The organism is Fictibacillus enclensis, from assembly GCF_030123385.1.
Classification (GTDB): domain Bacteria; phylum Bacillota; class Bacilli; order Bacillales; family Fictibacillaceae; genus Fictibacillus_C; species Fictibacillus_C enclensis.
Genome location: NZ_CP126109.1, coordinates 632,151 through 688,858, shown reverse-complemented (window position 1 = coordinate 688,858; position 56,708 = coordinate 632,151). Strand labels below are relative to the sequence as shown.

General features: G+C 46.4%; 61 protein-coding genes and 1 riboswitch (2 of these 62 cut by a window edge). Of the genes, 14 read left to right on the top strand and 47 right to left on the bottom strand.

All coding sequences use genetic code 11. The features are described 5' to 3' along the window. Together QNH15_RS03685 and QNH15_RS03680 are read right to left on the bottom strand one after the other, a co-directional pair. Window positions 1-479: the 5' portion of an alpha/beta hydrolase gene (locus QNH15_RS03685; RefSeq protein ID WP_283892680.1), read on the bottom strand. The gene continues 277 nt to the left of window position 1, outside the view; the window shows 479 of its 756 coding nt (coding positions 1-479); the start codon lies at window positions 477-479; the stop codon falls past the left edge of the window. A 72-nt stretch (window positions 480-551) separates the two neighbouring features. Next, window positions 552-1,499 (bottom strand): dipeptidase, encoded by a 948-nt coding sequence (locus tag QNH15_RS03680; RefSeq protein WP_283892678.1) that lies wholly within the window; start codon window positions 1,497-1,499, stop codon window positions 552-554. Window positions 1,500-1,697: 198 nt separating this feature from the next. On the opposite strand from QNH15_RS03680, the gene QNH15_RS03675 reads away from it, so the two are divergent. After that, window positions 1,698-2,135, top strand: coding sequence for a hypothetical protein (locus QNH15_RS03675; RefSeq protein ID WP_283892676.1), 438 nt, complete (start codon window positions 1,698-1,700; stop codon window positions 2,133-2,135). Here the strand turns inward: QNH15_RS03675 and QNH15_RS03670 are convergent. The 6 genes from QNH15_RS03670 to QNH15_RS03645 all read right to left on the bottom strand — a co-directional run bounded on the left by QNH15_RS03670 (window position 2,096) and on the right by QNH15_RS03645 (window position 9,296). Then, window positions 2,096-4,294, bottom strand: coding sequence for an FUSC family protein (locus QNH15_RS03670; RefSeq protein ID WP_283892674.1), 2,199 nt, complete (start codon window positions 4,292-4,294; stop codon window positions 2,096-2,098). The two genes, QNH15_RS03675 and QNH15_RS03670, sit on opposite strands and share 40 nt — an antisense overlap. 389 nt (window positions 4,295-4,683) lie before the next feature. Continuing rightward, window positions 4,684-5,391, bottom strand: a complete 708-nt coding sequence (locus QNH15_RS03665; protein WP_283892672.1) for an ABC transporter ATP-binding protein — start codon at window positions 5,389-5,391, stop codon at window positions 4,684-4,686. Beyond that, window positions 5,391-6,170, bottom strand: coding sequence for an ABC transporter ATP-binding protein (locus tag QNH15_RS03660; protein WP_283892670.1), 780 nt, complete (start codon window positions 6,168-6,170; stop codon window positions 5,391-5,393). The genes QNH15_RS03665 and QNH15_RS03660 overlap by 1 nt, the downstream gene beginning before the upstream one ends. After that, on the bottom strand, window positions 6,145-7,119 hold the full coding sequence (locus tag QNH15_RS03655; protein WP_283892668.1) for a branched-chain amino acid ABC transporter permease: 975 nt from the start codon (window positions 7,117-7,119) through the stop codon (window positions 6,145-6,147). Before QNH15_RS03655 ends, QNH15_RS03660 begins: the two co-directional genes overlap by 26 nt. A gap of 12 nt (window positions 7,120-7,131) precedes the next feature. Further along, the gene (locus QNH15_RS03650) at window positions 7,132-8,010 is read right to left on the bottom strand and encodes a branched-chain amino acid ABC transporter permease (protein WP_283892666.1); all 879 of its coding nucleotides are present in this window, start codon (window positions 8,008-8,010) and stop codon (window positions 7,132-7,134) included. A gap of 113 nt (window positions 8,011-8,123) precedes the next feature. Continuing rightward, the gene (locus tag QNH15_RS03645) at window positions 8,124-9,296 is read right to left on the bottom strand and encodes an ABC transporter substrate-binding protein (protein WP_061974498.1); all 1,173 of its coding nucleotides are present in this window, start codon (window positions 9,294-9,296) and stop codon (window positions 8,124-8,126) included. A gap of 301 nt (window positions 9,297-9,597) precedes the next feature. On the opposite strand from QNH15_RS03645, the gene QNH15_RS03640 reads away from it, so the two are divergent. The 4 genes from QNH15_RS03640 (at window position 9,598) to QNH15_RS03625 (ending at window position 15,257) form a co-directional block, all read left to right on the top strand. Further along, complete coding sequence (locus QNH15_RS03640; protein WP_283892663.1) at window positions 9,598-11,256, top strand: glutamine--tRNA ligase/YqeY domain fusion protein; 1,659 nt, start codon at window positions 9,598-9,600, stop codon at window positions 11,254-11,256. 333 nt (window positions 11,257-11,589) lie between these two features. Further along, a complete protein-coding gene (locus QNH15_RS03635) occupies window positions 11,590-13,119 on the top strand; it encodes an ATP-binding protein (protein ID WP_430667122.1) in 1,530 nt (509 codons plus the stop codon). Beyond that, window positions 13,119-13,802 (top strand): response regulator, encoded by a 684-nt coding sequence (locus QNH15_RS03630; protein WP_283892661.1) that lies wholly within the window; start codon window positions 13,119-13,121, stop codon window positions 13,800-13,802. The genes QNH15_RS03635 and QNH15_RS03630 overlap by 1 nt, the downstream gene beginning before the upstream one ends. A 156-nt stretch (window positions 13,803-13,958) precedes the next feature. Beyond that, window positions 13,959-15,257, top strand: a complete 1,299-nt coding sequence (locus QNH15_RS03625; RefSeq protein ID WP_283892659.1) for a CitMHS family transporter — start codon at window positions 13,959-13,961, stop codon at window positions 15,255-15,257. 258 nt (window positions 15,258-15,515) lie between these two features. Here QNH15_RS03625 and QNH15_RS03620 read toward each other — a convergent pair whose 3' ends face one another. The 4 genes from QNH15_RS03620 to QNH15_RS03605 all read right to left on the bottom strand — a co-directional run bounded on the left by QNH15_RS03620 (window position 15,516) and on the right by QNH15_RS03605 (window position 18,725). Then, window positions 15,516-15,950: a DUF6526 family protein gene (locus tag QNH15_RS03620; RefSeq protein WP_061974508.1), complete on the bottom strand. Its 435-nt coding sequence runs from the start codon at window positions 15,948-15,950 to the stop codon at window positions 15,516-15,518. An 18-nt stretch (window positions 15,951-15,968) separates the two neighbouring features. Further along, window positions 15,969-17,069: an ABC transporter permease gene (locus QNH15_RS03615; RefSeq protein ID WP_283892656.1), complete on the bottom strand. Its 1,101-nt coding sequence runs from the start codon at window positions 17,067-17,069 to the stop codon at window positions 15,969-15,971. Further along, window positions 17,066-17,998, bottom strand: coding sequence for an ABC transporter ATP-binding protein (locus tag QNH15_RS03610; RefSeq protein WP_129477849.1), 933 nt, complete (start codon window positions 17,996-17,998; stop codon window positions 17,066-17,068). The genes QNH15_RS03615 and QNH15_RS03610 overlap by 4 nt, the downstream gene beginning before the upstream one ends. A gap of 73 nt (window positions 17,999-18,071) precedes the next feature. Further along, a complete protein-coding gene (locus tag QNH15_RS03605; RefSeq protein WP_283892652.1) occupies window positions 18,072-18,725 on the bottom strand; it encodes an SIMPL domain-containing protein in 654 nt (217 codons plus the stop codon). A 94-nt stretch (window positions 18,726-18,819) separates the two neighbouring features. On the opposite strand from QNH15_RS03605, the gene QNH15_RS03600 reads away from it, so the two are divergent. Beyond that, window positions 18,820-19,419 carry a cysteine hydrolase family protein gene (locus QNH15_RS03600; protein WP_283892650.1) on the top strand — a complete coding sequence of 200 codons (600 nt, stop codon included), beginning with the start codon at window positions 18,820-18,822 and terminating at the stop codon, window positions 19,417-19,419. Window positions 19,420-19,489: 70 nt separating this feature from the next. Then, window positions 19,490-20,134 carry an SDR family oxidoreductase gene (locus tag QNH15_RS03595; protein WP_283892648.1) on the top strand — a complete coding sequence of 215 codons (645 nt, stop codon included), beginning with the start codon at window positions 19,490-19,492 and terminating at the stop codon, window positions 20,132-20,134. Between the two features lie 54 nt (window positions 20,135-20,188). Here QNH15_RS03595 and QNH15_RS03590 read toward each other — a convergent pair whose 3' ends face one another. The 3 genes from QNH15_RS03590 to QNH15_RS03580 form a co-directional block, all read right to left on the bottom strand. After that, window positions 20,189-20,623: an SRPBCC domain-containing protein gene (locus tag QNH15_RS03590; RefSeq protein ID WP_283892646.1), complete on the bottom strand. Its 435-nt coding sequence runs from the start codon at window positions 20,621-20,623 to the stop codon at window positions 20,189-20,191. Window positions 20,624-20,638: 15 nt separating this feature from the next. Beyond that, window positions 20,639-21,193: a M15 family metallopeptidase gene (locus tag QNH15_RS03585; protein ID WP_283892645.1), complete on the bottom strand. Its 555-nt coding sequence runs from the start codon at window positions 21,191-21,193 to the stop codon at window positions 20,639-20,641. Window positions 21,194-21,328: 135 nt separating this feature from the next. After that, a complete protein-coding gene (locus QNH15_RS03580) occupies window positions 21,329-21,739 on the bottom strand; it encodes a hypothetical protein (RefSeq protein ID WP_129477855.1) in 411 nt (136 codons plus the stop codon). Window positions 21,740-21,929: 190 nt separating this feature from the next. Between QNH15_RS03580 and QNH15_RS03575 the strand changes: the two genes are divergently transcribed. Beyond that, window positions 21,930-22,955 carry an NAD-dependent epimerase/dehydratase family protein gene (locus tag QNH15_RS03575; protein ID WP_283892643.1) on the top strand — a complete coding sequence of 342 codons (1,026 nt, stop codon included), beginning with the start codon at window positions 21,930-21,932 and terminating at the stop codon, window positions 22,953-22,955. Between the two features lie 225 nt (window positions 22,956-23,180). On the opposite strand, the gene QNH15_RS03570 is transcribed toward QNH15_RS03575, so the two are convergent. From QNH15_RS03570 to QNH15_RS03530, 9 genes are all read right to left on the bottom strand, one after another. After that, window positions 23,181-23,555: an SCP2 sterol-binding domain-containing protein gene (locus QNH15_RS03570; RefSeq protein WP_283892642.1), complete on the bottom strand. Its 375-nt coding sequence runs from the start codon at window positions 23,553-23,555 to the stop codon at window positions 23,181-23,183. 9 nt (window positions 23,556-23,564) lie between these two features. Then, a complete protein-coding gene (locus QNH15_RS03565; RefSeq protein WP_129477862.1) occupies window positions 23,565-24,059 on the bottom strand; it encodes a DUF4442 domain-containing protein in 495 nt (164 codons plus the stop codon). Between the two features lie 9 nt (window positions 24,060-24,068). Beyond that, window positions 24,069-25,130, bottom strand: a complete 1,062-nt coding sequence (locus tag QNH15_RS03560; protein WP_283892640.1) for an SDR family oxidoreductase — start codon at window positions 25,128-25,130, stop codon at window positions 24,069-24,071. A 16-nt stretch (window positions 25,131-25,146) separates the two neighbouring features. Further along, window positions 25,147-25,623, bottom strand: coding sequence for a DinB family protein (locus tag QNH15_RS03555; protein WP_283892639.1), 477 nt, complete (start codon window positions 25,621-25,623; stop codon window positions 25,147-25,149). A 101-nt stretch (window positions 25,624-25,724) separates the two neighbouring features. Beyond that, entirely contained in the window at window positions 25,725-27,080 is a 1,356-nt protein-coding gene (locus QNH15_RS03550) for an FAD-binding oxidoreductase (RefSeq protein WP_283892637.1), read from the bottom strand. A 147-nt stretch (window positions 27,081-27,227) separates the two neighbouring features. Beyond that, a complete protein-coding gene (locus tag QNH15_RS03545; protein ID WP_283892635.1) occupies window positions 27,228-28,232 on the bottom strand; it encodes an ABC transporter permease in 1,005 nt (334 codons plus the stop codon). Further along, window positions 28,233-29,732 (bottom strand): sugar ABC transporter ATP-binding protein, encoded by a 1,500-nt coding sequence (locus tag QNH15_RS03540; protein ID WP_283892633.1) that lies wholly within the window; start codon window positions 29,730-29,732, stop codon window positions 28,233-28,235. Between the two features lie 64 nt (window positions 29,733-29,796). Further along, window positions 29,797-30,912, bottom strand: a complete 1,116-nt coding sequence (locus QNH15_RS03535; RefSeq protein ID WP_283892631.1) for a sugar ABC transporter substrate-binding protein — start codon at window positions 30,910-30,912, stop codon at window positions 29,797-29,799. A gap of 125 nt (window positions 30,913-31,037) precedes the next feature. Then, window positions 31,038-31,148: riboswitch (SAM riboswitch) on the bottom strand. Between the two features lie 212 nt (window positions 31,149-31,360). Continuing rightward, entirely contained in the window at window positions 31,361-32,065 is a 705-nt protein-coding gene (locus QNH15_RS03530; RefSeq protein WP_283892629.1) for a hypothetical protein, read from the bottom strand. A gap of 112 nt (window positions 32,066-32,177) precedes the next feature. Here QNH15_RS03530 and cidR point away from each other — a divergent pair, with 112 nt between their 5' ends. From cidR to QNH15_RS03515, 3 genes are all read left to right on the top strand, one after another. Next, on the top strand, window positions 32,178-33,065 hold the full coding sequence (cidR, locus tag QNH15_RS03525) for a cidABC operon transcriptional activator CidR (RefSeq protein WP_283892627.1): 888 nt from the start codon (window positions 32,178-32,180) through the stop codon (window positions 33,063-33,065). A gap of 235 nt (window positions 33,066-33,300) precedes the next feature. Further along, entirely contained in the window at window positions 33,301-33,834 is a 534-nt protein-coding gene (locus QNH15_RS03520) for an acyl-CoA thioesterase (protein WP_164988916.1), read from the top strand. After that, a complete protein-coding gene (locus tag QNH15_RS03515; protein ID WP_283892625.1) occupies window positions 33,831-34,205 on the top strand; it encodes a hypothetical protein in 375 nt (124 codons plus the stop codon). Before QNH15_RS03520 ends, QNH15_RS03515 begins: the two co-directional genes overlap by 4 nt. A 51-nt stretch (window positions 34,206-34,256) precedes the next feature. On the opposite strand, the gene QNH15_RS03510 is transcribed toward QNH15_RS03515, so the two are convergent. Beyond that, entirely contained in the window at window positions 34,257-34,487 is a 231-nt protein-coding gene (locus tag QNH15_RS03510) for an excisionase family DNA-binding protein (protein ID WP_061974550.1), read from the bottom strand. A gap of 93 nt (window positions 34,488-34,580) precedes the next feature. After that, window positions 34,581-35,513 carry an aldo/keto reductase gene (locus tag QNH15_RS03505; RefSeq protein ID WP_283892622.1) on the bottom strand — a complete coding sequence of 311 codons (933 nt, stop codon included), beginning with the start codon at window positions 35,511-35,513 and terminating at the stop codon, window positions 34,581-34,583. 276 nt (window positions 35,514-35,789) lie between these two features. Here QNH15_RS03505 and QNH15_RS03500 point away from each other — a divergent pair, with 276 nt between their 5' ends. Beyond that, the gene (locus QNH15_RS03500) at window positions 35,790-36,206 is read left to right on the top strand and encodes a ferritin-like domain-containing protein (RefSeq protein ID WP_061974554.1); all 417 of its coding nucleotides are present in this window, start codon (window positions 35,790-35,792) and stop codon (window positions 36,204-36,206) included. 48 nt (window positions 36,207-36,254) lie between these two features. Next, the gene (locus QNH15_RS03495; protein ID WP_283892620.1) at window positions 36,255-36,452 is read left to right on the top strand and encodes a hypothetical protein; all 198 of its coding nucleotides are present in this window, start codon (window positions 36,255-36,257) and stop codon (window positions 36,450-36,452) included. A 34-nt stretch (window positions 36,453-36,486) separates the two neighbouring features. Here the strand turns inward: QNH15_RS03495 and fdhD are convergent, their stop codons facing one another. The 5 genes from fdhD to QNH15_RS03470 all read right to left on the bottom strand — a co-directional run bounded on the left by fdhD (window position 36,487) and on the right by QNH15_RS03470 (window position 43,052). Continuing rightward, a complete protein-coding gene (gene fdhD, locus QNH15_RS03490; protein WP_283892619.1) occupies window positions 36,487-37,272 on the bottom strand; it encodes a formate dehydrogenase accessory sulfurtransferase FdhD in 786 nt (261 codons plus the stop codon). Between the two features lie 13 nt (window positions 37,273-37,285). After that, window positions 37,286-39,643 carry an FdhF/YdeP family oxidoreductase gene (locus QNH15_RS03485; RefSeq protein WP_283892617.1) on the bottom strand — a complete coding sequence of 786 codons (2,358 nt, stop codon included), beginning with the start codon at window positions 39,641-39,643 and terminating at the stop codon, window positions 37,286-37,288. Between the two features lie 200 nt (window positions 39,644-39,843). After that, on the bottom strand, window positions 39,844-40,206 hold the full coding sequence (locus QNH15_RS03480) for a Na-translocating system protein MpsC family protein (RefSeq protein WP_061974564.1): 363 nt from the start codon (window positions 40,204-40,206) through the stop codon (window positions 39,844-39,846). A 44-nt stretch (window positions 40,207-40,250) separates the two neighbouring features. Beyond that, on the bottom strand, window positions 40,251-41,522 hold the full coding sequence (locus QNH15_RS03475; protein ID WP_061974566.1) for an L-lactate MFS transporter: 1,272 nt from the start codon (window positions 41,520-41,522) through the stop codon (window positions 40,251-40,253). Window positions 41,523-41,858: 336 nt separating this feature from the next. Continuing rightward, a complete protein-coding gene (locus QNH15_RS03470) occupies window positions 41,859-43,052 on the bottom strand; it encodes a class I SAM-dependent rRNA methyltransferase (RefSeq protein ID WP_430667121.1) in 1,194 nt (397 codons plus the stop codon). Between the two features lie 120 nt (window positions 43,053-43,172). Here QNH15_RS03470 and QNH15_RS03465 point away from each other — a divergent pair, with 120 nt between their 5' ends. Next, window positions 43,173-43,472 carry a nucleotide pyrophosphohydrolase gene (locus tag QNH15_RS03465; protein ID WP_283892616.1) on the top strand — a complete coding sequence of 100 codons (300 nt, stop codon included), beginning with the start codon at window positions 43,173-43,175 and terminating at the stop codon, window positions 43,470-43,472. A gap of 316 nt (window positions 43,473-43,788) precedes the next feature. On the opposite strand, the gene QNH15_RS03460 is transcribed toward QNH15_RS03465, so the two are convergent. The 16 genes from QNH15_RS03460 to QNH15_RS03385 all read right to left on the bottom strand — a co-directional run. Continuing rightward, window positions 43,789-45,246, bottom strand: coding sequence for a glycoside hydrolase family 32 protein (locus tag QNH15_RS03460; protein WP_283892615.1), 1,458 nt, complete (start codon window positions 45,244-45,246; stop codon window positions 43,789-43,791). A 114-nt stretch (window positions 45,247-45,360) separates the two neighbouring features. Continuing rightward, entirely contained in the window at window positions 45,361-46,671 is a 1,311-nt protein-coding gene (locus QNH15_RS03455; protein ID WP_283892614.1) for a GntP family permease, read from the bottom strand. Window positions 46,672-46,699: 28 nt separating this feature from the next. Continuing rightward, on the bottom strand, window positions 46,700-47,701 hold the full coding sequence (locus QNH15_RS03450; protein WP_283892612.1) for a LacI family DNA-binding transcriptional regulator: 1,002 nt from the start codon (window positions 47,699-47,701) through the stop codon (window positions 46,700-46,702). Window positions 47,702-47,741: 40 nt separating this feature from the next. After that, the gene (gene hisD, locus QNH15_RS03445) at window positions 47,742-49,031 is read right to left on the bottom strand and encodes a histidinol dehydrogenase (protein WP_283892610.1); all 1,290 of its coding nucleotides are present in this window, start codon (window positions 49,029-49,031) and stop codon (window positions 47,742-47,744) included. Window positions 49,032-49,076: 45 nt separating this feature from the next. Continuing rightward, a complete protein-coding gene (locus tag QNH15_RS03440) occupies window positions 49,077-49,838 on the bottom strand; it encodes an SDR family NAD(P)-dependent oxidoreductase (RefSeq protein ID WP_283892608.1) in 762 nt (253 codons plus the stop codon). Beyond that, window positions 49,835-50,845, bottom strand: a complete 1,011-nt coding sequence (locus QNH15_RS03435; RefSeq protein ID WP_283892606.1) for a 3-hydroxyacyl-CoA dehydrogenase family protein — start codon at window positions 50,843-50,845, stop codon at window positions 49,835-49,837. Before QNH15_RS03435 ends, QNH15_RS03440 begins: the two co-directional genes overlap by 4 nt. A 71-nt stretch (window positions 50,846-50,916) precedes the next feature. Then, a complete protein-coding gene (locus QNH15_RS03430; protein ID WP_283892604.1) occupies window positions 50,917-51,264 on the bottom strand; it encodes a gas vesicle protein in 348 nt (115 codons plus the stop codon). 23 nt (window positions 51,265-51,287) lie between these two features. After that, the gene (locus tag QNH15_RS03425; RefSeq protein WP_240482413.1) at window positions 51,288-51,551 is read right to left on the bottom strand and encodes a gas vesicle protein K; all 264 of its coding nucleotides are present in this window, start codon (window positions 51,549-51,551) and stop codon (window positions 51,288-51,290) included. Further along, window positions 51,529-51,762 carry a gas vesicle protein gene (locus QNH15_RS03420; protein ID WP_129477902.1) on the bottom strand — a complete coding sequence of 78 codons (234 nt, stop codon included), beginning with the start codon at window positions 51,760-51,762 and terminating at the stop codon, window positions 51,529-51,531. The genes QNH15_RS03425 and QNH15_RS03420 overlap by 23 nt, the downstream gene beginning before the upstream one ends. Further along, window positions 51,759-52,586, bottom strand: coding sequence for a GvpL/GvpF family gas vesicle protein (locus QNH15_RS03415; RefSeq protein WP_283892602.1), 828 nt, complete (start codon window positions 52,584-52,586; stop codon window positions 51,759-51,761). Before QNH15_RS03415 ends, QNH15_RS03420 begins: the two co-directional genes overlap by 4 nt. A gap of 28 nt (window positions 52,587-52,614) precedes the next feature. Then, window positions 52,615-52,845 carry a gas vesicle protein GvpG gene (locus tag QNH15_RS03410; RefSeq protein ID WP_061974588.1) on the bottom strand — a complete coding sequence of 77 codons (231 nt, stop codon included), beginning with the start codon at window positions 52,843-52,845 and terminating at the stop codon, window positions 52,615-52,617. Then, window positions 52,842-53,600: a GvpL/GvpF family gas vesicle protein gene (locus QNH15_RS03405; RefSeq protein WP_283892600.1), complete on the bottom strand. Its 759-nt coding sequence runs from the start codon at window positions 53,598-53,600 to the stop codon at window positions 52,842-52,844. The genes QNH15_RS03410 and QNH15_RS03405 overlap by 4 nt, the downstream gene beginning before the upstream one ends. Next, entirely contained in the window at window positions 53,597-54,484 is an 888-nt protein-coding gene (gvpN, locus tag QNH15_RS03400; RefSeq protein WP_283892598.1) for a gas vesicle protein GvpN, read from the bottom strand. Before gvpN ends, QNH15_RS03405 begins: the two co-directional genes overlap by 4 nt. Before the next feature lie 74 nt (window positions 54,485-54,558). Beyond that, the gene (gvpJ, locus tag QNH15_RS03395; protein ID WP_061974594.1) at window positions 54,559-54,792 is read right to left on the bottom strand and encodes a gas vesicle protein GvpJ; all 234 of its coding nucleotides are present in this window, start codon (window positions 54,790-54,792) and stop codon (window positions 54,559-54,561) included. A gap of 412 nt (window positions 54,793-55,204) precedes the next feature. After that, a complete protein-coding gene (locus QNH15_RS03390) occupies window positions 55,205-55,999 on the bottom strand; it encodes a DUF2705 family protein (protein ID WP_283892597.1) in 795 nt (264 codons plus the stop codon). Window positions 56,000-56,023: 24 nt separating this feature from the next. After that, a protein-coding gene (locus QNH15_RS03385; protein WP_283895417.1) for an ABC transporter permease subunit crosses the window boundary here: on the bottom strand, window positions 56,024-56,708 show its 3' portion. It continues 107 nt past the right edge of the window; the window shows 685 of its 792 coding nt (coding positions 108-792); the start codon falls outside the window, past its right edge; its stop codon occupies window positions 56,024-56,026.

The following is a 56,708-nucleotide window of genomic DNA, read 5'->3' as shown; positions in this document are numbered from 1 at the left end:
TATGAAAGTTCTTTTACATCCGGTTTTTTAATATCCGAGCCGATGGCATCGAGAAACCGTGGTTCCTGTGCGGTATTCATCTCTTCCATACTGGGGATATCCACTGCCGCATTGATGGGAATAATTCCTTTTATGTCGGGATATCTTTCAGCAAGATAAAGGGTCAGCGTTCCTCCCATCGAAAGGCCGGTCACAAAAATGGTGTCACAGCGTTCCTTTAACCAGGCATAGCCTTCCTCAACTGAAGCAATCCAGTCCTGGTATGTCGTCTGCTCCATGTCCTCGTAGTGGGTCCCATGCCCCTTCAGTCTTGGACCGCATACCGTATACCCTTTTTCTGCGTATGCCTCGCCCAATGGACGCATGCTCTGAGTGGACCCGGTGAACCCATGAATCACCAGGATTCCCACCTTGCTCCCCTCAAAATAAAATGGCTCCCCTTCTTTCAGCACTGGATACTGCACTGCACGTTCTTCCATAGAATCACCTTCCATTTAAAGGATTCGTTCTCCTACCATTTCGTTTATTCTGCACCTGTTTCCTGCCTAAACCTATTTTCGCGCTTCTCTTAAAGGCGGACGGTGATTCATAAAGTTGTCAAAGGCAAACCCTCGCACCTGCTCCTCACTGTAATGCTTCAACAGTTCGTTAATCAGATTTTGACTTTTAGCAGCGTTCTCCAAATCGGTAATAAACGTGGATATTCCGTCAAAGTCCGAACCAAGCCCAATTTGTTTAACGCCGCCGAGTGAACAGAAACGGTCAATATGCCTGATCAAATCCGGTATAGTGGCTGTATACTGATCTGTGTTAATGAACGGCGGATTATACACCATGTGGATCGTACCGCCCCTTTCAAACATCGATGTTGCCTGATCATCCGTCAAATTACGGGGATGATTACAAAGCTCTTTGGAATTGGAATGGCTCGCAAAAGGATAGTCTGCGGTCTCCATAACATCCCAAAAAGCCATCTCACTTAAGTGGGAAACATCGGTTAACATTTGATGCTGATTGAGGAACCGGACGACCTCCTTCCCAAACAGTGTTAAGCCGCCTCCTCGCGGCTCACCAGCCCCGTCAGCCGCCAGGTTCGCTGTATTCCAGGTTAATCCCACAGACATTACGCCCAACTGATGGAGAATATGCAGTTTGGACAGGTCATTACCAATGGCATCCACTCCTTCAAGCGTAAGCATTGCCCCGATTTCCCCATCCTTGAGAAGATCAAAGTCTTCCCAGCTGCGAATATGTTTCATCTCCGGATTTTTCCTTAATACCTCACTGTAAAACAAATCGACCTGCCCCAGTGCCGCCTGATATTTTTGATCAGAAGGAATTTCGGGCTCAATAAAAATGGCAAAGCATTGGATTTTCACCTTTCCCTGCTTCAGCCTCTCCTTGTTTGTTTCCAGTTGAGGTGCTGAGGCGAAGCTTAACGTGCCTTTTGATTCGTATAACTTTAACAATGCGTCACAATGAAAATCGATAATATTCATAACCAGACTCCTTTTACTATGTATTAATGTATCTTTCTTTAAAATCTCTTTACTCCCTTCCTTCAGTATTAAAAGACCTTAAAAATAAAATAAGGACAACTTTTCAAAACAAAGGAAATTTGATACAATATGTCGAAATTGTTTGATAACTATCTAGTTCTTTCGTTCTATTAAACTATAATTGAGAGGATCGTGCGTATGAAATCTTCCAAGGCGCAGGCTGTCCGCTGGCTGTCCCGCCTCATGCAGCGGGAGCAAATAGACACGTTGGAGAAGCCGGCGGAAGGGAATGTTTTTTTGTTTACTATTGAAGGTTTTTGTGAACAGAACCCGACCTTTTTTATTTGCCGCAAAGAGGAAGGCCTTAGAATCGGTTATCATTCCGTGTCTGAAAACCCCGCCGGTTCACTACCGGTTCCTGTTGAACGCCACCTGATTGAGTGGCATGTCCTGGAGTCGTCAACTGCAAAAGAACGCCAGGAAAGAATTTTAAACACACTGGTGGCAACCATCCGTGCGCGAAAAAAGCAGTATCGGACATGCCAATACTGCAACTTTAAGTATCCCCCTGAACAGGGTTCCGGCCAGAAGACCTGTTACAATTGTGCAGCCCCGCGCTCTCCTGCTGCGTTCTGATCACTTTTTTCAGATTCGGCCCCAAGCTGTTTGGCCAAATAAACGATCGACTCATTAATTCTCCAAACATAGTGGATGTTATGAAGCAGACGAAGATGATTGATCATATCCTGTTCGCTGGATTTGGACTCTTCGGGAATTCGTTCGAGCTGCTCACGCTCTTTTTCCAAATCGACAATACGGACCTGGCTTTCCCCTTTGACAGCTGAGCTGAGCGCTTCGATATTGCCAGACAGCGAGCGTTGAACATGATCCAGCAGCTCTTCAAACTGGCTGTTCGTATTCAGCAGGCTCTTTCTTGTTGAAGAAGCCACAAGCTGCTTGGCATAGAAGTTTGCTGCAGTTAATACAGTTAACTGCTGTTGAAGACCGGTACGTCCGAACCATCCCCTGTACAACGGACTTGCATCTGTAATCAGAGTTTGAAGCTTCTGATCAAGCTCCAGGGCGTGATCTGCCAGGTTATAGTCAGTTTGCTCTTTGTTAAAACGATCGATATAGCGGTTCACGTACTCTTTTAAGGCATCCAGGTAATCAGTGGTTGAGGTAGTAACTTTATCTCTCGTTTTCTGTGGAAAAATAAGAGCTGATACAATAAAACCCAGTCCCACTCCTGCAATGGTATCGATCACACGTGCAGCCATCACCTGTTCGGTAATGCCTCCAAGTAGGATATCGTACATCAAAGCCAAAAGCATTGTAATCCAGAACATCATCAATGTGTACGAAATCGGAAGCAAATAAAAGGCCATGAAAACACAAAAGAAAAGTACGATAACATCTTGTATGCCTGTTAAGAAAAGGGCAATCAGAAAGCCTGCAATCGCCCCCAAAAAGGTACCCACACTCCGCTGCAGGGCCTTAACAAGCGTACCTCCCACGGTTTCAGTCCCAAGAAGGACAACAAAGCACGAAAGCAATATCCAATATTGATGTGCAGGTGAGTAAAGGTGCCCTGCCAAAATAGCTAACCCTCCAGCGATGACGGCCTGGATTGCTTTTTTTGTTGTGGGCCGGAGTCCTGCCTCCTCTTCATCCTTCTTTTCCTCTTCATTATCATTCTCTTTGCCCGTATCCGGATTGTTTTGTTTATTCTCCTGCTGCAGGGACTGCTGAAGCTCGAATGCACCATCAATGATATGGTTGGCAATCGACTCCAGCCTCCGGATCAGATAAAGCCATTCCCGGTTCGTTTCATCCGGCTTCAGTGTTCTGAGCAGACTGCGCAATGACTGCACACTCGCCGCTGCATTTTCCAGGTGGTGCATCTGATTGGTGTTGAGAACTTCTGCCTCACGGATGGATTGAATGACCTGCAAGAGCGCGGCACGAATAGCTGTGTTTTGCAGGGCATGGTGTTCTTTTAACCGGCGGATGGTCGGAGACAGAGTTTCCATCAGCATGGCGGTATCAAAGATATACAAACGCATTTGAGTTGTACTCAGTCCCGGCCAGATGCATCCAGGATCGGTAGAACCCAGCTCATTCGACACCACCCGTGCGTAATCTCCAAGCTTTTGTACATTACGGTCCAAATTGGCGAGCCTCTTCTTTTCAAGATTGATATCCCTGACAATATCACTGACAAGATACAGTGTTAAATTGGCCTGAATATGAAAAGAGTCCATCGACCGTTTCAGCACTTCATCCGGATTGTCCTTAATCAGGATGAAATTATATAAATAGGCAAAGGTGATTCCAGTCAGGATCGATAGCAGAAGCCATGGAACCTGGGGAAAGCCGACCTTTAACAGGGCAACAAAGTAAAAGGACATGAAAGCGATCATGCAAATGGAAAAGTACCGGCTGCCAAACCGCTGCAGATACAGTGCAAGGAAGACAACTAGCAGAAGAAAAAAGTCAGCTGCAAAGCCCCATTTTGCCAGTAAGGAGCCAAAACCTACAGAGAACGCACTGGAAATTCCAATGAGCAGTGTCGTTGCCTTCTTCTCTTTTTCGGTATCATCATTCACCACCAGAATCCCCATCATTCCGATTACTCCCGCAAAAATCGCAGCGGTAACCTGGCCGCCAGCGTTTAAAACGATCAACAGCATAACCCCTACTGAGCTGATTACACTCAGTGTTACTTTACTCGCTGTACGGAGCCGTTTTCTGCCCGGGTCCGATGCCGCCAGCCGGTATAACCAATATTTCATTTCGTCCTCCTCTCTGCCAAAAGAGCTTTTTTGTGAATTATAACGTTACAACTGCGTGCCGCACAAGAAAAGGGGGTAATGTTTGCCCGCTCCTGTTCTGGAAAGCATGATAAAGGGGGTTGTCCAAGAAGTCTGAAAACCGTTGATTTTCGTTCCAGGTCGCTCGCTTTTACCGGCGTAAACGCCTACTTTCGCAGGGCGTCCGGTGATCCTTACCGGCGTGAACGCCTACCTTTTGGCGCTAGCGTCTGCGGGAGTCTCACCTGTCACGCTAGTCCCGCAGGAGTCTCGCACCTTCCACTACAATCAACTTTTCATGGAAGCTCAAAAACGGGCTGCCTGAAGGTCGATTTTTGACTTTCAGAACAGCCCCTTGTTCAATAAGCGGCCTAATGTCCGCCCAGATATGCCATTTTTACTTGCTCACTTGAGGTCAGTTCTGCCGCATCACCAGAAAGGACAATCCTTCCTGTTTCCACGACGTATGCCCGGTTGGCGATGGAAAGCGCCAAATTCGCATTTTGCTCCACTAAGAGAATTGTGGTTCCCGCTTTGTTGATTTCTTCAATGATGCGGAAGATGGTTTTGACCAGGAGCGGTGCAAGCCCCATCGATGGCTCATCCAGCAGCAGCAATCGCGGCTTCGCCATTAAGGCACGGCCCATGGCGAGCATTTGCTGTTCTCCCCCTGACAACGTTCCTGCCTGTTGTTTCAGCCGCTCGAGAAGACGCGGAAACAGCTCGTATACCCGTTCAAGATCCTGCTTGATTCCTTCTTTATCCTTGCGAAGGAAAGCTCCGAGCTGCAGGTTCTCTTCCACTGTCATGTTGGCAAATACTCTTCTTCCCTCGGGTACGTGGGAAATCCCCTGCTTTACGATGGTTTGTGCGGCCTTTCCGTTGATGGTTTTGCCTTCGTATATGACCTTGCCCTGCTTGGGCTTTAACAGGCCGGAAACGGTTTTTAGCAACGTGCTCTTTCCCGCTCCGTTTGCCCCGATCAAGGTCACGATCTCCCCCTCTAGAATTTCGAGGGAAATCCCGTCGAGCGCCTGAATGTTACCGTAGTATACATTAATGTTTTCCACTTTCAGCATTACGAAACCTCCTCGCCCAAATACGCCTCGATGACTTTCGGATTGTTCTTGATTTCAGCCGGCGTGCCTTCTGCAATCAGCTGTCCGTGATCAAGAACGAAGATGCGTTCACACACCCCCATGACAAGCGGCATGTCATGTTCAATCAAAAGAACGGTAAGATCAAACCGCTCCCGGATAAAGGCAATCAGGTTCATGAGCTCTCTGGTTTCATGCGGATTCATTCCGGCGGCAGGTTCATCAAGCAGCAGGAGCTTTGGATTCGCGGCTAGCGCCCGCGCGATTTCAAGCCGCCTTTGCTGTCCATACGGCAGGTTTTTGGCTTTCTCGTTCTTGAACCGGTCGAGGCTGAAAATCTTTAAAAACTCCGTTGCCCTCTCTTCCATTTCATGCTCACCCGCAAAATGGGTCGGCAGACGAAGGATGGAACTGAACAGTGTATGCTTTGCCTGAGAATGATAAGCCACTTTAACATTATCGATCACGGAAAGCTCACCGAATAAACGGATGTTTTGAAACGTACGGCTGATGCCGTTTCTCGTAATCTTATACGGAGGCAGGTTATTCAGCTTTTTACCGTTCAGAACAATCTGTCCTTCCGTCGGCACATATACCCCTGTCAGCATGTTAAAGAAGGTGGTTTTCCCCGCACCGTTCGGCCCGATTAAGCCCGCCATCTCGCCGGGATACAGTTCGATGTTCACATCGGAGACTGCCCGGAGGCCCCCGAAGCGGATTCCGACGTTCTCCACTTTAAGCAACGGTTTGTCCTTTTCCATCCTTCTTCCCTCCTTTTAATTTCTGGCCTCTGCTGAAAACAGAGGTGATCTCTTTCGTTCCCATCAAGCCTTGAGGACGGTACAGCATGACAACAATAAGAACAAGGCTGTAGATGATCATCCTCGTTTCAGGATAATCCTGAAGGAATGTGGAGATGACAGTTAACAGAATGGCGGATATGACCGATCCTGACAGAGAGCCCAGCCCGCCAAGCACAACAAATATCAAAATATCAAATGACTTCAAGAAGCCGAAGTTGGACGGCTGAATAATATAGAAATTGTGCGCATACAATCCTCCGGCCACACCGGCGAAAAAAGCACCAATCACAAAAGCAGTTACTTTATAGTAGGTGGTGTTGATCCCCATCGCGTCCGCTGCGGTTTCATCCTCCCTGATGGAGATGCACGCCCTCCCATGAGTGGAGTTGGTGAAATTGACGATGACCAGGATGGCAACTAGCATGCAGCCGAACACCCACGGCCATGTGGTCAAATGATTAACCTGCATCCCGCTTGCGCCGCCGACATAATCCAAGTTTAAAAACAAGATACGAACGATTTCCCCAAATCCAAGGGTCGCAATGGCCAGGTAATCTCCTTTCAGCCTCAAGGACGGAAACCCGATAATAAAACCTGCGAGTGCAGCCACAAGGCCGCCAATGATCAGTGCTGTAACGAAGGGCAGCTCCAGCTTCATCGTAATGATTCCGGAGGCATACGCCCCTACGGCAAGGAAGCCGGCATGCCCGATCGAAAACTGCCCGGTAATGCCAATAATCAAATGCAGTGAAACAGCAAGAATGATATTAATCGCAATAAAGACCAGTGTATTCACATAAAAGAGGTTCAACATTCCCCCGGTTATCAAAAGCTGTACAACCGCAAAGAGTACGAGGGAGACAACAATCGATGCCCAAAAGAATTTCGCCTGTTTAAAAATCGCCATTCCTGTTCCCTCCTATACCTTTTCTCTTTTGTACTTTCCAAACAGTCCTGAAGGAAGAAAGATAAGAATTAAAATAAGAACAATAAAGGCTGCACCGTCGCGCCATAAGGAATACCCAAAAGCACTGACCAGTGACTCAATAACACCGAGCAGCAATCCCCCTACCATCGCCCCAGGAATGATTCCAATGCCGCCAAGCACCGCCGCAACGAAGGCTTTAAGACCAGGAATAACACCCATTAGAGGTTCAATCTTAATATAGTAAACTCCGAAAACAACGCCTGCAGCACCGGCAAGCGCCGATCCGATAGCAAAGGTAGCGGAAATGGTGCGGTCCACGTTGATGCCCATCAGCCGTGCAGCCTCTGCATCAAAAGATACCGCACGCATCGCTTTCCCGATTTTTGTTTTATGTACGATAAATTGAAGAATAATCATCAGGGCAACGGATACACCAAGAATTAAAAGCGACTGGCTGTTAATCTTAGCTCCAAAAATATGAATCGCATGCTCTGGCAGCACATCTCCCGGATACGCTTCCGGCTGCGCACCGCGCACATAGATAAATCCGTATTCAATCAAGAGCGAAACCCCGATGGCTGTGATCAGCGCTGCAATCCTTGTCGCATTTCGCAGCGGCTTATAGGCGATGCGCTCGATCAGCACGCCAAATACGGCGCATACGGCCATGGAAAGAATCAATGAAACTATGAATGGCAGATGAAGCACTGTAATCGAATAAAAGCCAACAAATGAACCAACCATAAACACATCGCCATGCGCAAAATTGATAAGCTTGACGATTCCATAAACCATTGTATAACCCAAGGCAATCAGGGCGTAAATACTGCCAAGTGAGATTCCGTTCACCAGCTGTTGAATCAATTCCATCTCAGTCTCTCCTTGAGAAATCATATTTTTCACACTGCACACTTGCAGCACTTTATTGTATAAAAGCTTAAAACGGAGAATAGGGGGACGGAGCCCCCTATTCCAACTTGCTCTTATGGATTAATCTTTGTATTAAACTCCTGCTTGCCGTCTTTGTATTCAAGAATGGATGCCGATTTGATCGGATCGTGGTTTTTATCCAGCGTCAGTTTTCCGGAAACAAGAGACAGATCTTTTGTTTTTGCCAGTGCTTTTGCGATTTTTTCAGGGCTTGCATCGCCGGAACGCTTAATGGCGTCCGCAAGGTAGTATGCCGTATCATAGCCCAGCGCACTAAAGGCATCCGGTGATTTTCCTTTGTATTTTTTCTTAAATGCGCTGACGAAATCCTGGATCTTCTTATCCGGATCTCCTGAAGAATAGTGGTTGGTAATGTACGTATTGTTCAGCGCTTTTGGACCGGCAATTTCTACAAGTTTCGGAGAATCCCAGCCATCTCCGCCCATGAACGGCGCCTCAATGCCGATTTCACGCGCTTGCTTGATGATCAAGCCTACTTCTTCATAATAGCCAGGCAGGAAGATGAAATCTGGCTTGGCTGCTTTCAGACGGGTAAGCGTCGCACGGAAATCAGTATCTTTTGCCACATAGGCTTCCTCGGCCACAATGGATCCGCCATTTTTCTTATAGGCAGATTTGAACGCGGACGCAAGCCCCTTGGAATAGTCGCTCGCACTGTCGATAAAGACAGCCGCTTTTTTCGTTTTCAGCTTGTCTGTCGCAAAGTTTGCGGCCACTGTTCCCTGGAACGGATCAATAAAGCATGTCCGGAAGACATAATCATTAACCTTGCCGCCTTTATTTGTAATTTCCGGGTTCGTTCCTGTTGGTGTGATTAAAGGTACTTTGTTGCTCTGGGCAATTTGCACCTGTGCAAGTGTATTGGTGCTCGTCGCAGCCCCGATCACAGCCGCCACCTTATCCTGGCTGACGAGTTTAAGCGATCCGCTTGTCGCTTCTGCCGCCTCTGATTTATTATCTACTTTGACCAGTTTAATTTTCTTTCCGTCAATTCCCTTTTTGTTCAGCTCGTCCAATCCAAGCTGAAGCCCTTCGGCAATCGACTGTCCATAGGACGCTACGCCACCTGATAGTTCAAGGTTGGCTCCTACTTTGATGGTCTCCTTGCCCCCAGAACCTCCTGTCGATGCCGCACCGCAGCCCGCCATCACTCCTGCGGATAATGATAGAGAAAGTAAGATCCCTGCCAATTTCCTCTTCTTCATGTTTCCATCCCCCTCTTTTTTATAAAGAACATCCCTACAATATTTAAACATTGTAAATAAAATCAATATTCTGAAAATATTTTACATCATTCTATATGTACCGTCTAGCGTATTTCTTCCACTTCATTTTTCCTGCCTTCACTTAAAATTTTTTATAAAAAATATAAAAAAACATAGAATGGATGAGGAGTTAAGCTGTTTTTTTGTTTATAATAGCTAAGGTAACCAACGGGAATTTTGTTTCCTTGCTGTGAGTGATATAATGTACGGATAGAAATGTTAATAGAAAGGCTGATACGGGATGGAAGAAAACTCTAATTTTATAAGAAGCATCATTAAAGAGGATCTGGAGTCCGGAAAACGCGATACCGTTGTCACCCGATTCCCTCCGGAACCGAACGGCTACCTGCATATCGGGCATGCCAAATCCATTGTGATCAATTTTGGAATCGCAGATGAGTTCAACGGACAAACCAATCTTCGTTTTGACGATACAAACCCTTTAAAGGAAGATCAGGAGTATGTGGACTCCATTAAAAATGACGTCGCATGGCTTGGCTACGAATGGGAGAACCTCCGCTATGCTTCCGATTATTTCGAGGAAATGTACAAACGCGCCGTCCTATTGATCAAAAAAGGAAAAGCGTATGTGGATGACCTTTCCATTGAGGAGATCCGTGAGTACCGCGGGACATTGACTGAACCTGGAAAAGACAGCCCGTACCGCAGCCGTGCAGTCGAAGAAAATCTTGACCTGTTCGATCGCATGCGCAAGGGCGAATTCCAAAACGGTGAAAAGGTGCTCCGCGCTAAGATCGATATGTCTTCTGGCAACATCAACATGAGGGACCCTGTCATCTACCGTGTATCCCATGCCACTCATCATAATACAGGGGACACGTGGTGCATCTACCCGATGTATGCATTCGCACATCCGATTGAAGATGCGATTGAAGGGGTGACGCATTCTCTTTGTACGACCGAGTTTGAAGAACAGCGCCCGCTGTACAACTGGGTTGTTGAAGAGTGCGAAATGCCAAGCAAGCCGCAGCAAATCGAGTTCGGCCGCCTGAACATCGAAAACACGGTGATGAGCAAACGAAAGCTGAAACAACTGGTTGAGGAAGGCTATGTGGACGGCTGGGACGACCCCCGCATGCCGACCATTTCCGGACTGCGCCGCAAAGGCTATACTCCTGAAGCGATTCGTGAGTTCGTACAGGCAACCGGTGTTTCGAAAGGCTCCGGTGCAGTAGATGAGGCCATGCTCGAACATTTTGTACGTGAAGATTTAAAGTTGAAGGCACCGCGTACGATGGGCGTGCTGGATCCGCTTAAAGTTGTCATCACCAACTATCCGGAAGGACAGGTTGAAATGCTTGATGCGGAGATCAATCCGGAAAACCCTGAGATGGGAACTCGCCAAATTCCGTTCTCCCGTGAGATTTACGTGGAACGCGAGGACTTTATGGAGAACCCGCCTAAGAAATATTTCCGCCTTTTCCCAGGCAATGAAGTGCGTTTGAAGCATGCTTACTTCATTAAATGCGAAGAAGTGATCAAGGACGAAAACGGTGAAGTCGTGGAGCTGCGCTGCACGTACGATCCGGAAACAAAAAGCGGCACTGGATTTACCGGCCGTAAAGTTAAAGGAACGCTGCACTGGGTGGAAGCCACACAAGCTCTTCCTGCCGAGTTTCGTCTGTATGAGCCATTGATTCGTGATGAGGACCTTAAGGCCGCTGACGAAAGTGAAGACAAAACGTTCATCGATTTTGTCAACGAAAATTCGTTAACCATCCAACAAGGCTTTATCGAACCAAACATGAAAGATGCCAAACCGCAGGACAAATTCCAGTTCTTCCGCCACGGCTATTTCAATGTGGATCCGAAGCACACGACCCATGCTAAGCTTGTGTTCAACCGTATCGTTTCCCTGAAAAGTTCATTTAAGCTGTAAACTTGAAAACCGGCTCTTCCACGAGAGCCGGTTTTTTTGATATGTTCTGTTGCCCGGCTCAGTTTACATAATCTGGTTCCAGCGTGTATTTTGTCTGAAATGGTGGCGCGTATTTCTCAAAAAATGACGGGTAAATCCACCATTTCCGCGGGTATTGCAGTACCTGTGCACCCTCCATGCAGTCTGCCTTCCCTCCGACACTCCATTTGATGACAGCAAGACTGTTGGCGTATAGTAATAGTAGAAGATACAGAGGAGGGATGCCGCCTGAAAGCCGTAAAAGTATCGCTGCAGATCAAAATCCTCGGGCTGGTGCTCTTATTTGGATTCTTTTTGATCGTCCTGCTGACCGGCTATTTTAGTTATAAAGAAAGCAACCAGATTGAAGAGAATAGAGGAAGGCTGGCCCTTGAACTGGCAAAATCCCTTTCCTTCATGCCCTCGGTAATCGAGGCGTTCGATACAGATGATCCCGCTAAAACGATACAGCCCCTTGCGGAAAAAATCCGCAAGTCGACCGGCGCTGAATTTATTGTTGTAGGAAACCGGCAAGGCATCCGGTATTCCCATCCCGTGCCGTCCGAAATCGGCAAGAAAATGAAGGGCGGCGACAATAAAAGAGCTCTACAGGGAAAGTATTATGTTTCAAGAGCAAAAGGGTCACTTGGACCTTCATTAAGAGGAAAAGCTCCGATATATAACAAACAGGGCGAGATTATCGGCCTTGTATCGGTAGGTTTTTTATTGGAGGATATCAACGAACAGATTACGAACAATTTGCAAAAGGTACTAGTCGTGTCCTTTCTTGCACTTATCGTTTCGATTCTCGGAAGCTTCATGTTATCCCGGAACATCCGAAAAGACACAATGGGGCTGGAGCCTTATGAGATTGCAGCTCTCTATAAGGAAAAAAATGCGGTCTACCATTCGGTAAAAGAAGGGATTCTCGCTATTAAAAAGGATGGGCGAATCACCAACATGAACCAGCCGGCAAAAAGGCTTCTCAACATTGAAGGTTCTGTCCGGAATATGAAAGTGGACGGGCTTTTTCCGTCGGATTATCTTTATGAAGTCATGCAGCACGGCAGCCCGGAGCCCGACAAGGAAATGTACTGGAAAGGCCAAACAGTGATCGTGAACTGTACGCCGCTCCAGAATAAAAGCGGTGAAATTACCGGGGTTGTAGCTTCTTTCCGTGACAAAACCGAGATCGAACAGATGGTCAATACACTTTCTGAAGTGAAACAGTATTCTGATGATCTGCGTTCACAAACCCATGAATATACAAATAAGCTTTATGTTCTGTATGGTCTTCTTCAGCTTGGAGAATATGAAGAGGCGATTGATATGATCAAAAATGAAACCACATTACTTCAGCTGCAGCATTCCGTCGTTTTCAGGCAAATACAAGATACAAAAGTACAAGCCATTCTTTTGGGCAAACTCGGAAAAGCATCCGAAAAGAAAATCCAGTTCGAAATCGCGCCAGACAGTACGCTGGAAGTGCTGCCGCAGCATATCAAACTGTCCAATTTGATTGTTATCCTCGGAAATATTATCGATAATGCCTTTGACGCTGTGTCGGGTATGGAATCTCCAGCTGTAAAGCTGTTTGTCACCGATATTGGCAGCGATATCATTTTTGAAGTCGAGGATAATGGAACAGGCATCGAAGAAAAGGAAATCCCTCAGCTTTTTAACCGGGGCTATACCTCGAAAACGGGAAGCAAGCCGCGGGGATATGGACTGGCTAATGCTGATGAAGCAGTAAAAGAATTGAATGGGATTATCGAGGTACACAGCCAGCCGGAAAACGGCACGGTATTTACAGTGTACCTTCCAAAGAACAACCAGGGGAGCTGATGAAATTGATCAAGGCAGCCATCGCAGAAGATGATTTTCGGATTGCCGGTATTCATGAAAAGTTTTTACAGAAATTCAGCGAAATTCGCGTTGTGGGAAAGGCGCTGACCGGAGAAAATACCCTTCAATTGCTGACGGACACAAATCCAGATTTGCTTTTACTTGATGTCTATTTGCCGGATATGCCGGGTTCCGAGCTGCTTCCTGTTATCCGTGAGCGTTTTCCCAGAATCACCATTATTATGATTACCGCTGCCACCGACAAAGAAATCCTTGAGAAAGCGCTCGCCTATGGAGTAGACAATTATTTGATCAAGCCTGTCACTCAGGAACGCTTTGAAGAAGTGATTCAGAGCTTTATTAAAAAGCATGCGCTTCTGTCCGTAAACGGCCCAGTAAACCAGGATATTGTAGACCAGATTTTCGAAAAATCCAAACAGGAACAGAGCAAAAAAGGAACTGGCTACCCAAAAGGCATCGATGAAATTACGCTAAAAAAAGTGAAAGCCGTTCTGGAGACGCAGCAAAGCGGCATGTCCGCCGAGGAAGTCGGAAATGCCATTGGCGCCTCAAGGATTACCGCGCGGCGTTACCTGGAATACATGTCGTCGGTCAATGAGCTCAGGACTGAAGTTGTTTATGGCATCGTCGGCCGCCCTGAGAAGAAATATTATCCTGTGTAAAGGGTGGCTGAGCAGCAGCCACCTCTTTCTTATCCTCCTTGGTGAACTTAATGTACAAAATGACACTAAAGTACGTTAATAACTTTATTTTGTAAACGTTTTCATGTCAGAAAATTTCGTTTACACTGTGGTTAGTTTACGAAAGAGGTGAAGACCGTGCTCGCATTATTAGGTTTCTTATTAATCCTTACTTTCATGTTTTTAATTATGACAAAACGTTTATCTGCCATGATCGCCCTGATGGTGATCCCAGTTATTTTTGCATTGATTGGCGGTTTCGGTAAAGATATCGGACCGATGGCTCTTCAAGGAATAAAAGATGTAGCTCCGACAGGAATCATGATTTTGTTTGCCATTCTCTTCTTCGGCATTATGATCGATGCCGGCGTATTTGATCCAATCATCTCACGAATTTTAAAAATTGCTAAAGGCGATCCGGTAAAGATTGCGATTGGTACCGCGGTTCTTGCTCTCCTGATTTCCCTTGACGGTGACGGAACCACCACTTATATGATTACGATTTCCGCCATGCTTCCGCTGTATAAGCGAATTGGCATGCGACCTCTCGTTTTGGCCGGTATTGCCGTATCTGCTTCCGGCGTTATGAACCTGCTTCCATGGGGCGGACCGACCGCCAGAGCGATGACTGCTCTGAAGCTCGAAATGTCCGACATTTTTACTCCGGTCATTCCTTCCATGATCGGCGGCGTCATCTTCGTGCTGTTCATGTCCTATGTTCTTGGTAAAAAAGAACGGAAACGAATTGGTGTGGCAGAGATTGACTACAGCACAATGGCCATGCAGGCAGCCACTGTCGATCCTGAAGTTCTTGCGCTTAAACGCCCAAAGCTTATTGTGATCAACTATGCGCTAACCATTCTTTTGCTGGTTGCCTTGATTAAAGAGCTTCTGCCAACGACTGTGCTGTTTATGGTTGGCTTTGCAATCGCTATCACCCTGAACTATCCGAAGTTAAAAGATCAGAAGGAACGTGTCGCACACTATGCGGATAATGCACTGTCTGTTGTCACCATGGTGTTCGCAGCCGGTATTTTCACAGGAATTTTAACAGGAACAAAGATGGTCGATGCGATGGCCAACTCCATGATTACACATATTCCTGATGGCCTTGGATCACACTTTGCAATCATTACCGCCATTATCAGTGCACCATTTACCTTCTTCATGTCCAATGACGCGTTTTACTACGGAGTGCTTCCGCTCCTTGCCAAGGCTGCTGCTGGATATGACATCGACCCTGCCATGATCGGACGCGCCTCCCTGATGGGCTTGCCGGTTCACCTGTTGAGTCCGCTCGTTCCATCCACGTATTTGCTTGTGGGAATGGTCGGCGAAGACTTTGGAGATCTGCAGCGCGGCTTCCTGAAATGGGCGTGCGGATCCACCCTTGTGATGATTCTGGTGGCCATTGGGCTGTCGATCATACCATTTTAATAGGATATAAAAAGGAAAGCCCGCGGGCTTTCCTTTTTTGTTGGATTGAAGATCGGCAGTTTACCATAATACGGGTTTGGACAGTAAGATTCCAATTTCGGCCAGTAAATCTCTCATTTCCGCCAGTAAAAAGTGAATTCCGGTCTGTAAGTTTCCGATACTGGCTCGTATTTGGCTCAACCGATTTTCAACTAGGCCACTTGCCTGCCTGCTCAACCCAAAAATCAGCAAAAAACAGCTCAGTGAGCTGTTTTTTTACTAGATTCGATAATAATCTCCCCGCCAATTCGTGATTTCCTTCTTGATTTCTTTCGTGCTCCAATTGTTTTCCGCAGCTTTCGCGCTCAGTGCAGGAAGTTCTTCATCACTCGCGAATCGCAGTGCGACGATTTGCCTGGCGGACAGCCGCTGATCCAGCAGTTTGCCGGTCAGCACGTAATGCCGCAGGTTCTCTTCTGCCCGGATGGCCCGGTCCTGTGCTTTTAGCGGGTAAATCCGAACAAGAACAAAAATCATGACAAGCGATCCGGCCATCAGCAGCAGGACCACTGCCAGATTGATGTTTCTCCACTCAATCAATGCACCAATGAAGTAAGTAACCGCCGTGCCGAGCGAACCCAGAATAAAGATGGTCAGTACATAATGATACAGAGGATGCACCCTCGCATGATTTTTATAACTTTGATTTTCCATGTCAGCCTCCTAATCTGCTTATTCCCATTTAAAGGTCAGACTTGCCACAATAAAGGCACCAATGATCCAGCCGCCAAGGACCAGCGCCTCCGTACCGAGACTCATAAACGTCGCGCCTACATTCATCGTCTCCCGCATGGCTGTTGTCAAATGGGCTATAGGAAGAATATGAACGATCGGCTGGAGAAATTCCGGCATGTTTTTAATTGGGAAAAAGACCCCGCCCAAAAACAGCATCGGAAACGACAGAAAGCCTGCGATCGGACCGGCGCTTTCCGGTGTTTTTGCGATACCGGCGATAATGAAGCCGATCGCCATAAATGCCAGCGTTCCAAGGATAACAAAGCTCACAAGGGTCAGCCAGGAACCTCTGACTTCGACGTCGAACACGAGACGGGCGACCATCAGGACAATCAGCGCCTGCAGTCCGTTCAGCAAAAGACGTGCAGTAATCTGGGCCGCAATAAAGGTGTGGGCCTTCAGTGTGGTTCCCTGCATCCTCCGCAAAATGCCCCGTTCACGCCATGAGGCAATCTGGCCTGCAACTCCGTTCATGTTGTTGCTCAGGATCATCATCGCCACGATCCCTGGAACGAGAAAATCGATATAACGAAGATTGAGCGCCTCTACGCCTTTTGGATTAATCACAACGGCTGGCCTATAATCTGCCTTTTGTTTGCTTACCGCATCCACTGCATTGTAAACGAGCTGCTGGCCAATCTGGGAAACGGCCAAGTCGGTTTCATTATAAAAAACTGGCAGTGTAAACGGTTTTTCGTTCTGTGAGGAGTTCTTCATTCTCTTTTCATAGCCCTTGGGGACCTCTACGACGAGCTGGACATCCCCCTGCTTCAGCTGGTCGAGCGCGTCTTTTTTACTGGACGTTTTCTCAAGCGAGATCGCCTCGTTTTTCTTTAAAATATCCGCAAGCTGTTTAGACTGGGGAGAGTGATCCTGGTCAACATAGCCGATCGTCACAGACATGCCGTTTCCATTTCCTAAAAAGGAGCCAAGCATAACCATCAGGAAGATCGGAAACGCAAGAGTCCAGAACAGTACCTGCCGGTTGCGCAGGAAAATGCGCAGCTGGGCCAACGTTAACTGCCAATAAGCCTTCATCCTTCTCTAAGACTCCTTCCTGTCATGTGAATAAACACGTCCTCCAATGTGGCGGTACGCGTCTGCAGATCGGTCAGCTTTAACCCTTTTTCAGAAGCCGTCTCAATCAGGCTGGTTAACGTTTCCTGAAGGTTGTCGGTGTAGAGAACCTGAACATCCTTATGTCCGCCGATTTGTGTCACCCCTTTAATCTCTTCCAAATGAAAAGGAGCACTCTCATCCACCCGGAATTCGACCGCACTGTCCGACTGAAGATTTTTCACCAGATTTTCCGGGGTATCCAGTGCAATCATCTTGCCTTGATCCATGATGGCAATACGATCACACAGGACATGCGCTTCATCCATATAGTGGGTCGTCAGCATGATCGTCTTCCCCTTTTGCTTCAGGTTCAATACAATGTCCCACAATGTCCGCCTTGCCTGCGGATCGAGACCTGTCGTTGGCTCATCCAGAAAAATGATCCACGGATCATGCACAAGAGCGAGTGCAATCGCCAGCCTCTGCTTTTGCCCTCCGGATAAGCTCTTGATCCGGCTCTTGCGTTTGTCCGTCAGGATCATGTCTTCAATCAGTTCAGGAATTGAAATGTGCTTCGGATAAAAGCTCGCATACATTTTTAATATTTCTTCAACGGTCAGGAGTTCAAACAAGGTGGTGGACTGCAGCTGCACACCGATTACCTCTTTAATGCGTTCCAGGTCTTTCCGAATGTCGAATTCCCCGATCCACGCCGTTCCCGCGTCTGGTTTTCGAAGACCAACCAGCATTTCAAGCGTGGTCGTCTTCCCCGCTCCATTTGGCCCAAGTAGGCCGAAAACTTCTCCTCTATGTACCTCAAAGTCAACACCATTTACCGCATAAAAGTCTCCATATCGCTTCACCAGATGCTCGGCTTTAATAATCGTCTCATGAGAACTCAAGGTCATCCCCCATTTCTTAACTTCCATCATAAAAAAAGAGCTAGGTAACCCTTCAATAAGAGCCTAACTCATTCCTTTTTTATGACATATAAAAAAATTCCGCCTCAATGGCTGCTGTGATTTCATTTTCACCGGTTTGGATAGGCACCGGTCCCGCATGCGCCAGCATGGCTCCTTGAAAAGGCACTGGACCAGGCCGTGCACTTTTGGGTAACTCGGTTACTTTTGCCGGGTAGCGGTTGATGGTGACACCCAGATCCCTTGCGATATTCATCGCCTTTTGGTGCGCATTTTGAACGGCCAGCGTTAGCGCTTGATTATAAAAGGCATCTTGAGACGACACGATAAATTGGATAGACGAAACAGAATTAGCTCCCTGGCTTACGGCCATATTGATAACGGCACCCGTTTGGCTTATATCCCGAACGGTGACCTGAAGCTGATGATTCACTTGATAGCCTTTTAAGTGCTGCTGTCCGTTTTCATAACTATACTGCGGATCAATCCGATAGAGCGATGTCTGGATGTCTTTGGATGGAATGCCCATCGTCATCAGTCCATGAGTCACCTGGTTCATCACTTCATTGTTCTGCTTTTGCGCGGCACTGACATCTTTATTTTCAGTAATCACACCGATCGTCAGCTGCGCCTGGTCAGGCACGGCATAAGCAGTCCCTTCCCCATACACTCTGATGGTGTTTCTTGTAGCTGCATCCGGCCGCTCATAATACACCGAAATCCCTCCTATCCGCAAACTACTCCACAGTTTATGCGGCAGGAGCCGGGCTCATAACAAAATACCGGGGTAACAAGAAAAGCAGGATCCTATGAAAAGAAATAATCAACCTGCCCTAATACTGGTAGACATACAGAAAGCTTTTGAAGATCACAAATGGGGTAAGCGAAATAATTTAATGGCAGAAGAAAATATAAAACAGCTCCTAAACCTTTGGAGAACAAAAGATATGCCTGTCGTTCATATTCAGCACTATTCTGATAATCCGACTTCACCCTTCCACCCATCTAACAAAACTTTCGAAATAAAAGATATTGTAAAGCCTGCGGACAGCGAACCCGTATTTACAAAAAAGGTAAATAGCGCTTTTATCGGGACGGATTTGGAAAGTTATCTTAGAAAAAGTGATATTATTTCAGTGGTCATCACTGGATTAACCACCCCTCATTGTATATCAACCACTACAAGAATGAGTGGCAACCTCGGTTTTAAAACCACTCTACTTTCCGATGCCACTGCCGCCTTCGAATTAAGGGATATTAATGGAAAACTTCTTGATGCTGAAACGGTACATCAAGTTTCCTTAGCCACCTTGAACGAGGAATTTGCAAAAATAATGACTACAGATGAATTATTATGCAAAATAAGAGAAGAAGCCTGCTCTTTTAGCCCCAATGAGCAGGAAGTTTGAAGAAAGCAGGCTCGTTTGAAATACTTTGAGGTGAGTTGTCAATCCTATAGAAAAAGGAGAGTGTACACACATGAAGGTCTTTTTAGTAGGAGCAAATGGACAGATCGGACAAAAATTGGTCAAGCTTCTCACTGACAGTTCAGAGCATGAGGTTACAGCCATGATTCGAAATCCTGAACAAGCGGGTGACCTTGAGAAAATCGGCGCCCAAACCGCTGCCGCCAACCTTGAGGGCAGTGTGGAAGATCTCGCAGCCGCCGTTAAAGGCCATGATGCCATTATTTTCTCTGCCGGATCAGGCGGAAGCACAGGGTCAGACAAAACCTTGCTCGTCGATCTGGATGGCGCGGTGAAAGTAATGGAAGCAGCCGAACAATCAGGCGTGGAGCGTTTCGTTATGGTTAGTGCCCTTCAGGCACATAACCGGGAAAACTGGAACGAAAAAATCAAACCTTATTACGTGGCCAAGCACTATGCGGATAAGGCATTGGAAGCAAGCAAGCTCAATTATACGATTGTACGCCCTGGCGGCCTGCTCAATGAACCGGGTACAGGAAAAGTCCAAGCGGGTGAAAACTTAGAGAGAGGTTCCATCCCGCGTGAGGATGTGGCCCAAACCGTATTCACGGCATTAACCGAGGAAAACACGTTTAACCGCGGATTTGACCTGACATCTGGAGAGCAGTCCATCAGCGACGCGCTGAAAAATTTATAAATTAAGAAGGCTGACGCCCTTCATGGGAGTCAGCCTTTTTTGATAACACAAACACTAGAATTGCTTTTTCAGATAGTTGTGGAGCCCTGTATTCGCCGATTCATAGGACGGAAGCATGGAATCAATCCTTTTCTGTGACAAAACCGAAGTAAATAATCCTGTAAAAACTTCTCCCTGGACCACTTTGGTCTGATCCCCGAACTCGGTGAGCTCCCAATAATGATACCCTGTCAAAATGCCCGGGACACCCCCTGTCCATGCCAGTTTCTTTCCGGAATCAAGGTCTTTTATGCTTGCTTTAAAACGAAAAGGCAAGCCTCCTCCAACCGGTGACCGCACACATACCGATAAGGAGCTGCCTTTGTTGCATTCCCCTTTGATGGAAACAATCTGCGGATTCCACAGCGCGTGTTTTTCTGTATCCGAGATCACCTCCCATACCACGTCGACCGGATATGGAAGCACACATTCTGTTCGTAACGATTTCATTCTGGTTCCCTTTCTCTACTCTTGTTCTGGAGGGCGTTCGCCATTTTTCAAATCCTCAATGGAAAGGCCAAAGTCTTTTTGAAGGTGGGGATAATCTTTAAACTCCCAGTCTCCTCCCCAGCTGAATCCCAGATCTTTGGCAATAGCAACCACCTCCATCCAGTCGGCTTTTCCGTTGCGGTTGCTGTCGCGCTGCAGGTCCCAGACCACATCTCCGTTCGCAGTCCTTAACGCAAAGTCAATCGCCAGCCCATAATTATGATACGATTCGCCACCTCTGACGGTTGTTACAATATCGCCTTTTTCACTGCGGCCTTTGGCATACAATTTATCCTGATCATCAAACGTCCGAAATCCGTCGGTAATGACAATGGAAATCCCTCTAGCCTTTGCTCTTTTGATCAATTCGTCTTTATCCTTTTCTACCACCGGATGAAGCTTGGTTGGAAGCGCAACATTCTTTTTCTCCTTTACATTTTCCGATTGATAATAGATAAAGAGACACGCTCCCACCACGAGCAGAAAAAGAATCCAGTTGTTCACCGTTGATCTTCTCTTGGATACGCTCATTCGCTACAAAAACCTCTTCCACGAGTAATAGTTTCTCTCTTATTCTATCGTACCATATCCCGGTTCATCTCTCTAAGGATTGGTAAACAAACCAAGTATTCCCGGCAATCAAAAAAACCCCCTGAAACAGGGAGTTTAGGAAAGAATTTTTTGCAGAATCCTCATGGCACGTGTGATGTTTGAGACACTCAGGTAGAGAGAATTATCTTCACCGTTATAGATGGCCTCTATCCCCACTTTTCGGTAAAGAACATTATAGATTTTACTAAAAACTCCGGGGATGCCGGCTTCAAAATTAATTTGAATTACATTTTTTTCGTAAAACGGAATATTGCCGGCTGACAGAATCCTCCGCACCATGCAGTTGTCACTCTGATTGTTGGCATCACTTGGTCCAACAACCAGAAAGACTGTATTAAACTTGTCCTTTACGAGGCTAAATGCAGTAATGTTAATCTGCTGGCTCGCGATCTTTTTCAGGATCCGGCTGACAGTGCTGTCATTCGCCGCAAATTTGAACTGCGTCCGGGTTTGAATGGTTGCCATGCTCGTCCTACCTTCTTCAAAAAAGTAATTACTAGTACTCTATTCACTAGTAAGACAAAAGAGCACGGCTGTCTCCGTTTTCAAGTTAAATATTGACAAAAGAAGAACAACGTAATAACATTACTTTACGTAAAACTTTATTTTTATGTTAAGGACTGGTTTCTTCAAACATTCCAAACGGAGAGGAGAAATGATTATGCATGTTTTTGTCATTGGCGGTACCCGATTCATGGGCCCGGCGATTATTAGACGGTTCGTTGATCTTGGCCATAAGGTTACGGTATTTCACAGAGGAGAGACCGAAGCAGAACTGCCTCCTGAAGTAACACGAATGCTGGGAGACAGAAATAATCTGCCTGCCTATCGAGACAAAATTCAGGAGATCAATCCTGATGCGGTGCTTGATATGATGTGTCTCACCGAATTGCAGGCAAAAGAACTGGTTGAAACGCTCGATGGTATTGTAAACCGGGTGATTGTGGCGAGCTCACAGGACGTATACCGGGCGTTCGGGCGGGTGAACAGAACAGAAACAGGAGAAGCTGAACCCGTTCCGATCGATGAAAACGGAGAATTGCGTCACAACCTCTATCCGCACAGAGCGTTTGCGGAAACGGAAGAAAGACGCATGTATGACAAAATACTAGTGGAGCGGACCGTTATGGACCATCCCCGCATCGATGGTACGATCTTGAGACTGCCTGCGGTTTACGGGCCGAATGACCATCAGCACCGCTGGTATTCATTTCTTAAGCCAATGAGTGATCAAAGGCCCTATATCCTGCTGGCTAAGAGCCTGGCCGGCTGGCGCTGGACCCGGGGCTATGTGGAAAATATGGCAGAGGCCATTGTCCAGTCCATCCTCAATCCAGAGGCAGCGGGTAAGATTTACAATGTTGGTGAAAAAGATGCATGGACGACCAAAGAGTGGATTGAAAGATTCGCGCCTCTTATGAATTGGAGCGGAGACGTTATTGTGCTGCCAGATGATCAGCTTCCTGAGGGTTATGGCTGGGGAATAAATACGGAACAGCATGTGATTTTCACCTCTGATAAAATACGTCGTGAATTGGGATATAAAGAAACCGTTTCGATTGAAGAAGGATTAAAACGCACCATCGCATGGGAGCTTCAGCATCCACCCGAAAAACTGACGCTGGACTATGATGCAGAAGATGAAATCGTGAAGCAGTGGAATGCGAAAACTCAACCTTAAATATGAAAAAGCAGACGCATACCACGTCTGCTTTTTCTATTACTCTACTTATTCCCCTTCTAATCTTTTAAATTAGTAGATCGGTACCCGAACGCCAATTCAAGAATCCCTGACTCTCCTTTGCTTAGAAGGGATTAGGGAAGAGGCGGACGGGATCATTTATTATCTAAGAAATAACACACAAATATGGTAAAGAAAGCGCTTTAAATAAACAAAAAATAAAACTTAGCTCTTCCGAAACTCCGCTTCCATGTTATATTGGCCGAGCAACGCCTCCACTTTCAACGCTTTGCCGATGTCGCCTTTGACCTTCAATTTCCCCATCATAAATGCTGCTGTACCGTTCAGTTTTCCGAGAAGCATCTTTTTAAAGTTTGGATAAGAAATAATGATCGTGCAATCTCCGCGTTCAGTGTACTCTTCCTTTACCTCTGCTTTTCCATCCTTTAAATGCAGCTGGAACGAATAGTCCTCATCAGGGATGTCATACTGATATACCGCTTGAACTCCCTCAATGGGACCGGGGTTATCGTTAATGACATCTTCAATCTTTTTTACCGTTTCCTTTACCGTCAAATCTTCCATTGCTTTTGCCATCATCCTGCCTCCTTATGACTTTTGCAGTGAAACTATGTTTTCAGAGTTAGCTTTGGCCTTTCTCCGGATATAAATGGTTTTCTCCACCACCGCGTGAACAAGTCCGGTTTCATCCACCACATCGACCTCATATATTCGGTCAAGACTGTGTCTGCTTTTAAGCTGCCGCTTCACATCTTCTACTTCCTCCGGGGTTATCTTAAATGTAGCGTACAGGGTACTCTTCCCGGGCTTTTTGAAGGAAATGGAGGCAGCTTTATCCCAGACAATATAGTCATCCCCGAGCAGTTTCAGAAACATGTACATATACATCGGATCCACAGCCCCATAGATGCTTCCTCCAAAAATCGTTCCCACATAGTTGCGGGTCCGCCAGTTTAAAGGAAGCTGTATCGTAATTTCCGAATAATCTTCAGCAATATAGATCACCCTTGCTCCTGTTCCTCGGTACGCAGGAAACAAATTAAAGCCATAGCGGACACATCGGGTTTTCCAGGATTCTTTCATTGCAACCTCCTACTTTATGTAAACCAATTTTTCCGGATCCTTTCTGTTTTCCTTGTAATAGGCAACCATACTAGATACGTAATCTTTAAAATCCGGACATTGGACGCCTGCTTTCGCCAGCACCTTAATGGTATTGGCAGCATCGTACTGACAGGCACACCTGAAATACTCCAGCGCTTCTTTTTCCACTTTAAAAAAGCGGCGGAAGAACGAAAAAGATAACATAAACTCCACAACTGCTGGCGGTATGGTCCATGATGGTGCTTTTCCGATCAGTTCCTCGCAGATCATGCGGTAAAGCTTCCTGCTCTCATAAGGTGAAGGATCCGTGAGATGGAACACCTTGTTCACCGCATCATCCGACTCTGCAAGGCAGAGTGTCGCATCAATAATATAATCAAAGGGTACCACATTAAATAGCGCTTCGGACTTTCCCAGATAAGGAACAGGTACATACCGCAGCTTGTCCAAAAAACGCATGATAAAATACGGGCCATCGAACTTGATGGTCTCTCCGGTTTTGGAGTGTCCAACCACCACTCCTGGCCTGATGATGGTATAAGGCACACCATCAAGCTCCGCCACCAGCTTTTCTGCGGCAAACTTGGTCGATTCATAGTGATTTTTAAATGTCTGCCCGGCATCCAATTCATCTTCTTTAATGAGACCGGTCCTATTCCCTGAAACGTAGGCTGTACTAAAGTAAACATACCGCGCAAGGTGCGGGAGTTCCTTTACATAAGCATTTATATTCCGTGTACCGGTAATATTGATGTTCGCCGCAATCTGCTCCGGTACTGCCAAATCATACACCGCTGCGAGATGAAAGACATGCGTAATATGGTTTTTCAGCCAGTCGGTTTGTTCAGGGCTTAGCCGCAGTCCGTCCTTCGTAATATCACCCGTAAACAACCTGACGTTGGGCCGGTTGGCTGCCAGATCTTTTGCTTTTTCAATCTGGCTGGGATGAACAAGAAGAACAAACTCACATTCTTTGTACCGCTTCAGCATTTCTTTAAGCAGCATTGAAGCCAGAAAGCCGGGAAAGCCGGTTATGAAGCAGCCATTCATCCATCATCCCTCCCTGTTACTCGACTCCATCGTTTACAGCCTGAGGAGGAAGCTGCTTGAAAAATGGCATCTTCTGCGAACCGGTCATACGCGCGTAAGTAAACAACTGACCCTTATGATGGATTTCATGGTCAATCATGCTTTCAAGCCAGTAGCTTCCCGGAGCGGTAAATTTAAAGATGTCGATCTCTTTTTCCAGATTGAACGTTTGCAGCTCTTGAAAATCGCGCTTTGATTTTTCGGTGAATTCATCAAGGATCTCACGCACTTCATCCATGGTCTGAAACTCTCGGGGTGTGCGCGGTGACACAAACTGGCCTTTTTTTATCGTTTCGAGAAACATATCCGTAGAGCCAGCAATATGTACCGCCAAATCGCCCAGGGCAAATCCATCGCTCCATGGTTTAAAAAACACATGCTGGGGCCCAACCTCTTCCAAAAGCTCGTGCAGAACCGTCCGGTGCTTCAGCCAATGCGTATAGTATTGTTCCATTATCCATCGCTCCCATCAAAGTAATCTACTAGATAAGTTCGATACTGCCGGCTTTTCCCCTTTTTTACGCCAAGCAAAAAATCCAGCGTGTCCGGCTGGATTTATCTGGGTGCCCGGTTAATTCCCTGTGGAAAGGAAAACACATTGTACGGGTCGTATTTTTTATTTACTTTCTTTAATCGTGGCGCATTCCACCCAAAATAGGCTTTTTCATAATGCCGTAACGGGCTGTATGGAAAATTAACAAATGATCCTTTGGTAATGGATTTAACATAGGGAAACCGTTTTTTCATCCACTGAATGTTTTCGGGTTCGAAGCCAGGATCCTCCCAGATCGTTTGTATGCCGAGAATATAATCCGCCTGTCGGTAAAAAAACGCCGTTTCAAACGGGTTGACGTCACTGACCTTGCCGCCCAGGGCATACACCGTCAATCCGGCGAATATGGAGCCTTCCGCCCGCTTCTGAATCAGCCCCACGAGATTCCGGATTTCCCGCTCGCTGAATTTTCTGTAGACAAATCTTCCTGTGGATTTAAATCGCTCATACTTCGGATACGTGGCCTCAACGGCTCTGACGGCCTTCATGAAGGGAAGGTATCTGACGAAAAGCTGAATCTTTCCGTTGATCAGCAGCGGTTCCATCACTTTTGCCGCTTCCTCAGGCGGTCCGTAAAAAAAGCCCTGGCCGTAAATAGCCGTTCCCTCTTCCAGCGAGTTATAGAGGCTGGCATTAGCCGTCATTCTCTCGTCCAAATCCTCCAGCCAATATTGCCAGGCGTTGAGGAAGGTCTCCTGCAGCTTCGCATCCGCTTTTGGCGCATAGATTTCGACGAAAGAAACGTTTTCGACCGGTTCCGGAAGGGCAAACGTCATGGAGACGACTACACCAAAATTGCCACCGCCCGCTCCGCGGCATGCCCAGAACAAGTCCGGATTCACCTGCTGGTTTGCCTTTAATATTCTGCCCGTATAATCCACCAGCTCCAGTTCGATCAGGCTGTCACATCCGAGTCCCAGATACCGGCTGGAAAATCCCCAACCGCCGCCAAGGGTATACCCGCTGACACCGACAGTCGGACACGTTCCCCCAGGAAAGGGGTAGCCCAGAGAACCCACAAACTCGTAAAGCTGTTCATTTTTCACGCCGCCCTGTATTTTCAGTTGTTCATTGTTGTTAAGAACAATGCCATCCATCCGGCTGATATCAATGACGATTACACCATTGCCCACCGAATAGCCCTCATAGTGATGACCGCCTGAACGAATCCTGATCTTCACCTCATGTTTCCGGGCCCAAAGAATAGCATTCCGGACATCATCGACCGTGCTGCAATATACAATAACGAGAGGGAACTTTTGCACGGCACGGTTCCATTCCTGCCTCGTTTGTTCATATTGAGGGGAAAAGCGGGTGACCACTTCCCCCGTCAGCCCTTTCAAATTGATTTTTTTCATAATCCTATCCTCTATCCCTGCTTAGTGGAGATAAGAACTCCCTATAATAAGGTATGCCGGGAATGGACAGACAGTCTTATTTTTTTGCAAGAGATCAAAAAAGCCCATTAAGCCAGGAAGGTCAAAAGAACTTCCCGGCTTCATCTGTTATTTTTTCAATTTATAGTAGGTTAAAGCAAGGGCAAATGCAAGTACTGCCCCTTTCACAATGTCCATGGAATAGTACGGGACAGACATCATGACGAGGCCATTCTGCAGGATGCCAATCAATATCGCGCCAACAAGCGTTCCGAACGCATTGGGCTTTCCCGCTCCAAAAACGGAAAAACCGATGAAAGCGGCCGCTACCGCGTCCATGAGGTAAGGCGTACCGGCATTGATTTCCGCTGTCATTACTCTAGAGGCCAGAACAATTCCCCCAATGGAAGCAAATAGTGCCGACAAGAGGTAGGCGGCCACTTTATACTTGTTGACCGGAATACCCGAAAGCCTCGCTGCCTCCTCATTTCCTCCGATCACATACATATAGCGGCCGTGCTTTGTATAGTTGAGAAGCACATGGACGAGCACCACGGCAAGCGCCATAATCAAAATAATCCACGGCACCTGGCCGATTTTTTGGAACGCCTCAGAAATTTTTCCGGTCGCAAAGCTTCCGTCAGGCATCACCATGTTTTGTGAGATCGTCGCACCCTTCGTATAAGTAAGCGCAATCCCCTGAACAATAAACATCGTGGCAAGTGTCAGCAGCATATCGGGAATTTTCACTTTTACAATGAGTACCGAGTTAATGATCCCTACAATCAGGGCAGCAGCCAGCGCAGAAAATATCGCAACCACCGTGTTTTGCGAAACCCAGACGAACATGGAAATCACAATCGCGTTGGATAAAGAAGCAACCGATCCAACCGACAAATCAAAGCCGTTCACCGACAGTGAGATGGTAATTCCAATCGCGATGATGGTCACGATTGAAATGGACCGCAAAATATTCATCAAGTTCTGTCCCTGCAAAAATGATGGATGTGCAGCCGTAAACACACCGATTAACACAAGAATGGTCAGGATTGTTCCGTATTTATAAAAAAACTCAAACAGCTCAAACTTCTTTTTGGGAGCTGCCTTGGCGGGTATGGGTTTTGATAACTCCATTTACCTTCCTCCTGTACTGTAAAATAATAGCTCTTCCTCGGTGGTTTTTGCGGTTTCCAGCTCTTTTACTGTACGCCCGTCGTACATGACGTACACCCGGTTTGTAATCCCCAGAATTTCCGGAAATTCTGACGATGCGTAAAGGACCGCTTTCCCCCTTTTGGCGAGGGCCGAAATGAGTTCAAAAATATCCCGTTTCGCCCCAACATCAACGCCCTTGGTCGGCTCATCAAAAATATAAACTTCCGCATCGGCAAGCAGCCATTTGCCAATGGCAATCTTTTGCTGGTTCCCGCCCGACAGATGCTGTACTTTACTTTTCTCAGACGGGGTTTTGATGCCGAGCGTTTTTATGATCTCAAGGGATTTTCTCTTTTCCGCCCGGCGGTCGAGAAAACTGAACGCTTTTGTAAATTGGGCAAGGTTGGCGGCCGACAAATTCGCAGCTACCGTTTCCTCCACAAGAATTCCTTCTTTTCGGCGTTCCTCAGGTACAAGGGCCAGCCCCTGCCGAACCGCATGATATGGGCTCTTCAGCTTCAGTTTTTTGCCTTTCAGCAGAACATCCCCCGCGGTAATGGGAGTGCTTCCGAACAATGTTTTGCACAGTTCGGTTTTTCCTGCCCCTACCAGTCCGGCAATCCCTACAATTTCACCCGCACGGGCCGTCAGGCTTAAACCCTTTATTTTCTCCTTATCGAAAAGACTTTTTACTTCAAGCAGGGTTTCTCCTGTCTTACCATTTACGGCCGGGAACTGCTCGTCCAGCGCTTTTCCCAGCATCTGCTCAATGACGCGGTTAATGGAGCTTTGTGCAATCTCTTCCTCCTCGACCTTTTCTCCGTTCCTCATGACGGTAATGTCGTCGCAGATGTCAAAGATCTCCGGCAAGCGGTGAGAGATAAAAATAATGCCAACATCCTTTGCTTTTAAATCCCGGACAATCCGGAACAGTTCTCGTGTTTCTGCATGGCTCAGAGGAGCTGTCGGTTCATCAAGAATGAGAAACCGGCACTGAGCCGAAACAGCCCGCGCAATCAATACCATCTGCTTTTGCGCAAGCGTCAGCTCGCTGACGAGCTTTTTGGAGGATACGTGTATGTTCATTTCCTCCAAAAGATGCGAAGCCTTTTGGTGGAGGGTTTTCCAGCGCACGAGCTGCTTTTTTCCCATTTCATTGACCAGGTCATGCAGGAGAATGTTCTCCCCCACCGTCAAATAGGGAACCAGAACTGTGTCCACCTCCTGATGGACAATTTGGATGCCTTCATTCAGTGCGTCCTTTGGTGAAGATATATCTACGTTCTTTCCGTCAATCTGAACAGAGCCGGTGTAATGGGTATAGGCACCCGTCAGCACCTTCATCAGCGTTGATTTCCCGGCGCCATTTGCCCCGATCAGTGCATGAACACGGCCAGTTTTACTTTTAAAATCAACCTCATTCAGCGCCTTTACCCCGGGAAACTCAATACTTATGTTCTTCATCTCGAGCAGTGCCATCGGCCGGTCTCCTTTATTCAAAGCAAACACCCTCTGCTGCTAGCCGAAGAGAGTGTTTGTATGTTTATTTTTTGTAATGGTCTTTCAGCGTGTCCATCCAATCTTCATCAAACGCGGCCGATTGTCCCCACCCTTTAATTTCCTTGGACAGGTTAACCATATTTACGCCCTCGGAGGATTTTTGAAGATCCCTTTGGGAAACGAGAGAAGCGTCCAGGTCATATTTTTGCGGTGTTTTTTCACCGGCAATTTTTTTTGCAAGGATTCTCATATCCACTGCACCGATCAGCTTTGGATCAACCGCTGCAGTATATTTCCATGGGCTGTCCTTCTTTTGGATTTCCTGAAGATCCGCGTTGGAGACATCAATGCCGTAAATTTTAATCTCATCTCGGCCCGCTTCTTTAATGGCACGAGCGGCTCCGATGGCAAATGCATCCCATGTCGCAAAGATCGCATCAATCTCTCCCTTTTTATGCTTGTTCAGCATGGCGGTAACGGCATTTTGCGTTTGAACGGAGGTGTCCGCTGAAGCTACACCAAAGCGCTCCACTTCTTTAATGCCAGGGTTATTTTTCAACGTTTCTTTATAAACAGCATTGCGGCGAACCATTGGCGGAAACCCGTCCACCCACAGGTACACGATGTTTGCTTTGCCTTTTTGTTCTTTCACAAGCTGGTCCAATGCCAGCTTGGCCAATGCTTCATCGTCCTGGGATGTAAGTGTCACACCATCCACCTTGGCGAGGTCCGGATTGGAGTCAAAAGTCACGACACTCTTTCCTTTATCTCTGAGCTTTTGGATATCATTGATTGTTGCCGCATCATCTCCATGAGAAATAATGAAGCCGTCATAGTCCTCATTGGCCGCCTGGGCGATCGCATCGTGGAACTTCGCTGTATCTCCGTTGGCCGTATAGATATCAACGGTAAAACCGAGCGCTTCCCCTTCGGCCTTCGCTCCTGCCAAAAACTGTGCCGTATGATCATCTCCACCGATCTTTCGGATAACTTTGATTTTGGCACCCTGCCCCTTGGCGAATCGTTTTGGCACATTATCAAACGACACATTTTCATGTTTCTTTTCAGATGATGCCGTGTTACTGCCTGACGAGCAGCCTGTTAACAATAATGAGAGTGCGACCGCAGAGACTGCTGCGCTTTTTAAAAACTTCTTCATTTCCCCTATCCCCTTTTCTGTATGTCTCTCTCGTCTCAAAAGCTGCAGGGCCATCCCCTGAGCACATAAAAAAACCTCTCCGGGAAAGAGAGGTTTCATCGCCTATGTAGACAAGGATTCGTCCTCTCTCATCTTTCAAAACAGCATAGCTGTTTTGCAGGATTTAGCACCAATTCCATAAATGGAACGGTTGCCGGGCGTCATAGGGCCAGTCCCTCTGCCACTCTTGATAAGAGATTGAATATTGAGTTAGTTAAAAATATAGTTATAACTTTAATCGGCGGAGAGAGGAAAGTCAATATATTTTTAAAAGGTTATTTTAAAAACCTTCGTTGCTTTTAGTGGTTGATTTCCGTTTGAGGATGCTCGCTTTCATCAATGAAGATTATATCACCCCATAATATGTAAATAAAAAACAGTGCTTTTATTCAACGCTGCTACGGATCTATCAAGAAATATCCCCGCCAAAAACCGCGACATTCTGTACCTCTGGCGCAAACACCCGGCCATTCCATTTCATTGTGGTCTGCACATAACCGAGCCGGTCGGCGTTATACTGGCCGGCGATGTTCTGGTAAGCCAGTAATTCATAGGTGCCATTGCGGTCAAAGTCGACCGGGTAAAGACCTGACAGTCCGGAAACAAATCCCTGGATGGGTTTTTTCAGCTTGCCATTGGGATAATAAATCTCTGACAAGTACTCCCTGCCCCTGGTGGTCAGATCGATAATAAATTTCTGGTTCGTGGTGTAGCTGTTTACCTGAACTTTGTAGTAGTCGAGGTAAAAGACCCGGTATTTGAAGCGGTCATTAAAGACATCAGAATCAAACAACGTCCTGAACTGGCTGCCTCTATAGGCAAACACATTGGCATTGATCATGCCGCCGCTTCCACCTGTATCCATTACCACCATGATGTCTTCCACCCTGTCTCCAGTAAAGTCACCAAGAAAAAGCGTGGGTTTGTATCCTTGGTTTTGCTTGAGTGGTATTTGTGTATACTGATTGGTCTTTCCATCCTGCACAACTATCATGATATTGACCCAAAATGGACTGTCCGGTGTTTTTTCAGCAGTAATATAAACGGTATCGATGGAGTTGTCGCCGATGACATTCCCCTTTTTCATATCGACGACCTGCCGCTCTCTGTACATGGCTATCCCCTGCCTTCCCACTGTTTTCATAACACATTGTATGAGAAAGGCCCGGTTTTGGTTTTTATTCTCAATCGTGTTACACTACAAAAAAACTCAAGCAGGTGCATTCGTGGATATTAAACAACTACAGTACTTTATAGAAGTGGCAAAATACAATAGCTTTACCCGGGCAGCTGACGCTCTTTTTATCACTCAGCCGACGATCAGCAAAATGATTAAAAACCTGGAAGATGAGCTCGGTGTCGTTCTTTTTGACCGATCCCGAAAAGGGCTGACCCTGACGGATGCGGGCCGGACGATTTTTGAACAAGCTGTACTCGTTGATAAAGCGTTTAATAATCTGGAAATGGAACTCGATAACCTCCTCGGATTAAAAAAGGGACACATTCGCATCGGTCTGCCTCCGATTCTGGATCCAAGACTCTTCCCCAAATTGATCGGCAGCTTTCATGATCAGTATCCGAATATTACGTTCGAGCTTGTGGAGGATGGATCAAAACGAATCGAAGAGGATGTTGCCAACCATCAGCTCGATATTGGCGTTATTGTGCTTCCTACCAACAATGAACTCTTTCAGTACTTTGCGTTTAAAGAGGAAGACCTGAGACTGATCATCCATCCGGACCACGAGCTGGCAGACCGTGATGAAATTGATTTGAGCGAGCTCAGCGAGGAGCCCTTTATTTTGTTCAACAAGGACTTCGTGCTTCATGACCGGATCATATCATCATGTAACCAGGCGGGATTCAATCCGCATATCACCTCCGAAAGCTCGCAATGGTCGTTTATCGAAGAAATGGTCATCTGCAAGCTTGGCGTTTCTCTGTTACCCGAAAGCATTTGCCGCCATCTGAACGATGAAGTGCGGGTCATTAAAGTGGTCAATCCTACAATAAGCTGGCATTTAGCCCTCATTTGGAACAAAGACCAATACTTATCGTTTGCCGCCAAAGAGTGGCTCAATTACGCCAAAGAACAGCTCGCGGAGCTTGAGTAATCAATAAAAGGCGGTTTTCTCTGTAGTGGATTGCCGCCTTTTGCCAAGATTTTTCTATGCCCATTCTTTATATCTGAAAGCATTTACATAGAGCCCATCTATGCAAACGATAAAAAATAACAATTTTACTTCCTTTTCTTGGAGGCGTACACTAGGAAACTGTAAGAGGGAAACGCAAGAAAACAACAGCGTCCCTTTAGCCGAGATACGTTAATCATGAAAGGAAATGATTGTTTTGAACGCAAAAAAAACAAGCGAAAGCCGCATTATTAATACAGACCAGGTATTAGCTGGTGATTTGAATAACTATAATACATTGTTCGGCGGAGTACTTATGAAAAAGCTCGATGCTGCTGCATCACTTTCTGCTCGCCGCCATGCCCGTGTGAAAACCTGTGTTACAGCATCAACCGACTCCATCGACTTTTTGCATCCGATTCATCAAACGGATTCTGTTTGTATCGAATCATTCGTATCCTACACAGGAAAAAGCTCAATGGAAATCTTCTGTAAGGTTATTGCTGAAGATATTCTTACAGGAGAACGAAGAATTGCAGCTACAGCATTCTTAACCTTCGTTGCTTTGGGAGAAGACAAACGCCCGGTTGAAGTACCTGCAGTCATCCCTGAAACAGAAGAAGAAAAATTCTTGTTTGAAACAGCCGCAGACCGTGCCGAAATGCGTAAAGTCCGCAGAGCACGCAGCAAAGAATTAGCCGAGGTTATTTCATTGCGTAAGCCTTGGCAACAAGAAGGTGCATTAGTATGATTACCCTTGTCAGCCATAATGAGTTAAAAGCAGCGAAAGAAGAACTTGAAAACATTGAACGTTCGTTCCCTGATTTGTATGAAAAATGGGTGCATATTATCAATTTAACCCGTGCGCTTCAATTTAAATATCAATACATGGGTGCATTGATCATGAACGAAGATTGCCGCCGATACGCTCCTGAATTTTGTCAGGAATCTGTTGTTCGTCTTTATAAAAGTGAGCTCGAAAAGCTTACTGCAGACGAAAACATTGATACCCTTCGCCAAATGATCAGCAAGTTCAATAATGCCGGTTATGCAAAAATCAGTTTGCTGGCGATTGGACGGTCTCCCGAATCTCTAATGGGAACTTCAGCCATTATCAACTAAAAGAAAGAAGCAGACGATCCAGGCGATCATCTGCTTCTTTTTTCGTTTACCTTAATCTTCGTCCTTCGCGTCCCAATCTTCCGGGATCGGTTCATTCATATACTCCTCAACAAGCTTTTTGTACTTTTCCATCTGTTCAAGATGGGTATTAAACTGCTCCTTATTGATGAGATATTCATTGCCGTCATGAAAGGCACGAATTTTCTTCTGTTGAATCAAATTCTCAATATACGTTTCAGGCAGATCCAGAAATTCCGCCGTTTCCTTTAGAGTCAGATACATGATTCACCTTTTCTCAGGTGCTTAGTATCGTTCACAGCACCATATCCATCACATTATCCACCCATTCGGAGTTTTCTTCAAGAGCTAAAGAAATTAAGAAAAAATCCTGCTGATTTCCTGAACTTCCTGATCGCTGAGCTGAACATCCAATGTTTTCAGGTTGTTGCTGACCTGATCGGCGCGTTTTGCGCCTGGAATGATGGAGTCGATTGCCGGCTGTTTAAGATACCATGCAAGAACAACGTGAGCCACGTCCGCCCCCTTGGCTTCGGCAATCCCGCGAAGCTGGTCCACTTTCTCCAGGTTTCTAATAAAGTTTTCCCCCTTAAAATGAGGCATGTCCTTGCGCAGGTCATCAAACTTTGTGTTTTTGCTGTATTTACCAGCAAGAAGTCCGGAGGCAAGCGGAAAGTAAGGAACAAAAGAGATTCCTTTATCCTCCAGATACGGAAGCAATTCCTTTTCCGCATCGCGCTGCAATAGGTTGTACTCTCCTTGGAACACATCAACATAACCGTCCTTGTTTGCCTGCTTCAGCTGTTCCATGGAAAAGTTCGAAACTCCGATTGCGCGGATTTTCCCCTGGTCTTTCAATTCTTTTAATGCGCCGACTGCCTCATCCTTTGGTGTATCTTCATCAGGAAAATGAATATAGAACAAATCAATATAATCCGTTTGAAGCCGTTTTAAGCTTCCTTCCACCGCATCTTTTAAGAAGGCTGGCGAGTTGTCGAACACGACGTCTTTACCAACAAACTTGTGCGCCCCTTTGGTTGCGATCACGGCTTGATCACGGCTGCCTGTTTCTTTTATGACTTCCCCGACCAATTCCTCCGAACGCTCAGGTCCGTAAATAAAGGCGGTATCCAAAAAGTTGATACCAATCTCCAATGCCCGTTTCACCAAATCCTTGCCTGCCTGTTCATCCAAATTTGGATACAGGTTATGTCCTCCAACGGCATTCGTACCCAGTCCAATCGGGTTTACCAATAAATCTGTTTTCCCAAGTTTCGTTTGCTGTGCCATGTGTTGCTCAACTCCTTCTAAAATAAGTTTGTACTCCTTGTAATCGTAGCAAAAGACCTGTTTAAATGAAAAAAATCGGCTCAATTGAAAATGTAATATATTTTTTAAAAGAATAAATATCATGGGGCACACACTCCAATTAACGTGTAAAAGAAGATAACCGAGTACTTATTCAAAGGCAACAATCTATAAGAAAAGAGCCTTTTTTTTGAGGAACCACCCACCCAAAAAATACATAGGATAAAGGAGTTAGTAAAGCGGAAGGGGTATGGCTCTATGTATAACTGGAATCGAGATGCTCAAGAAATTGCCAACCTGGAAAAGGCCTTGAACGGAGAATACAGTGCGATCATCTGTTATGAGAAAACGTCGCTGCTGGCGCCTAATCCAGAAGGTAAAAAGACTATCCAGGAAATCCGGCAGGATGAAGTCAACCACTATCAGGTTATAAGTGCCATTTATACACAGCTGACGGGAAGGACGTTTACACCAAAACAGACAGAGGCTTGTCCAACCAATTATCGGGAAGGGTTGAAGACTGGCTTTAAAGACGAACAGGAAACGGTTGATTTTTATCTTAAGATTTCCGATCAGGCAAGCAATAATTATATAAAAGAAGTGTTCAAGCGGATCGCCATGGATGAACAGAACCACGCAGTCTGGTTTTTATACCTGTTAACAGGAGGGCAATAAAAAGGGGGAGCCCCCTTTTTTTGTTCAAAGGATTGCAAACAGAGCTGGATGATCGCTCCCGTTGATGAGGACCGGTGGAAGGAAATCCAAAAAGAATTAAAAGACGAATACACACGGTTACTGCAGACCCTTGATTCCACCCTTCCCTGGGATGAAACCTATGCAGATGAAGCTCTGGGATGTCTTGCGCATTCAGCCTACCATTTGGGTGCTATCAAACAAATGATTAAATATATCACGGCATAAAAAAGAGCGAATCCCTTTTGGATTCGCTCCTTTTTCATTTTATCCGTTCAGGATGGGTGTACACATTGAGCCGGGTGCCGCGGATAAATCCGACGGCGGTAATCCCAAGATCATTCGCGAGCTCCAGCGCCAGCGTGGTGGGTGCAGATTTAGACAAAATAATGCCGGCACCGATTTTGGAAACCTTCAGTAAAACTTCCGAAGAGATCCGGCCACTGAAGGCAATCACTTTATCGGAAAGTGTAATCTTGTTTTCAAGGCAGTAACCGTAAATTTTATCAAGCGCATTGTGACGGCCAATATCCGACCGGGAAATCAACAGCTCCTCATTTGTACAAAGCGCAGCGTTATGCAGCCCGCCTGTTGAGTGAAAATCATCGGAGGATTCCTGCATCGCTTCCATCAGCTTGATGCATTGCTCTACTTCAATCGTTGATTTGGTTACGATCGTTTTGGCATTTTTCACATCGCTCTGAAAATAGAACTGCCGGCTTTTTCCGCAGCATGATCCGATAAACCGTTTCGACTGCAGCTGATTGGTCACTGGCGCCTTGTTCACCAGCTGCACATAGGCAAACCCGCGGTCTTCATCAATGGACAGCGATTCGATTTCTCTCGGAAAACGAATCACCCCTTCTGATGCAAGAAAACCGGTGACAAGGTCCTCAAGATAAGTTGGTGTACAGACCATGGTTGCAAATTCCTCTCCATTTACATGGATGGTCAGTGCATATTCTGTTGCCACCGTATCTTCTGTCTCATGGAATGAGCCATCCTTGTATTTGATGATTCTTATGTTCTTCATGACGTTGTCTTTCATATACTTCTCCTTTTTAGCTGATCTCCGTTTCCAGGTCCGGGATCGGCTTTTCCAGGTACTTAATATCCTTGCGGGCATTAAAACGCTCCGCTTTTTCTACCTTGACTGCTACATTATAGCTTGGAATCTTGGCGTATTTCTCATATACGCCTTTCGGAAGAAGAAAGTTCCCTTCTGGAAAATGAACCTCCAGATTCCCTCTCGCAATATCGATAAATTTCGCACGGCCCTGGAAGACACCATGCTGATTATACACCACAATAGTTTCTCCTTCATGAATGGACAATTCCTTCGCATCATTTCCGTTCATGAGGACATCATATCTCCCCGCTCCGTTGAACGGATCACTTTCATGATAGACCATCGAATTGAACTGCTTTCCTCTTCTCGTGGTCACATAATACGTATCTTTACCCTTTTTCAAATCCGGTATATCAACCAGGATCAAATTTCCTTTACCATCGGGTGTAGGACAGATTCCATCCTCGCAAAGCCAGGCACCGCCCCACTGAAATACATCTCCCCGTTCTTTTAAATGCTGGATGCCATCATAATTGGGATTGGCCAGGGCAATCTCTTCCCGTATTTGCTGTCCGCTTTTAAAATTAATCAGATGAGATCGCTGTGGTTTCACCCGCTTGGCCAGATCCACGTAGATTTTCCACTCGGCACGTGCTTCCTCCACCTGCTGCTGGTTTCCTTTAATTTCAGGCGAAAAGTACACCATGCGTTCAGTGGAAGTTGAGGTTCCCCCGTCTTCCTGTTCATATCGAGTTTTGGCCGGGAGCACAATGACGGCTTCCTTCGCATCCACCAGTGTGGACGTATTATAGATGATATCCTGATGCACCCGAAATTCAAGCGAAGATAAAGCCCGCTCGACAAAATCGGGATCAGGCATCGTTTCAAGGAAGTTGCCTCCGGACAGATAGTACATTTTAATTTTCCGTTCATGGTCCTCGGGCAATAAAATGTTTTCAAGTGACACACCAAGAACGTCTCCCTGCCATTTCGGAATAGTAAAGCCCCACAGTTTTTCAATGCGTTCGATGTTGTTCGGTTCAAAATCACCGCCAGGCAGCACGAATGGATCGGCCCCCATCTCACCGCTTCCCTGAACACTGGAATGACCGCGAATCGGCATCAGCCCGCAATGTTTGCGGCCCAGAAATCCGCGCAGCAACGCCAGGTTCGCTACCTGGGAGATGTTGTCGGACGCAAAGGTATGCATGGTTAAACCAAGTGACCAGACAAACACGCCGGATTTACTTTTGGCGAGGAGCATTGCAAGCTCGTGAATGCGCTCTTTGCTCACTCCGGATGAGGCTTCAATTTCTCCCCAGCCTTGCTGCTGGACCTTCGCCTTTAACTCCTCATAGTTGTTGACATGCTTTTTCACAAACGAATGGTCGATCGCGGATCCGAGCTGTTTTGCCTCCATTTCAAACCAATGCTTCATGATGCCATGCATGAAGGCGATATCTCCCCCGATATTAACCTGGTAAAAATCATCCGCCAGCTTTGTGCCAAAAAGCGCAGACTCGGCAATGGACGGAATCCAGTATTTTTCCATGGAGGGCTCCCGATATGGGTTAATGCAAATGATCTTTGTTCCCTTTCGTTTGGCAGCATACATATATTTGGTGGAAACCGGCTGGTTATTTGCGGCGACCGATCCCCAGAACACGATAACATCGGATCCAATCCAATCCTGGTAGTTGCAAGTCGAGGCCCCTACACCAATGGACCGCTTCAGTGCTGTTTTGGACGGAGAATGGCAAATGCGCGAAGCATTATCAATGTTGTTCACACCAAGGTACCGGGCCACTTTGGCAGCCACATAGTAAGATTCGTTCGTGATACCCCGTGACGTCAGAAAGAACGAGACCTGCTTGGGATCAAGCTTCTTCATTTTGTCCGCAATCAGGTTCAGGGCATCATCCCATGTCAGACGGGAAAACTTACGCTCACCCCTCCGACGGATCAACGGATATGGAATTCGGCCAAGCCTTCTCAGTTCCGCGCTGGAATACTTGCGAAGCTCATCAACGTCCGCATGAAGTATCTCTTTTTTCATGGCCGGCATTGTGCTCAAGCGGAGCACATTCAATCGTGTCGTGCACACATGCGGACCTGCGAGCGTTTGATCATACAGACCCGAAACGCCGAGAGCACATCCGTCACACACCCCTTGGGTCAATATTTTGCCCGCATAAGACAGGTTATCCCGGTTTTCCCAGGCCACCTTCACCGTATCGCGGATGTGCCCGGGTTTTATTTTGCCCAAGCCGAACGGTACAGGGCTGACCCAGTTTTTCGGATCTGGTGTTTTGGGTAGCTTGATTGGTCCTTGATGCTTCGTTTTTCCCATGATTTTCTGCCCCTTTTCTTTTTTCTATTTGATTACTACATTAACGCTGGTAATAGACGATGTTTCTTTCAAGAACACCAAAGGTTGCTAAGTGCTTGAACAAAACAAAAACCACCGGGAGCCCGATTGTGTTCAAACAATCGGAAACCGCGGTGGTAGTCTTTAACAGGATCGCTGCCAAGTGCCAACACTAAGGGCTTTTATTTTTTAGTTAGTTTTTCTTCCAGGTTTTCATCAAAAACAAAAATCGACATTCCAAAGTCCTTTTCAATATCGATATCTACAAAAAGATCCACAAACTTAGCTCCCAGCAATTCTTCCATTTCAACCGGATGGTTCTTTTTGTACATGTCCTTCACCATTTCGGTTCGTGCGGAGCGCAGCATCTGCTTGCCCTCACTGTATCCTGAAATGAACTTTTCGACTGGAGAAAGATTGCCTTCCATCTCGCAAATCGCCCAGTTTTTGCAAAAGGTCGTTTTGATTTGCCGGGGGCCCTTGCCCATGTGGCGCTTACGAAAAGCTCTTACCAGATTACTAAACTCAGCTTCATAATTATTCATAAACGACAACCTTTTTTTATACATTCTGCTATAAAAAGTATAAATCAGAAATTCTGGGCTTGCAACTGTTGACCGGAAGCATTTTCCTTCTCGAGACGGCGGATATCCAGCCGGGCGAGGAAAGTGACAACCAAAGCGACGATAAACAGGGCCGCAAAGAAGGTCAGGCTTTCAGCATAACTTCCGGTTGTATCCTTTACCCATGCGGCAAACAGAGGTCCGGCAAGACCTGCCGCGGCCCAGGCGGTTAAAATGTACCCATGAATCGCGCCAAGTTGTTTGGTTCCAAAAAGATCGCCGATGTAGGCAGGAATGGAAGCAAACCCTCCGCCATAGCACGTATAGATGATGGCGAGCATAATCTGAAAAACAATGGCTGTTGTGATGTTTGGAAGCAGGAAAAACAGTACCGTTTGAAGCGCAAAAAACGTCGTATACGTGTTTGTTCTTCCGATGTAATCCGAAACCGAAGCCCAGCCAATCCGGCCAAATCCATTAAAAAGGCCGAGTACACCGACAAGCGCTGCCGCTTCTGCCGTCGACAGGCCAATACTTTCCTGGGCAAGAGGTTTGGCCGCTGACAGAATAGCGATTCCGCAAGTTACATTGATGAACAGCATGAGCCATAGATAATAGAAGCGTTTGGTCTTCACAGCCTGATTGGCGGTGAGTTGGGACAAGTCCTTTCGTATGATTGTTTTCCCGCTGTCCACCTTTTCCTGAAATCCCTTAGGCAGCCAGCCCTCTGCAGGTTTTTCCAGATAGAGAGATGACGCCAGCATAACAACAAAATAAGAGATTCCCAATATGTAAAACGTATTGGCGATACCGACCGATTTGATCAGGCTGTCCATGACCGGAGAGCTGATGGCGGCAGCAAAGCCAAAGCCCATGATGGCAAGGCCCGTCGCCAGCCCGCGCCGGTCAGGGAACCATTTGACGAGTGTGGAAACAGGAGCGATATAGCCGACCCCAAGCCCGATACCCCCAAGCATGCCATAAAAAACATACAATAAAGGCAGTGACCCCATTTGCACGGCAAAACCGGAACCCGCCACACCTGCTCCAAAGAATACCGCAGCAAGCAATCCCGATTTCCTTGGCCCGTATTTTTCAACAAAATGCCCCAAAAAGGCAGCGGACAGTCCAAGAAACAGAATGGCCAGACTGAAGGTCAATTGGACTTCACTCGCACTCCAGTTGAACTTTTCCATTAATGGATTGGTAAAATTGCTCCATGCATACACTGATCCGATCGAGATGTGAATGCCCACTCCCGAAAGCGCAATCAGCCAGCGGTTTTTAACCTTGCTCATTCCTAACCCTCTCCCTTTTATGTAAAATTAAAAAGCCGCCACAAACTCTCCTTATAGTTTCCATCCACTATAAGATCGAAGAATGCAGCGGCAGCAGAATCACAGGTTCGCTATGGTATCCCTAACCGATTTTTAAAACGCTTACAAAAGTCCTTTTAAACAGGTGACAGGTTCGCTGTTCCTTGCCAGAAGACCTTTTGAATTCTGTTCACAAAATATTCAAATTTCTCTTCTTAAGAGTAATGTAAACGAGCAAGCCCGTCAAGTAGCTCGCTTTCATTTTTTAACAGGATTCTTTTTGAAAAAGCACCTGCCACCCCCGGCAGATGCTCTTCTTTATGATAATTTTTTCAGAATGACGACCTTCAGGTAATCTCCTTCTTTGAACTCTTTGATGGTCTTGAAGTCTTCCGGCAGGGTATGCTCTTCCAAAATCTTATACTTTCCTCCGGTTTGACGGAACGCTTTTTCAATGAAACCTTTAAACTTCTTCATATCAAATGTACTGCAGTTGGAAGAAGCGACGATCACACCATTTTTTTCGGTAATCGCAATGGCCTGTTCAAGTAGCGCCGGATAATCCTTCCCGGCACTGAATGTATGCTTTTTTGAGCGTGCAAAGCTTGGCGGATCCAGGATGACCAGATCAAACAGAAGCTTTTTCCTGACGGCATATTTAAAATAGTGGAAGACGTCCTCCACAATAATGTCGTGCGCGTCATAATCCAGTCCGTTGATGCTGAACTGTTCTTGTGTTTTGCTTCGGCTTCGGTTGGCCAAATCCACGCTCGTTGTTTTCTCTGCTCCGCCCAAAGCCGCTGCTACAGAAAAGGCACCCGTGTAAGAGAAGGTGTTCAGTACTTTTTTGCCATTGGCGTACTTATCCCTGATGGCTTTCCTGACGTCCCGCTGATCAAGGAACACACCCACCATGGCACTTTCGTTTAAATAGGTCGCAAAATGAATGCCATTTTCCTGCACGATCAACGGAAACTGTGCTCGCTCTCCTGCGACAAAATCATCGTCTTCAATGTATGATCCCTTTTCGGCAAACCGCTTCTTTTCATAAACGCCTTTATAGTCGTCCACCTTCTTTAACGATTGAAGAACCTCTTCTTTAAATTGATAGATGCCATCGCTGTACCAGTTGATTACATAGAAACCGTCGAAATAATCGATGGTCAGGCCGCCGATCCCGTCTCCTTCTCCGTTAAACACACGAAAAGCCGTAGTGCTTGGATCGTCAAAGAACCTTTGCCGGCTCTCGACCGCTGCTTTTATTTTCTTTTCAAAAAAAGACTGATTGATTTTTTCGTCAGCATTTCGGGTTAAAATCCATCCCAGCCCTTTATTCTGCTTCCCGTAGTATCCTTTTCCGATAAACTTGCCCTTTTCATCCACGACTTCAATAATCGTGCCTTCAGCAAGACCCGCATCTACATAAGACACGGCGTTGCTGTGAATCAGCGGTGATCCGCCTTTGATCCCCTTATCGGAAGATTTTATTTTCAAACGAGCGTTTATACTCAATCCATTCACCCAATCCATCCACAAATTTTATGCTGATCCTATTTTTCTTTATCACATTCTGTCATTATAATACTTATCCTAAAAGAAATCATTAATACATAAAGGAGAGTTCATTTTGCCATGGACCATTTAATTGAAGAAATACGGAAATTTCGGGACGAGCGAAACTGGGGACCGTACCATCATGCCAAAGACCTTGCTCTCTCCATTACGCTGGAGGCTTCTGAACTTCTCGAGAATTTCCAATGGAAAGAGAGCCAGGAAGCCGTCGATGAAAACCTGGAAAACATTAAGGAAGAGCTTGCTGACGTTATGATTTATTCCCTGCAGCTCGCAGACAAGCTTGATCTGGATGTAGAACAGATCATTCGAGACAAGATGAAGAAAAATGCGGTGAAGTATCCGGTGAAACAGGATTAAGTACATCATTTTCACAAAAACAATAACGGGCTGTCCAAGAAGTCTGGAAGCCGTTGATTTTCGTTCCAGGCCGCTCGCTTTCCGCGGGGCGTGCGGTGAGCCTCTTGCCGCAAGCGCCTGCGGGAGTCTCACCTGTCACGCTAGTCCCGCAGGACAAGGAACGCTGCGGCAGCGGTGCATCGCACGAAGAAAATGTGATTTTCATTTTCGAGGATCTCGCACCTTCCACTACAATCAACTTTTCATTGAAGATTTTTTAAGCAAAAAGGGGATGTCTGAAGGTCAATTTTTGACTTTCTGGACAGCCCCTTTTAACTTATGCTTTTGGATTCCAAATGGATTTCAAGCGGGTAAGCTTCACTTCTTCAAAGGCCACCTCTCCGCCAACGGAATAGACCTGCATGGTAAAGTCTTCATCAAACGGAAAGAGAAGCTCTGTCATCATCAACTCCCCATCACCCGCAAACAGTTCCAGCGAACAGGCGTCCAAAATCAGCTGGACGTAGTGATCGGTGTGCTGGCGGGTGGCCACCGCTGCATCCAGGCTCGGAAAATGCTCGGAAAAATCAATCGCTCCGCTTCTGCGGCGGTCCACACTCCACTGCCGGTTTACCCGGCTGTAGGTTACACATGTTTCAGTTTTTTCCCCTTTTCGAAGAACAATGCCCCATTCCTTCGTATCAGGGGCTATATTTTTCGGTTTCAGCTTTAATTCAAACAGCTCGTCCTTGCTTGGAAACACAAACGGCTGCTCATCTTTCACGACCACATTTTCATACGTGTTCAGCTTTTCTTCCTTTATATTGTCAAACTCTTTAACGACTTTTTGAGTCAGGCACCAGCCGCTCTCGGTCATTTTCAAACCAAGCTCCCTCGGCAAGGACATCGCGCTACGCCACGGATCGGTAGGCACTTCATTGGCGTACTGCCAGTTACTCATCCAGCCAATCCAGATTTTGCGCTCTACTTCCGTGTTGCTCCAGGAAACTGCCGCATAAAAATCCTTTCCGCCATCCGCCCAGCGAATATCGGCCGGTCCCTCATCCGGATGAAAAGCTTTGCCGTCAAACTCGCCGACAAAATACTGTGTTGCCGACCCGCCATTTGGCCCGCCGGGATTGATGCTCACGATCAGCACCCACTTTTTCGTGTCAGTGCCATCCACCTTCAGTTGAAACAGATCCGGGCATTCCCAAACTCCTCCATGAGCACCAAAATCATTTCCAAACGACGACAGATACTCCCAGTTAATCAGATTGGATGACTCGTAAAATTGGATCTCGTCACCTGCTGCCAGGCACATGATCCACTTGGCGTTTTCCTGGCTCCAAAAGACTTTCGGATCTCGAAAGTCCTTCATATCGGGATTAGCGATAACCGGGTTCTGATCATATTTAATCCAAGTCCGCCCCCTGTCATGGCTGTAGGCCAGGCTTTGTTTCTCGTTGTTTTCCTCGTGCTGGGTGTAAAAGGCGACCAGGACATCCTCTTCTCCCTCTTTTAATCCGCTCGTATTGTCACGGTCGACAACGGCACACCCGGAAAAAATCATACCAAGTTCATCCGGATACAACGCCACGGGAAGCTCTTCCCAGTGGATAAGGTCCGGGCTCACCGCATGGCCCCAGTGCATCGGACCCCACACCGTGCTTTCCGGATGGTACTGATAAAACAAATGATATTCCCCATCGTAATAAACAAGACCGTTCGGATCGTTCATCCACTTTTCCTTTGGCGAAAAATGAAACTGCGGCCGGTAAGGATGGTTGTACATGAAAAAACCTCCGTTTTGTTATGGTATGTATGCTTTCCCTTATCTTACAATACCTTTCCACCATTTACAGTTTTTATTAAAAAGAAAAAGGCCTCATGTAAGAGACCTTCATCGTTAAAAAATCATAAATAACACAACTGCCAATATTACTCCAAGCAGGGGAACAACAACCGTCAAGGCGCCAAAAGCCGGGTAGGCGTCCTTATGTTTCTCACCGGCAATCGCCCTGATTGTCGTGACCACATACCCCCCTTGAGGAAGGGAGTCCAAAGATCCTGATGAAATGGCGGCAACCCGGTGAAGTGCGTCAGGATTGACACCCATGTCGAGATAATGAGGGGCCAAAAGAGGCAGGGCGATGCTCTGTCCTCCGGATGAAGATCCTGTAAGACCAGCGATAATACAAACCGCGATTGCCCCCCCAATAAGCGGACTTCCCGGGATATTCGTCATTGCATCCACTGCATGTGAAAATGCAGGGGTGGCCTTGGCTACACCTCCAAACCCAACAACTGCCGCGGTATTGGCAATCGCAATAATTGCGCCAATCGTTCCTTCTGTAATCGCTTTCGAAAAATCGATAAAGTACTTTCGATTAATAAGATAAACCGAAATACATCCTCCCAGCAGTGCAATAATTAATGCGGACTGGGCAAGAGACTTGTGAAACGAAAATGAAATACCCAGTACAATAAGCAAAGGTATGCAGCTCAGATAAGGATTGGGCAGCTTCTCCCGCACTTGAGTAGAATCAGCCTCCCGGGATTCGAATCTTTCTCCGCGTGAGATGGCTTTTTTAATCATTTTTTTCAGCCACCAGTAACCAAAAATCATCATAAAAACAGCGACAACCAAGCTCACTTCCCAGCCAGCATAAGGTGTCGTACCCAAAAACTCAATGGGAATCCAGTTTTGAATTTCCGGTGAACCCGCACTGGTCATGGTAAACGTCGTTGAGCCAAATCCGAGAGCAGCAGGGATAAAACGCCTCGGCAGGTCTGCTTCTTTAAAAAGGCTTAATGCCATGGGATACACGGAAAAGGCAACAACAAAGAGACTAACTCCGCCGTATGTGAGCACCGCGCAGGCAATAACAACAGCAAGCGCCGCCTTCTTCACACCAATCCGATCGGTCACCCATTTGGAGATGCTGTCCGCGGCCCCGCTGTCTTCCATCAGCTTGCCGAAAATGGCGCCGATTAAAAACATAAAGTACCAGGACGCGATAAATCCAGTAAACCCATCCATATAGTTCGTCACAAAATCTGGTTCATTTTTGCCTGCAAGCTGCGGGAAAAGCGGCAACCCGCTCGTAATCGCCACAATAAATGCAGATAGCGGCCCTGCAACCAACAAGTTCATTCCAATCATGGTAAGCAGAATCAACAGCGCAAGCCCGCCAATCAAACCAATCATACTCAGCATAACTTTCCTCCTGTAAAGACTTGGCCTGTCAGCGTCTGTCTTTAACCGAAGCACGTTCTATGAGGCATCCATCCACAAAATTCATTTCGGGTTTCTCCTGCTGTCCGCTAATATCGTCCAGCATCAGTTTTACCGCCTGCTGAATCATTTCATCCACCGGCTGCTTCCAGGTGGTCAAGGCATATGATGACCAGTCCGCCATTTTCACATTATCAAATCCAATGACCGAGATATCTTCAGGGATCCGGTATCCGGCAGTAGTCAAATAATCAATGGCACCAAATGCCATAATATCGTTCGCGCAGAATAACGCATCCATTTTCGCATGATGCTTCATTAATTTTTTCGCTGCAGCAAACCCGCCCTGATATGTGAAGCCGCCGTCCTCCATCGGGATTGATTCGATGCCCTGCTTTTGCAGTGTATCCATGAACCCCCTGCTCCTGTCCAGGGATGTGGACGTATTGGCCGGCCCGGAGATGAAACCCAGCTGCAGGTGGCCGGTATCCAAAAGGTATTGGCCGATCTTCTGACCTGCGGAAAAGTTGTTGCAGATAACGGCATTACTCATAGAATCGCTAATATAGCGGTTAAACAGCACAACAGAAATGCCATTTCGATTGAGTTTTTGAACCGCCGCTGAGGTTAAAAGGGCATCAGTGATAATCACGCCTTCCACACTATACTCAATCAGCTGGCTCACTTCATGTTCCTGGATCTCTTCATTCTGGGAATTGATAAACATGATCTGATACCCTTCTCCCGACAGCCTGCTGTAAAATTTCTCAAGCACCTCAGGATAGAAAGGATTTTGCACATCACGCATAACAATGCCAATAATTCTTGATTGATTGGTAATCAGCCCTCTGGCGATCGCATTGGGCTGATACCCCAGCTTTTCAGCTGCATCCAGGATCAATTTTCTTTTTTTAATTGAAATGCTCGCATTTTTACTAAATGCTCTGGAGACGCTCGATTGGGAGACTCCTGCCAACTGGGCGACATCCATCGCTGTCACTTTTTTATTCAAAATAGTATTCCTCCTGCCGATCTAGACAGAAAAGATTATATCAGATTTTTGCCTTATCTTTGCCATAGCGTTTCACACGCAGATCTGCCTGCGCTTTGTGACCCATGAATCCTTCCAGCTCACAAAGCCGGGATGCGTATTCCCCGATCTCTGCACTCGCTTCAGGTGTCACCCGCTGATACGTGCATGTCTTGAGGAACTTCCCTACCCACAAGCCGCCGGTATAGCGCGCCGCCTTTTTGGTAGGCAATGTGTGGTTGGTGCCGATCACTTTGTCCCCGTAAGCCACATTGGTTTCTTTGCCAAGGAAGAGCGCCCCGAAGTTAGTCATGTTCTCTAAAAAGTAGCTCGGGTCTTCTGTCAGCACTTCGACATGCTCGTACGCCAATTTATCCGCTTCAACAACCGCTTCTTCAACAGAGTCCACCACGATGACGGAACCATAATCATTCCAGGATACACTGGCAATATCGGCTGTTGGGAGAACTTGCAGCTGGCGTTCTACTTCCTCCAGTGTTTCTCTGGCCAATGTTTCAGACGTCGTAATCAAAGCGCTTGGAGATGTTGGCCCATGTTCAGCCTGTCCAAGCATATCGGTCGCGATCATTTCTGCATCCGCTGTTTCGTCCGCAATAACAAGTGTTTCTGTTGGTCCGGCGAACAAGTCGATACCCACTCTTCCGAACAGCTGGCGTTTCGCTTCAGCTACAAATGCGTTACCCGGTCCTACAATCATATCCACCGGTTCAATGGTTTCCGTACCGATCGCCATTGCCGCCATCGCTTGGATGCCACCCAGAAGATAGATTTCATCTGCTCCTGCCAAATGCATCGCTGCCACAGTTGCTGCAGGAATCTCTCCTTTAATTGGAGGTGTGCAGGCAATCACTCGTTTGACGCCTGCCACTTTTGCTGTAAGAACACTCATGTGAGAAGAAGCAACCATTGGATAACGTCCGCCTGGAATGTAGCATCCCACGCTGTTTACCGGAATGTTCTTGTGACCGAGCACAACGCCAGGGAGTGATTCCACTTCAAGATCCTGAAGTGATTCCTTTTGTTTTTGGGCAAAATTCCGGATTTGTGCTTGTGCGAATTTAATATCCTCAATCACCTGGAAAGGCACACTGTTTACGATATCCTGAATTTCCTGTTCACTTAAGCGGAAGGATTCCGGTGACCACTTGTCAAACTTCTCGGAAAGCTCACGAACCGCCTTATCTCCATTTTCTTCCACATTTTTTATAACTGAGCTTACGGCGTCCCTTACTTTGGAATCCGCTTCTTGTACTTCCTGATTGGATTTTCCTTCTTTTAAAAAGTATGCCATGGTATTTTCTCTCCTTTTTCATTTTTGAATACGTATGCAAAAAAATTATATGGCTGTCCAGCCGCCATCAACTTTGATCGTTTCTCCTGTCACAAACTTTGAGATGTTTGATGAAAGATATAGTGCAGCGTTTGATATATCCGAAGGTTCCGCCAGTTCTCCAAGCGGAATCCGGCGAAGCACATCTGCCTTGAAGGCTTCATCCTTAAACATTTTTCCGGTCATCTCTGTTTCGATAAACGTTGGAGCAACCGCATTAACATTGATTTTATGCTGTGCCCATTCTACAGCCAGCGCTTTTGTCATCTGCACCATACCTCCCTTGCTCGCACAATAGGCTGCACGGTTGAAATACCCGACAAAAGCCATTTGGGAGGCAATGTTCACAATTTTTCCCGCTTTTTTGGGTACCATGATTTTCGCTGCCGCCTGACTGCAAAAGAATGCGCCCTTCAGGTTAATATCCTGGATACGGTCCCAGTCCTCCTCGGTGACCTCAAGCGTCGGTTTGGCGATATTTATGCCAGCATTGTTGATCAGGATATCAATCGTTCCCAGTTCTGCAGCTGCATAATCAACCACCCGCTGGACTTCATCCACCTCACTTAAATCACCAGTAATATAGCCGCATTGAGTTTGATGCTGTTTCAATGCTTGTGTGGTTTCAGCCAAATCCCTTTCATTACGTCCGACGATTACGACGTTCGCTCCATGCTCTGCAAAAGCGAGCGCAATCTCCCTTCCAATCCCTTTTCCGCCTCCGGTCACAAGGACCGCTTTGCCTTCAAGATCTGGAAAGTATTTCATGATTTGCCTCCCATCACATGATCAGCCGCCAGATCTTCCTTCAAGTAACGGATCAGTTCTTTTTCGCGTTTCAGCTGAATCTCCACTGAAAACGACTCGTCCCACTTGTAAAAACCTTCCCCCGTTTTCTCGCCAAGCTTTTCCTTCTTCACCAGTTCCTTTAAAACAGGAAGCGATTCTTCGGCAGAAGACAAATCGCTGAACAAATAGTCGGAGATCGAAGAAAACACATCCAAACCACCAAGGTCTGCTGACTGCAGGGGACCGGTAACCGGGAGCCTGCGGCCAATACTGTAAGTGACTGCCGCATCTATATCTTCTTTGGATGCAGCACCCGTTTCCAGGAGATACTGCGCTTCGCGGAACAACGCATATTGGAGCCGGTTGCCAATAAAGCCTGGCAATTCTTTTTTGACTTCAATCGGTTTCTTCTTCATCTGATGTAAAAGATCAAAGCAGCGTTTCACCGTGTCATCGTTTGTCTTCTCTCCGCGCACCACCTCAACAAGAGGAATCAAGTGAGCCGGATTCCAAAAATGAGTAACGACAACCCTCTCTGGCAGACGCACTTCTGAAGCAATTGAAGTTGGACTTAAGCCGGAAGTGTTGCTCGCAAGGATAACATGTTCACCACACAAACCATCCAGTCTGGTAAACACTGATTTTTTTAATTCAAGATTTTCCGGGACGGCTTCAATGACAAAGGTTGCACCTTTGACTGCCTCTTCGATAGAGATGGACATGGTAATGCGGCCTCTGATTTGCTGAGCTTCCGAACCACTGAACAAGCCATGGTCCTCCAAAACACCCAGCTTCCTCACAAGGCTTTTCCAGCCTGCCTCACAGTTTTGTTCATCGATTCCCTGCAGGGTCACATCCATTCCCGCCCATGCGGCATTTAATGCAATGGAATGCCCCATCGTACCACAGCCAAGTACCGTTAATCTTTCCACGTAATCACCAACTTTCTGAATAATCTTGTTTTTGAATACGTATGCAAAATTCATTTTAACGGAATCCGCAAGAAATGTAAACGCTTTTACTTATAAAAAAAAGAATAATGAACACCATGTGTCCATTATTCTTTCTCCTCTTTTTTGTCTGATTCCGGACCTTCTGGTAATTCAGGAGCTTTTTCCTTATCTTCTACCAATTGCTCCAGACGGTTGATCCGTTCCTCGAGCTGGGCTCTTTCCTCGGCAGCCATAAGCCCTTTGGAAGAATAATAAGGATCCTTTTCCCACCAGTCCATTCCAATCTCTTTTGCTTTATCAACAGAGGCAACCAGCAGGCGAATTTTAATGGTCAGCAGGTCAACATCGGCGAGCGATATTTTAATATCACCGGCAATGACCACTCCCTTGTCGAGTATCTTTTCCAATATTTCAAGCAGATTACTAGATTGTACAGGCTGTTGAACGGGCATGGCTTTTCTCTCCTGTCCTTATGTTATAGCAGCTTTCCAAGCGGTCCCAGCTCGATGTTAAGATCTTCATGCTCAAGTCCGAAAATCACTTTAAGCTCCAGCATTTTTTCTTCCAGCCTCATGAGCGTCAGACCAAGCTCCTCGAGTTGGTCATCCGACAGCGAATCGTTCTCCACTTTTCGCATGGCCTGCCTTTCCATCAGCTGGCGCAAAAGCTCTATTATAGTGAGCACCAGTTTGGCCAATCCCTGTTCTACATCCGATTTATCCAGAGATAAGCGTTCCACGATCCACCGCCTCCTCGATGATTTTACGGCTGCTGTTTTCAAAGGCACTTTCTATGGAAGAAATAAGAAGCTTCAGATCGACGATGATCAAATCAATATCTGCAATCGAGATTAAAATTTCACCTCGGATGACCACTCCCGTGTCAATGATGCCATCAAGAAGATCCAGCAATGTCACTTCTTTATTTTCAAAAGGGGAAAATTGCTTCATTGCGCGTTATCCTTTTCCAGTTTGGAGAAATGATACGGCGGCCAGGGGCCGGTCACATGAAAAAGACAGCCTTTTTCCTTCATATCTTCCTCAATGCTTTCAATGGCTTTAAAAAATTTATCATCATCCTCTTTTTTTATCAGGACATCGCAATTTGCAACCATCTCTTCGGTTACATCCGTCATATCTCTTCCCCAGTTTTGCCGCAGAAGCTGTGCAGTCATCATTGGTTCCAGCCGGGTGATTGCTTGAAGCCAGAGTTCGTTTTTCTCCCGTTCTAATTCGGTCTCGACCAGCATGGCGAGCTTCTTTTTCATTAGAAATTGCTTCCCTTTGGGCATGGCCCCCATTTCCTGTTCCAACGATACCACCGATGGATTTTTATGCTGAACAAAATCTCTCAAGAGTTCAGGGCTGCAGAACATCTTGATGTTCCATTCCTCTTTCCCTCTCAAATGGTCTAGTTTTCGCAAGATATCATCATGCTGGTTCGTAAGTAAGGTTTGCAGCTTGTTGTCCTGTTCAAAGATCGTGCAGAACGACATCGGCAATAGCGGGAACTGCAGTTGAAAGAAAGCAACGGTCTCATGATGATGAAAGGCCTGCTTCTTCAGCCAATCGGCGTCCTTCACCTGCCGGTCGATCTGTTCCTGACAAAACATTTCCCCGTCCACTTCCGTCAGGACCGCAGCTAAATCATTGTACATGCTGATTTTTACAGGCCGGCCGCCGATTCCCTTTAATTCTGGCTTTTCCGTTTCACCTATATCTGTTGCTGCACAAATACCATACACATAGAGAAAGGTTGTTGCTGTTTGGGCCATGCCTTCTCCTCCTCACCCCGGCAGTGTTTTAATTCTGCTTTTCACGTTCTTTGGCGATCCTGTACCGATCCAGCAATTCTTGTTCCCTGGCCAAATAGGACTCTTCATCGATTTGCTCCATTTCAAACATCGTATGAAGCTGTATCAGCTCCTGCTGGAGATGCGGGATACTGTACAGCTCCTCATCCACTTCCTGCTGGATCTTCTCTCCCAGCTTGATAATGGAGCGAATGGGAAGAGTAAAGAGTTTATGAATCATGATGACCCCTCAATTCTCAGCCGTATATTTACAAAGTTATACGCCGGCCATGGACCTGTGTATTTAAAATCCACTTTATCTTTCCATACTTCATAAATTTCGTTAACTCTCTCGTCGAACTCCGCTTCACTGTTGCGATCAATTAAGAAGGCCGCATTCAAAAACACTTTTCCCGGAATCGTGTCATTCTGCTTCCCGGCAGCGGTGAGCCCTAAGAGCGGAAGGTAAATTTCCTTTTCCACCTGTTCCTGAAGCTGGAGGATAAACAGTTGTGCCCGTTCCCCCATCTGAATACGATCATAGAAAGCAGAAGGTGCCTCTAAATCCTGTGACGTATTCTTCCACTCAAGCAAAACTGGATCTTTTTTCATTTCATCGTCGATCCATTCCTTTTTCGGGATGACCTTTAAGCCGACTTCAATTTTATTCTCAAGATGGGAGAACAGTTCGGTAAAATCTTTTTTCAGGTGTTTGGTAATGAGAAGAACATCCTTCTCGGAATGAAACACATTGCCAAAACTCATGGGAATCAGGCTGTACTGTTTCATGACTTCTGATATGACATTCTGATGGGTCAACAGGTTTTGACGGCCGGGAAGCACCTCCCCCTCCACCTTGCATACCACCATGGCGATCGTATCCAGATGGATGGTGTAGACTCCGGATTTTCTGCCATTAAACTCTGCCTGGCCAAATGACTTCTTTTCTTTTTCCGTTATCGCACAAAAAACATAAATTCCTTTTTCCGTGCTCACTTCGGTTCATCCTCTCTCTGCAATTCCTGCAGGATCAGTTCCTGCACCGTTTCTTCCTCTTCATCGGGGAAAAAAGGCTGAACATGATGGGTCAGTACATCGAGACAAAGCTGCTGATACAGATGGTTTTTTGGATGAATTTTAATAGACGCTTTTTTGGCTATGGAAGCAATCATGAAGGCTGCCCTCATGCTGGGACTGCTGCCGTTGCCATAGGCTCGCAGCCGGTTAACAAAATGAACAATCAATCCTGCTTCTTTTTCAGTAATACCTGTTTTCTTTCGGATAATAGCCATTTCTGTTTGTTCGTCACAAAGATCCAGACTGATGTTAATCAAGCGGTCAATCAATGCGTCCTGTGTATGAAACGTTCCTGCATATTCCTCCGGGTTGCTTGTGAATATCATGCAAAAGTCCGGATGGCATGGAATGGCGGTAACTTTTCCGTTTCCATAAACAGGGAGAACCCTCTCCTCCAGAAGAGATAAAAATATATTATTCGTTTCCGGGCGCGAACGTGTAAATTCATCGTAAATTACCACATGTCCCTTTTTAACCGCCTCAATCAGCTGCCCCTGCATCCACAAAGGTCTGACTTCCTGTTCCTTCTTATAAACAGAGTGGACATAGTTGTCGATTACTTCCTTTTTGCTTACACCCATATAGTGGCCGATCAGATCCTTGTTGCTGAGCTCGTGATGTCCCCTTATCACTGTTACCGGCCTGTCCAGCTGTTTGGCAATATAAAAGGCAAGACTGGTCTTGCCTACCCCTGATGGTCCGGTAAAATGAACAGGAAAACCTGTCTGTAAATACAAGAGGGATCTGGACACAAGCGGATGGTAAAAAGGGACAGCGAGAAATTCATCCTGTTGATTTATCATTCCTCATCGCTTCCTTTCATTGATCTATTAAAAAAACCAAGGCGCAAAACAGCCTTGGCTTTTCCCAGTCTGTATTAAAGTGGTGCAGGCTCACTGTCTTCTTCCTTTGGTTGAAGAAGGCCTACTGCTTCTGCATACCGAAGCCAGGTATCGACACTCGCAATGACAATACGGGCATCAATCGTTAGCAGCTCGATTCCAACCAAGGAAACCCGGGCCCATAGATCAATAACCACACCTTTATCCAAAATACGGTCGATAACCTCTGCTAAGCTGGAAGAGTCTACACTTTTTTGAATGGCAGCCATGCAATCCCCTCCTTTCATCGGTCGAGAATCAAGGGGAATTTCTTTAGCTTATTCTGTATTTTTGCTTCTGGTGACGGCAACCCCCTTGCCACAACAACCAGCTTCCTCCGTATAGTACGAAGTAAAATAGTATATGTTTGCTAGATTTAGGAGGATTGGACAAACGTTTACGAGATTGAAAGATTTTATAATAAAAGCGTTGTGCCAAGGTGAGCGCGGACAGTAAATTCGTTGTTTCGGCCAGTAAATCTTTAATTCCGGCCAGTAAGTTATCCATTTCGGCTTGTATTTCCCTCAACGGCGTTGTTTTGTACTATTTATTTACTCTTACAGACTCTCCAAACGCTGCTTTTTTAATGAAAGACAGAAAAAAACAGCCTTTCAGCTGTTTTTTCACAAATATTATCTATTTTTATATCTTCAAATCTCTCTTTTGGTAAGCCATAAACGTCAGGATGAGAGTGCCCAGAATGATAACGGCGGACAGCCCGATATATACCCCTTCAAATCCTGTATTGCCCATAAGCTTTTTAGCTTCGAAATATTTAAAAGGCGTGAGGTAGCGAAGGGCATCCAGCTTGTCGTTCAGTTCAATCGCTATCGATAAAATATATGTGATGATAAGAAGGCCTGTGGCTATGGACACTGTCATTTTGGGACGGTGGCAGACGGCAGCCACTGCCATTCCCACTGACAGAAAAATCAGCTGCAGGATTAACATACCTATCATCAATCTTCCAATCCCACTTAAGTCTGCTGAAGGTTCGTAGTAATTCACCATCCCGACCGATAAACCGTATGTCACAAGGTTAAAAAGGAAAAGCAGAATGAGAGAAGCGGCAAGCTTGGAAGCAACAATCCTCGTTCGGGATACCGGTTTGACCATTAGAAATTCAGACGTTTTATCCCGCTCTTCTTTTGCTATCATCGTGGAGCCAAGCAGTGCAGCATGAATGGCAGCCATAAGAACCAGATAGGAAAACAGCATTCCAAAATACCCTGTGATGGTGGTTAAATCCAGCGAGCTCAATCCAAAAATGGCCTGCAGCGATTTCGGCATCGCTCCAAAGATCTCGTTCACAGTTTGGCCTGTGCTTTTCATCGTGTCATACTTGCTCATTCCGGACACAACCATAAAAAGAAGTCCAACCACCCACCAGATCATGGATTTCCGACTATTCCTCAACTCTCTCCAAAAGATGTTCACCGTTTACACCTCTTTTAAATCCACCTATACCGTGTGGATGTCTTTTTTCACAAACAAAAGGCAGCCCGCTCCAACAGCCACAGCAATGAGGGCGGCTCCCATGCCCAGATACAGGGGTTCATATGCTGAGTGCTTCATTATATAGGGCAGATCAACATACTTGAACGGTGTGAGGTAGCGGGAGGCTTCATCACCGATCGCCGAGCCGAACATGCTGATGATAAAAAAAGCAAAAACCGTACTGAGCGATACCGGGAGCACCGAACGAATCTTTGTGAATAAGGCAGAGACAAAAAAACCAAGCGCCGCAAATATAAGCTGCACAAATAAATTAGCAGCTGATATGAGGAAAAAGGCGCCCATATCAAAGTCCTCTACTGCCACCGCCTTCGCCATCATATAAGATACGGCAACAAACACCAGGTTGGTGATCACCAGGATCGCAAGCACAGCAAATAGTTTGGAGATCATAATTTTCACCCGTGTCACCGGTTTGGTTAAAATGAATTCCGCCGTTTTCCCGCTCACTTCCTTTGACAGGATTCCAGTTCCCAGATTCATCGCCTGAATGGCACCGCACAACATGATATATAAGAAGAAATAGGAGTAAAATCCAAGCAATGAGGTAATGCTGTTGATCTGCACACCCAATGCCTTCAAAACACCCTCCGGATAATTGTGCAGCACCTTGATAAATTGATCGCCATCC

Coding starts and splice junctions, on each gene's coding strand:
- QNH15_RS03540 (WP_283892633.1), bottom strand. CDS start 29,732: ATGGCACTGCTCGAGATGAAGAACATAAGTATTGAGTTTCCCGGGGTA.
- QNH15_RS03495 (WP_283892620.1), top strand. CDS start 36,255: ATGATCGCTCCCGTTGATGAGGACCGGTGGAAGGAAATCCAAAAAGAA.
- QNH15_RS03645 (WP_061974498.1), bottom strand. CDS start 9,296: ATGAAGAAGAGGAAATTGGCAGGGATCTTACTTTCTCTATCATTATCC.
- QNH15_RS03420 (WP_129477902.1), bottom strand. CDS start 51,762: ATGAAGCAATTTTCCCCTTTTGAAAATAAAGAAGTGACATTGCTGGAT.
- QNH15_RS03530 (WP_283892629.1), bottom strand. CDS start 32,065: ATGTACAGAGAGCGGCAGGTCGTCGATATGAAAAAGGGGAATGTCATC.
- QNH15_RS03565 (WP_129477862.1), bottom strand. CDS start 24,059: ATGAAAGAATCCTGGAAAACCCGATGTGTCCGCTATGGCTTTAATTTG.
- QNH15_RS03480 (WP_061974564.1), bottom strand. CDS start 40,206: ATGAATAATTATGAAGCTGAGTTTAGTAATCTGGTAAGAGCTTTTCGT.
- QNH15_RS03650 (WP_283892666.1), bottom strand. CDS start 8,010: ATGGAATTGATTCAACAGCTGGTGAACGGAATCTCACTTGGCAGTATT.
- QNH15_RS03570 (WP_283892642.1), bottom strand. CDS start 23,555: ATGATGGCAAAAGCAATGGAAGATTTGACGGTAAAGGAAACGGTAAAA.
- QNH15_RS03675 (WP_283892676.1), top strand. CDS start 1,698: ATGAAATCTTCCAAGGCGCAGGCTGTCCGCTGGCTGTCCCGCCTCATG.
- QNH15_RS03545 (WP_283892635.1), bottom strand. CDS start 28,232: ATGGAGTTATCAAAACCCATACCCGCCAAGGCAGCTCCCAAAAAGAAG.
- QNH15_RS03460 (WP_283892615.1), bottom strand. CDS start 45,246: ATGTACAACCATCCTTACCGGCCGCAGTTTCATTTTTCGCCAAAGGAA.
- QNH15_RS03535 (WP_283892631.1), bottom strand. CDS start 30,912: ATGAAGAAGTTTTTAAAAAGCGCAGCAGTCTCTGCGGTCGCACTCTCA.
- QNH15_RS03415 (WP_283892602.1), bottom strand. CDS start 52,586: ATGGCCCAAACAGCAACAACCTTTCTCTATGTGTATGGTATTTGTGCA.
- QNH15_RS03505 (WP_283892622.1), bottom strand. CDS start 35,513: ATGGCACAGCAAACGAAACTTGGGAAAACAGATTTATTGGTAAACCCG.
- QNH15_RS03500 (WP_061974554.1), top strand. CDS start 35,790: ATGTATAACTGGAATCGAGATGCTCAAGAAATTGCCAACCTGGAAAAG.
- QNH15_RS03595 (WP_283892648.1), top strand. CDS start 19,490: ATGAAGGTCTTTTTAGTAGGAGCAAATGGACAGATCGGACAAAAATTG.
- gvpN (WP_283892598.1), bottom strand. CDS start 54,484: ATGATAAATCAACAGGATGAATTTCTCGCTGTCCCTTTTTACCATCCG.
- QNH15_RS03510 (WP_061974550.1), bottom strand. CDS start 34,487: ATGTATCTGACTCTAAAGGAAACGGCGGAATTTCTGGATCTGCCTGAA.
- QNH15_RS03660 (WP_283892670.1), bottom strand. CDS start 6,170: ATGGAAAAGGACAAACCGTTGCTTAAAGTGGAGAACGTCGGAATCCGC.
- QNH15_RS03560 (WP_283892640.1), bottom strand. CDS start 25,130: ATGAATGGCTGCTTCATAACCGGCTTTCCCGGCTTTCTGGCTTCAATG.
- QNH15_RS03430 (WP_283892604.1), bottom strand. CDS start 51,264: ATGCCCGTTCAACAGCCTGTACAATCTAGTAATCTGCTTGAAATATTG.
- fdhD (WP_283892619.1), bottom strand. CDS start 37,272: ATGAAAGACAACGTCATGAAGAACATAAGAATCATCAAATACAAGGAT.
- QNH15_RS03600 (WP_283892650.1), top strand. CDS start 18,820: ATGAAAAGAAATAATCAACCTGCCCTAATACTGGTAGACATACAGAAA.
- gvpJ (WP_061974594.1), bottom strand. CDS start 54,792: ATGGCTGCCATTCAAAAAAGTGTAGACTCTTCCAGCTTAGCAGAGGTT.
- QNH15_RS03410 (WP_061974588.1), bottom strand. CDS start 52,845: ATGATTCATAAACTCTTTACTCTTCCCATTCGCTCCATTATCAAGCTG.
- QNH15_RS03610 (WP_129477849.1), bottom strand. CDS start 17,998: ATGACCTTGAGTTCTCATGAGACGATTATTAAAGCCGAGCATCTGGTG.
- QNH15_RS03465 (WP_283892616.1), top strand. CDS start 43,173: ATGGACCATTTAATTGAAGAAATACGGAAATTTCGGGACGAGCGAAAC.
- QNH15_RS03620 (WP_061974508.1), bottom strand. CDS start 15,950: ATGGAAAATCAAAGTTATAAAAATCATGCGAGGGTGCATCCTCTGTAT.
- QNH15_RS03585 (WP_283892645.1), bottom strand. CDS start 21,193: ATGAGCGTATCCAAGAGAAGATCAACGGTGAACAACTGGATTCTTTTT.
- QNH15_RS03630 (WP_283892661.1), top strand. CDS start 13,119: ATGAAATTGATCAAGGCAGCCATCGCAGAAGATGATTTTCGGATTGCC.
- QNH15_RS03575 (WP_283892643.1), top strand. CDS start 21,930: ATGATTATGCATGTTTTTGTCATTGGCGGTACCCGATTCATGGGCCCG.
- hisD (WP_283892610.1), bottom strand. CDS start 49,031: ATGGCATACTTTTTAAAAGAAGGAAAATCCAATCAGGAAGTACAAGAA.
- QNH15_RS03640 (WP_283892663.1), top strand. CDS start 9,598: ATGGAAGAAAACTCTAATTTTATAAGAAGCATCATTAAAGAGGATCTG.
- QNH15_RS03680 (WP_283892678.1), bottom strand. CDS start 1,499: ATGAATATTATCGATTTTCATTGTGACGCATTGTTAAAGTTATACGAA.
- QNH15_RS03515 (WP_283892625.1), top strand. CDS start 33,831: ATGATTACCCTTGTCAGCCATAATGAGTTAAAAGCAGCGAAAGAAGAA.
- QNH15_RS03550 (WP_283892637.1), bottom strand. CDS start 27,080: ATGAAAAAAATCAATTTGAAAGGGCTGACGGGGGAAGTGGTCACCCGC.
- QNH15_RS03555 (WP_283892639.1), bottom strand. CDS start 25,623: ATGGAACAATACTATACGCATTGGCTGAAGCACCGGACGGTTCTGCAC.
- QNH15_RS03455 (WP_283892614.1), bottom strand. CDS start 46,671: ATGCTGAGTATGATTGGTTTGATTGGCGGGCTTGCGCTGTTGATTCTG.
- QNH15_RS03475 (WP_061974566.1), bottom strand. CDS start 41,522: ATGAGCAAGGTTAAAAACCGCTGGCTGATTGCGCTTTCGGGAGTGGGC.
- QNH15_RS03440 (WP_283892608.1), bottom strand. CDS start 49,838: ATGAAATACTTTCCAGATCTTGAAGGCAAAGCGGTCCTTGTGACCGGA.
- QNH15_RS03580 (WP_129477855.1), bottom strand. CDS start 21,739: ATGGCAACCATTCAAACCCGGACGCAGTTCAAATTTGCGGCGAATGAC.
- QNH15_RS03485 (WP_283892617.1), bottom strand. CDS start 39,643: ATGGGAAAAACGAAGCATCAAGGACCAATCAAGCTACCCAAAACACCA.
- QNH15_RS03655 (WP_283892668.1), bottom strand. CDS start 7,119: ATGGCGATTTTTAAACAGGCGAAATTCTTTTGGGCATCGATTGTTGTC.
- QNH15_RS03665 (WP_283892672.1), bottom strand. CDS start 5,391: ATGCTGAAAGTGGAAAACATTAATGTATACTACGGTAACATTCAGGCG.
- QNH15_RS03670 (WP_283892674.1), bottom strand. CDS start 4,294: ATGAAATATTGGTTATACCGGCTGGCGGCATCGGACCCGGGCAGAAAA.
- QNH15_RS03590 (WP_283892646.1), bottom strand. CDS start 20,623: ATGAAATCGTTACGAACAGAATGTGTGCTTCCATATCCGGTCGACGTG.
- QNH15_RS03615 (WP_283892656.1), bottom strand. CDS start 17,069: ATGAAGGCTTATTGGCAGTTAACGTTGGCCCAGCTGCGCATTTTCCTG.
- QNH15_RS03435 (WP_283892606.1), bottom strand. CDS start 50,845: ATGAATTTTGCATACGTATTCAAAAACAAGATTATTCAGAAAGTTGGT.